The organism is Mesorhizobium sp. M0048, from assembly GCF_040323405.1.
Taxonomy (GTDB): Bacteria; Pseudomonadota; Alphaproteobacteria; order Rhizobiales; family Rhizobiaceae; genus Mesorhizobium.
In genome coordinates this window covers 1-44,145 of sequence record NZ_JAMYUV010000047.1, presented here as the reverse complement: position 1 = coordinate 44,145, position 44,145 = coordinate 1, and the positions used below count along the sequence as shown (strand labels likewise).

30 protein-coding genes and 12 pseudogenes are annotated in these 44,145 nt (G+C 58.2%); 27 read left to right on the top strand and 15 right to left on the bottom strand.

Features of this window, described 5'->3' with window-relative positions; translation table 11 throughout:
- Positions 1–62: 62 nt before the first annotated feature.
- Positions 63–395: a hypothetical protein gene (locus tag NKJ84_RS26820; RefSeq protein ID WP_352508932.1), complete on the bottom strand. Its 333-nt coding sequence runs from the start codon at positions 393–395 to the stop codon at positions 63–65.
- A gap of 946 nt (positions 396–1,341) precedes the next feature.
- On the opposite strand from NKJ84_RS26820, the gene ectB reads away from it, so the two are divergent.
- Together ectB and NKJ84_RS26810 are read left to right on the top strand one after the other, a co-directional pair.
- Positions 1,342–2,601: a diaminobutyrate--2-oxoglutarate transaminase gene (gene ectB / locus NKJ84_RS26815; RefSeq protein ID WP_352508931.1), complete on the top strand. Its 1,260-nt coding sequence runs from the start codon at positions 1,342–1,344 to the stop codon at positions 2,599–2,601.
- A complete protein-coding gene (locus NKJ84_RS26810) occupies positions 2,591–3,433 on the top strand; it encodes a 2OG-Fe(II)-dependent halogenase WelO5 family protein (RefSeq protein WP_352508930.1) in 843 nt (280 codons plus the stop codon). The genes ectB and NKJ84_RS26810 overlap by 11 nt, the downstream gene beginning before the upstream one ends.
- A 428-nt stretch (positions 3,434–3,861) precedes the next feature.
- Here NKJ84_RS26810 and NKJ84_RS26805 read toward each other — a convergent pair.
- Both NKJ84_RS26805 and NKJ84_RS26800 read right to left on the bottom strand, forming a co-directional pair.
- Positions 3,862–4,059 (bottom strand): annotated as a pseudogene (locus NKJ84_RS26805) (oligopeptide/dipeptide ABC transporter ATP-binding protein); the annotation flags it as partial.
- Between the two features lie 219 nt (positions 4,060–4,278).
- Positions 4,279–5,943: an ABC transporter substrate-binding protein gene (locus tag NKJ84_RS26800; protein ID WP_352508934.1), complete on the bottom strand. Its 1,665-nt coding sequence runs from the start codon at positions 5,941–5,943 to the stop codon at positions 4,279–4,281.
- A 919-nt stretch (positions 5,944–6,862) separates the two neighbouring features.
- On the opposite strand from NKJ84_RS26800, the gene NKJ84_RS26795 reads away from it, so the two are divergent.
- Positions 6,863–7,090 (top strand): hypothetical protein, encoded by a 228-nt coding sequence (locus tag NKJ84_RS26795; protein ID WP_352508929.1) that lies wholly within the window; start codon positions 6,863–6,865, stop codon positions 7,088–7,090.
- Positions 7,091–7,245: 155 nt separating this feature from the next.
- On the opposite strand, the pseudogene NKJ84_RS26790 reads toward NKJ84_RS26795, so the two are convergent.
- The 3 genes and pseudogenes from NKJ84_RS26790 to NKJ84_RS26780 all read right to left on the bottom strand — a co-directional run bounded on the left by NKJ84_RS26790 (position 7,246) and on the right by NKJ84_RS26780 (position 11,184).
- Positions 7,246–8,481 (bottom strand): annotated as a pseudogene (locus NKJ84_RS26790) (transposase).
- 682 nt (positions 8,482–9,163) lie between these two features.
- Complete coding sequence (locus tag NKJ84_RS26785; RefSeq protein WP_352508928.1) at positions 9,164–9,862, bottom strand: aspartate/glutamate racemase family protein; 699 nt, start codon at positions 9,860–9,862, stop codon at positions 9,164–9,166.
- Between the two features lie 143 nt (positions 9,863–10,005).
- The gene (locus tag NKJ84_RS26780; protein WP_352508927.1) at positions 10,006–11,184 is read right to left on the bottom strand and encodes a M24 family metallopeptidase; all 1,179 of its coding nucleotides are present in this window, start codon (positions 11,182–11,184) and stop codon (positions 10,006–10,008) included.
- A 930-nt stretch (positions 11,185–12,114) separates the two neighbouring features.
- On the opposite strand from NKJ84_RS26780, the gene NKJ84_RS26775 reads away from it, so the two are divergent.
- The 8 genes and pseudogenes from NKJ84_RS26775 (at position 12,115) to NKJ84_RS26740 (ending at position 20,764) form a co-directional block, all read left to right on the top strand.
- Positions 12,115–13,329, top strand: coding sequence for an NAD(P)-dependent oxidoreductase (locus NKJ84_RS26775; RefSeq protein WP_352508926.1), 1,215 nt, complete (start codon positions 12,115–12,117; stop codon positions 13,327–13,329).
- 175 nt (positions 13,330–13,504) lie between these two features.
- The gene (locus tag NKJ84_RS26770) at positions 13,505–14,557 is read left to right on the top strand and encodes an ABC transporter substrate-binding protein (RefSeq protein WP_352508925.1); all 1,053 of its coding nucleotides are present in this window, start codon (positions 13,505–13,507) and stop codon (positions 14,555–14,557) included.
- A gap of 173 nt (positions 14,558–14,730) precedes the next feature.
- Positions 14,731–15,525 (top strand): ABC transporter permease, encoded by a 795-nt coding sequence (locus NKJ84_RS26765; protein ID WP_352508924.1) that lies wholly within the window; start codon positions 14,731–14,733, stop codon positions 15,523–15,525.
- Positions 15,515–16,315, top strand: coding sequence for an ABC transporter permease (locus NKJ84_RS26760; RefSeq protein WP_352508923.1), 801 nt, complete (start codon positions 15,515–15,517; stop codon positions 16,313–16,315). The genes NKJ84_RS26765 and NKJ84_RS26760 overlap by 11 nt, the downstream gene beginning before the upstream one ends.
- Before the next feature lie 21 nt (positions 16,316–16,336).
- A complete protein-coding gene (locus NKJ84_RS26755; protein ID WP_352508922.1) occupies positions 16,337–17,428 on the top strand; it encodes an ABC transporter ATP-binding protein in 1,092 nt (363 codons plus the stop codon).
- Between the two features lie 143 nt (positions 17,429–17,571).
- On the top strand, positions 17,572–18,432 hold the full coding sequence (locus tag NKJ84_RS26750; RefSeq protein WP_352508921.1) for a site-specific integrase: 861 nt from the start codon (positions 17,572–17,574) through the stop codon (positions 18,430–18,432).
- A 12-nt stretch (positions 18,433–18,444) separates the two neighbouring features.
- Positions 18,445–19,626: an IS91 family transposase gene (locus NKJ84_RS26745; RefSeq protein WP_352453914.1), complete on the top strand. Its 1,182-nt coding sequence runs from the start codon at positions 18,445–18,447 to the stop codon at positions 19,624–19,626.
- A gap of 386 nt (positions 19,627–20,012) precedes the next feature.
- Positions 20,013–20,764 (top strand): annotated as a pseudogene (locus NKJ84_RS26740) (IS5 family transposase).
- 86 nt (positions 20,765–20,850) lie between these two features.
- Here NKJ84_RS26740 and NKJ84_RS26735 read toward each other — a convergent pair.
- Positions 20,851–21,348, bottom strand: coding sequence for an Lrp/AsnC family transcriptional regulator (locus tag NKJ84_RS26735; RefSeq protein WP_352508920.1), 498 nt, complete (start codon positions 21,346–21,348; stop codon positions 20,851–20,853).
- 216 nt (positions 21,349–21,564) lie between these two features.
- Here NKJ84_RS26735 and NKJ84_RS26730 point away from each other — a divergent pair.
- Positions 21,565–21,806, top strand: a pseudogene (locus NKJ84_RS26730) (FAD-dependent oxidoreductase); the annotation flags it as partial.
- On the opposite strand, the pseudogene NKJ84_RS26720 reads toward NKJ84_RS26730, so the two are convergent.
- Positions 21,691–22,283: pseudogene (locus NKJ84_RS26720) on the bottom strand (IS21 family transposase); the annotation flags it as partial. The pseudogenes NKJ84_RS26730 and NKJ84_RS26720 overlap by 116 nt on opposite strands.
- A gap of 143 nt (positions 22,284–22,426) precedes the next feature.
- On the opposite strand from NKJ84_RS26720, the pseudogene NKJ84_RS26715 reads away from it, so the two are divergent.
- From NKJ84_RS26715 to tnpB, 7 genes and pseudogenes are all read left to right on the top strand, one after another.
- Positions 22,427–22,729, top strand: a pseudogene (locus tag NKJ84_RS26715) (IS110 family transposase); the annotation flags it as partial.
- 431 nt (positions 22,730–23,160) lie between these two features.
- Positions 23,161–23,391, top strand: a pseudogene (locus NKJ84_RS26710) (helix-turn-helix domain-containing protein); the annotation flags it as partial.
- A gap of 719 nt (positions 23,392–24,110) precedes the next feature.
- A pseudogene (locus NKJ84_RS26705) lies at positions 24,111–24,280 on the top strand (IS1380 family transposase); the annotation flags it as partial.
- Between the two features lie 324 nt (positions 24,281–24,604).
- Positions 24,605–27,109, top strand: a complete 2,505-nt coding sequence (locus NKJ84_RS26700) for a GcvT family protein (RefSeq protein WP_352508919.1) — start codon at positions 24,605–24,607, stop codon at positions 27,107–27,109.
- Between the two features lie 37 nt (positions 27,110–27,146).
- Positions 27,147–28,019: a formyltetrahydrofolate deformylase gene (gene purU, locus NKJ84_RS26695; RefSeq protein ID WP_352508918.1), complete on the top strand. Its 873-nt coding sequence runs from the start codon at positions 27,147–27,149 to the stop codon at positions 28,017–28,019.
- 232 nt (positions 28,020–28,251) lie between these two features.
- Positions 28,252–28,536, top strand: coding sequence for a transposase (locus tag NKJ84_RS26690; protein ID WP_352508933.1), 285 nt, complete (start codon positions 28,252–28,254; stop codon positions 28,534–28,536).
- Positions 28,533–28,685, top strand: a complete 153-nt coding sequence (tnpB, locus tag NKJ84_RS26685; protein WP_352508917.1) for an IS66 family insertion sequence element accessory protein TnpB — start codon at positions 28,533–28,535, stop codon at positions 28,683–28,685. Before NKJ84_RS26690 ends, tnpB begins: the two co-directional genes overlap by 4 nt.
- A 58-nt stretch (positions 28,686–28,743) precedes the next feature.
- Here tnpB and NKJ84_RS26680 read toward each other — a convergent pair.
- The 5 genes and pseudogenes from NKJ84_RS26680 to NKJ84_RS26660 form a co-directional block, all read right to left on the bottom strand.
- Positions 28,744–28,853: pseudogene (locus NKJ84_RS26680) on the bottom strand (transposase); the annotation flags it as partial.
- Positions 28,854–28,937: 84 nt separating this feature from the next.
- A pseudogene (locus tag NKJ84_RS26675) lies at positions 28,938–29,129 on the bottom strand (IS5/IS1182 family transposase); the annotation flags it as partial.
- Positions 29,130–30,017: 888 nt separating this feature from the next.
- The gene (locus NKJ84_RS26670) at positions 30,018–30,464 is read right to left on the bottom strand and encodes an SET domain-containing protein-lysine N-methyltransferase (RefSeq protein WP_352508916.1); all 447 of its coding nucleotides are present in this window, start codon (positions 30,462–30,464) and stop codon (positions 30,018–30,020) included.
- 158 nt (positions 30,465–30,622) lie between these two features.
- Positions 30,623–31,725 (bottom strand): annotated as a pseudogene (locus NKJ84_RS26665) (IS630 family transposase).
- A gap of 64 nt (positions 31,726–31,789) precedes the next feature.
- Positions 31,790–33,061, bottom strand: a complete 1,272-nt coding sequence (locus NKJ84_RS26660; protein ID WP_352508915.1) for an ATP-grasp domain-containing protein — start codon at positions 33,059–33,061, stop codon at positions 31,790–31,792.
- Positions 33,062–33,316: 255 nt separating this feature from the next.
- Between NKJ84_RS26660 and NKJ84_RS26655 the strand changes: the two are divergent.
- From NKJ84_RS26655 to NKJ84_RS33310, 7 genes and pseudogenes are all read left to right on the top strand, one after another.
- Positions 33,317–34,291, top strand: a pseudogene (locus tag NKJ84_RS26655) (IS110 family RNA-guided transposase); the annotation flags it as partial.
- A gap of 393 nt (positions 34,292–34,684) precedes the next feature.
- Positions 34,685–35,686 (top strand): GHMP family kinase ATP-binding protein, encoded by a 1,002-nt coding sequence (locus tag NKJ84_RS26650; RefSeq protein ID WP_352508914.1) that lies wholly within the window; start codon positions 34,685–34,687, stop codon positions 35,684–35,686.
- A gap of 10 nt (positions 35,687–35,696) precedes the next feature.
- On the top strand, positions 35,697–36,755 hold the full coding sequence (locus NKJ84_RS26645) for a cysteine synthase family protein (protein ID WP_352508913.1): 1,059 nt from the start codon (positions 35,697–35,699) through the stop codon (positions 36,753–36,755).
- Entirely contained in the window at positions 36,701–39,454 is a 2,754-nt protein-coding gene (locus NKJ84_RS26640) for a lyase family protein (protein ID WP_352508912.1), read from the top strand. The genes NKJ84_RS26645 and NKJ84_RS26640 overlap by 55 nt, the downstream gene beginning before the upstream one ends.
- Before the next feature lie 441 nt (positions 39,455–39,895).
- Positions 39,896–40,039: a hypothetical protein gene (locus NKJ84_RS33320; RefSeq protein ID WP_502904045.1), complete on the top strand. Its 144-nt coding sequence runs from the start codon at positions 39,896–39,898 to the stop codon at positions 40,037–40,039.
- Positions 40,002–40,328 (top strand): transposase, encoded by a 327-nt coding sequence (locus tag NKJ84_RS33315; RefSeq protein WP_502904044.1) that lies wholly within the window; start codon positions 40,002–40,004, stop codon positions 40,326–40,328. The genes NKJ84_RS33320 and NKJ84_RS33315 overlap by 38 nt, the downstream gene beginning before the upstream one ends.
- Positions 40,325–40,477, top strand: a complete 153-nt coding sequence (locus NKJ84_RS33310) for a transposase (RefSeq protein ID WP_502904043.1) — start codon at positions 40,325–40,327, stop codon at positions 40,475–40,477. Before NKJ84_RS33315 ends, NKJ84_RS33310 begins: the two co-directional genes overlap by 4 nt.
- Positions 40,478–40,907: 430 nt before the next feature.
- Here NKJ84_RS33310 and NKJ84_RS26630 read toward each other — a convergent pair whose 3' ends face one another.
- Both NKJ84_RS26630 and NKJ84_RS26625 read right to left on the bottom strand, forming a co-directional pair.
- Positions 40,908–41,624: a hypothetical protein gene (locus NKJ84_RS26630; RefSeq protein ID WP_352508911.1), complete on the bottom strand. Its 717-nt coding sequence runs from the start codon at positions 41,622–41,624 to the stop codon at positions 40,908–40,910.
- Positions 41,625–42,492: 868 nt separating this feature from the next.
- Positions 42,493–42,867 (bottom strand): hypothetical protein, encoded by a 375-nt coding sequence (locus NKJ84_RS26625; RefSeq protein ID WP_352508910.1) that lies wholly within the window; start codon positions 42,865–42,867, stop codon positions 42,493–42,495.
- A gap of 177 nt (positions 42,868–43,044) precedes the next feature.
- On the opposite strand from NKJ84_RS26625, the gene NKJ84_RS26620 reads away from it, so the two are divergent.
- Positions 43,045–43,497, top strand: a complete 453-nt coding sequence (locus tag NKJ84_RS26620) for an Lrp/AsnC family transcriptional regulator (RefSeq protein WP_352508909.1) — start codon at positions 43,045–43,047, stop codon at positions 43,495–43,497.
- Positions 43,498–44,145: the final 648 nt, after the last annotated feature.

Below are 44,145 nucleotides of genomic sequence, written 5' to 3'. Positions count from 1 at the left end.
AATGCTCTTCCCATCGTCCACCTCCATCGAGGTGGATGTTGAATCAGCACAAAACGCAGCCGTCACATCACAATCGATTCATCGATCACAGGACGTGCTCTAGTTCGCGCGCGGCCTCTGAGCAGCAGGGGTGGAAGCGTCGATCCGAAGATCGTCGAACCACGGCAGCCAGTCGTCGGACCGCTGACATGCGTTGACGGACGGCAGTATCGGAATGTTCTTCTCCCAAACGGTGACGTTACGCTCTGCTGCATGGTTTGAACGGCGCCATATTGGGCAATCTTCTGCGCGACGAATACGAAGATCTTTTTGAAGGGCCAGTTTTTAGCGAAATCGCCGATCGCATGAATGGGACGGATGGTTTTCTGCTTTGCAGGATGTGCGAATATGCCCATGCAAAGGCGTCCCCATGCTGATTGGGGGCCGGCGAACCGCCTGAAAGCGGGGCCGGAGCGAATGTCGATCCTCTTGAGACTGCATAGGCGGGCCGCCTCCATCTGCCTCGCGTGAATCCGGTCGATGGAGTCTAGTCCCCTATTTTTACGCGGATTCGACAGATCCTGTGGTCGCATCTCCCAGCACCAAGCTGTCTGGTAAACTTTTATTGGCCTAGGAGGAGAACCGGCTTGGTCTGGTCCCACATACAGATTGTAATATCCTCCGCAGTCGGCTTTCGAGACCCTGATCCTCATTCAGGCAGAGTTGCTCGAGACGCTTCAGAAGCGGTCCGAAAGCGGTCCCGACATCGAACAACGCCGATCCTCGCCGCTCCGCCGCTCGCTCGCTACAGCGCTGTTGAGGCGCGCTCGCGAGCGGCTTCGCTACCGCCGAGCTACACTACGAGCCGGGGCACGATGTGGTTCGTGTCGCTGCCGAAGCGGCCGGCAACACGTTAGCATGCTGCTGCATGGCAGAAGCGCCTGTCACCCATGAGCCGGTGCTAGCGCTGAGCTTGATAGAATTGGCAGGGCGTTTCGCCGGGTACAAGCAGGTGCGTCAACTACCAAATACCGTAGTATCGACGCTTCCCCGAAAACTCTAGAACTGAGTTCGTTCCAACGCATAGACGAGAGATATCGCCATGCAGAGCAACGTGACTACGGTGGAGGTTCCGAAGGCGTCAGTGCAGTTGAGCTGCCGCGCGAGTCCGGTCTCCCTCTTGGCGCGGGCCTTTTTGAGGAGCGGGTCGGCATTACGAACACATTCCTGGGAGGTCACGACCGTCCAAAGTTCCGCCTGGACCGTTCCGATCTTCAGTGAAACTAAAAACAACCGCAACCGACCAAACGCATTTAATCACTTGCTCGTTGAACGCGGAACGACATGCAGAGGGACCCTGAAATGAACAGCGACGTTTTTGCAGCTCATGAGTCTAACGTTCGTCGCTATGGGCGATCGTTTCCCGCGGTCTTTACGAGAGCCCTTGGGGCGACAATCTGGGACGAGGCCGGCAACCCATATATCGATTTCCTCGTAGGGTCGGGCGCCCTCAACTACGGACACAACAACCCGAATATTATTGCACCGGCAATCGAATATCTCGTCGGCGAGAACATTCTTCTGTCGCTCGACATGTATACTGCTGCGAAGCGTGACTTTATTGAAGCGTTTGTTGATTCGATCCTGAAGCCCAGAGGCCTCTCTTACAAAATACAATTTCCTGGGCCGACCGGCACAAACGCAAACGAGGCGGCGCTGGCCCTGGCGCGAAAATATACCGGCCGTCCGAGCGTAATGGCCTTCTCGAACGCGTTCCATGGCATGTCGCTTGGCTCTCTGGCGGTATCGGGTTCGGCGTCAACTAGGGATCTGGGCGGCGTCGCTCGCCACGATGTGATCCGTGTCCCTTATGACGGATATCCGAACCAAGATTTCGATTCCGCGGGCTACATAGACTTGGTATTGGGCGACCCAGGGAGCGGCATAGAAAAGCCCGCCGCAATCATCCTGGAGACCATCCAGGCAGAAGGCGGCATGAACGCCGCATCTGCAGCTTGGCTTACAGAAATTCAGCGGATTTGCCGTAAGCACGGCGTGGTTTTGATCGTCGACGACATTCAGGCAGGTTCGGGAAGAACGGGCGATTTCTTCTCGTTCGAGTTCGCGAAAATCGAACCCGACATCGTGTGCCTGTCGAAGTCCCTAAGCGGTTCAGGTAGTCCGTTCTCGATTGTTCTCATTCGCCCCGAAATAGACATATGGAAACCCGGAGAACATAGCGGGACTTTCAGAGGCAACAATCTCGCCTTTGTGACTGCGCGGGCCATGTGCAAGATGTGGTGCGATAGGCAGTTTACTGCTGGCGTCGAGCAGACAGCCGCCAAACTGCAAAGGCACCTCGATGGCCTCGTTGCGAAATTTCCCAAGTGCATCGAACAAAAGCGCGGCCGCAGTCTGATGGCCGGCCTCAAGTGCCGTTCGCAGGCCGTTGTCGGCCGTGTGCACGATGTCGCATTCGAAAATGGCCTGCTGATCGAATCTTCAGGACCAAATCGCGACGTCATCAAAGTCCTCCCACCGATAACCATCACCGATGACGAACTCGATCATGGCATCGCCATCCTTGATCACGCACTAAAGGAGCAAGCCAATGGAGACTAATCAAGTATCCCAAGCCCCAGCCATCTCGCCTGTCGAGATCAGAGAACGAACCGGCTCGATCAGCACTACGGAGATCATCTCAGTCCTGAAAGGTGAAATCACCGCTCTGCACATCAGGCAAGCTTTCAGCACCGTAATAGCCGAGGAGATCACCGCGAACTTCAGTGGCAGTCCCGGTCTCAAGGAGCGTAGGGATGGCGTCCCCGGACAATATGTCGGCGCATCCCACTACAGGAAGGATGCAGCCACCTATTTCGCAGAGGCGGAAACTGCGCGACCGTACGTCGACGCCCTTTTTGAGAATCTGGTTGATCCGGTCAGAGCATTGTTCGACGCGTTGAAACGCGACCTTCGCAAACAGGGCATTGAATTGCGGCTGGCCCGTTCGGAGCACGGTCAGGCTAATGTTTGTCGCGCTCTCAGTTGGTCTGGCAGCGGCACGTTCTCCTTGGACCCCCACGACGACGTCGCTCAAGTGTTATGTGCTGGGTACGATTACGAGCTTTCTGCGGTGGCGCACAACACCGTCGCAGCACTCAACTTCTATCCCAGCATGCCCGAGGAAGGTGGCAATCTGCGGCTCTGGAGCCACAAGCCGACAGTCACCGACCGCAAGTCTCAAGGTGTGGAGACTACGGGCTATCCCTATTCGGCAGCCTATCTCGAGGGCGTTCCTTGTCGCGACTTCCAGCTCAGGGCGGGTGATATCGGCCTGATCGATGGCGGTTTCGTTCACGGGGTCACCGGTCAATCAGGCAACGGAAAGCGTCGCCTAGTGCTGAACAGCTTTTTCGGGTTTGCTCGCCCGGATCTTGTTCTCTGGTGGACCTGAAGTTGGACGTCGTAACGACTGACCGGCTTCCGGGCAGGAGAAGACAAGTTGCGCGGACGCGACCGCGTCGGGTGGGCCTTCATCTTCGCGGCTGCCGACTACAATCTGGTGCGATTGCCGGAGCTGCTGGCGGTGCCGACATGACCGCGCCCGCGGGTTGCCAACTGATTGGCCGCTGGCGAATCATCGAAGCCGATCTGTGGGATCGCGGCTATCTCAACCTCGGTGGACCCGCAACCATCACCATCGGAGCCGACAGCAACGGCGAGATCGCCTTTGGCGCCCTGCAAGCCGGCCTAGATCTGAGCTACGGCCCTTCGATAGTTCACTTCACATGGGGCGGATGTGACGAGATGGACGAAGTCACAGGCGATGGCCATGCCGAATTGCTCGACGAATCTCGATCGAGATCACGTTCGCCTAGCACGATCCGATGTCTTGCAAATAGCGCCGAGCTTTCGCGGGCACCGACTCTGGAAGACACACCCTTGAGGCGGATTGGCTGCCGAGGGAATTTCGCCCGACAGCCGAATGCGGATGTTCTGGGTGCCGTCGAGGTTGGGGACCGCGGAAAGAAGTGCCTCCCTATAGGAGTGGTTTGGTCTTTCGAATACGCGCTCTGATGGCCTCAGCGCTTATACCGCCTGCTGATCGGCGAAAGGGCCAAGGATAGCTCGACCGACGTTGCCTGGCAGAACCTGCCCGAGAAAGAACACGAGCAGGCTGAGCACGAAGAGGGTCACCAACGAATAGGCAAAGCGCCGGCCAGGAAGCGGTTCATCATGTCTCCCTGAATGCATCGCGTTGGGCAGCGGACCGGCTCGTACCGGTCCGCCGAACCGACCTCATACGATTCCCGCACCATGAAGGAACAGTTGCCCCATGGCCGTTGGCTGGACGCCGACGACGCCCTTCTTCGTCGCGGTCAGGTGATCGAAGAAGTAGCCGAAGAGCATGGGCGTTTCTTGATGCAGTAGCCGCTGGATCTTTCCTGCATTCTCCCGCTGCGTATCCAGGTCGAACGAGGCGATGTAACTTTTAACGAGCGTGTCATATTCCTCGTTTTGGAAGTTCGCCGCATTCCAGGTGCCGGTGCTCGTCAGTAGTGCCGTGAGAAGGACATTCGGCACCCCTCGGTGACCCCAGTCGGCTATGGCCATTTCTGCGTCGAGCCAAGGCGACTTTCCAGGGACCACATCGCCAAAAAAGGCGTTTCGGTCCATGATGTTCAGCTTGAGGTCGATGCCAATTTCTTTCACCCAGCTCTGGATGAGCTGCGCATAGGCCGGAATTTCCAGAGTCTGCGGAGCAGTAAGCGTCGCCTGAAGGCCCTTGTCAAACCCCGCCGCCTTCATCAGCTCTCTTGCCTTTTGGATGTCCTGTGTGCGCTGCGGGACCGACGGATCGGTCGAGGGATAGATCGACGCGAAGGGGCTGTCGTTGCCAGCGATCGCTCGGCCCTTCATCAGGCCTTTCACCAGTTTCACGCGATCGAGACTCAGCGCCACAGCTTGGCGGACACGCGCATCTTTGAACGGGCCCATGTGACAGTGCATATGGACTGCCTGATTAGCGGCTGACTTAACGCTGATAATGTCGAAACTCGGGTCGCTTAGCAGTCCCACGCCGGCAAGTGCGGGCAGCGTGTTGATGATATCAACCTGTCCAGCCTGAAGCGCGAGGATTTGGGGCTGGATGTCCTGGTAGAAGATGAACTCTGTCTTGGCCGGCAGCGCCTTAGGCCCCCAGTAATCTTCATTGCGCACAAAACTCGCGCCGACGTTCCGAGTGTACTTCTCGATCTTGAAAGGACCGGTGCCGTCCCAGGTTTTCTCAAAGTCCCCGGAATAATTCGCCGGCAGGATGATGGCATTGTAGTTGTCTGACGACACCATATAGGGGAAATTCCCGTTCGGACCGTCGAGATGGAACTCGACGCTGTAGTCGTCCACCTTCCTGGCGCCGCCCTTCTGCAGGATTCCTTTGAACACCGAGAGCGCGTTTGAGGAATTCTTCGGATCGGCCAGCCGGTCCATGGTGGCAACGACATCTTCCGCCTTCATCTCGCCGCCAGATTGGAATTTGACGCCTTTGCGCAACGTGAAGGTCCAGACAGTGCCGTCCTGATTGGGCTTCCAGCTTGTCGCGAGGCCAGGCTTTAGCACAAGGTCCGGCCCGTCCACGCAAAGGAACTCGCCGACCTGCTGAAACATCAATATTGCGCCGTAGCTGCCCGTCAGGACGGGGTCAATCGCGGCTTCCGGCGCGGCGCACGCAATCCGAATGGTGGCACCTGGCTCAACATTGGCCCGCGCTACAGAAGGTGCTGCGCCGAAGCCAGCTGCCAATGCAACCCGCCCAAGAAACGGGAGTGACAGGCCAAGCAAACTGCCGTGCCGCAGAAGGGCGCGACGACTCACACGGCCATCGACATAGCCATCGATCAGATGGTTTTCGACAGGGGTGAGAGTGGAGCGAAGTTCGTCGAGCAAGTTAGCGTTTCGTATCATAGCAGTTCCCCTTGTTTCCCAATACTGAATGTTCACCTGCATTCCGGCGCACTCGGAGCGGCACCCGGGGTTACCACCGGGCACTTTCGTCATGGTCTCGGCTTTGTACGGCCGGTGCCAACCCAATCAGGCCCACCGAGTAGTCAATGCCGTCAGGTATGGACGACCATGAGAGGCTCCGGGTCAAATACAGTTTTGCTATCCTTGCGATCTAGTACCGAGATGGAGTGCAGGCTGGCACGCGTTAGCCAGCATACCTGGGTAGCGCGTCCCTGCGCGCCACACTCCAATTCATAGCACTTCGGCACCGTGTCAGGTCTTCTCACCTAAAGCCCTGGCCTTTAATGAGATTTTACGAACTGTCGGGGATAGTGCGTCCGAACTCGCTGTGTCTGATCTAGAGAAAGCCGGCAATCTGGGCCGGTACGCTTGAGCGATCAACCGCGCGGCCGACGAGGTAAGTTGCAGGCTTGAAAAACGGCGTCGTCAGCCCCAAGGGCACCGCCGACCCCAAAAGGCGTTCATCGCGCGGGGTTGGGGCTGGCTCCGGGGCATCAGCGAAGGCTTTCCGGGTATGGTTCAAATTCTGCTCGACGAGATGCTGTCGTCGGCCAATCACTCGGCCTCTTCCCTGGCTTCACCCGCGGCGCAGTATGAATTGGACCAAAAGATTCTTCCGTGGCGAATTTATAGGGGCCATGGCGTGACCGCCTCGTACCGGCACCGATCTCGGCCCTGCTGTCGACCCATGCAGAGCCAATCGGCGACGGCAGCCAAATCAAAGGTACCAAGTTCTTGATCTCGTCCGGGGATCGGGATTTCGCGTCTCGTACTCTCCGTCCGACGCGCCCCGGGCGTAAAAGGCGCGACTTTGCTTTTTTCCGAAACTCCTGGTCAACAATGACATATCGCTTGGCGAATGGAACAACATGTCCGCAGTTCCCTCGAACGTAAGATGGGCATCGATGGTCAACCCACCTGCGTGATGAACGACAACGGCTCAATTGCTTGGCACGCCGGCGAGCCGGGACTCAGTCTGAATGCTATGTTGACTATGACTAATGCCGAGCGTCTCTTGGTCGGCATCCAGTGCCTTGGCATTGCCGAGGCCAAGCTCGCCGGTGTGGTCGCACGACGTCGCGGTTAGTTAGTGCGCGTCCATAAAGGCCGGTTTTTCTGAGGTTCAAGGTTCGTTTGGCCGCGCAACCGGTGCTGCTTGGCAGCGCGTGACGGCACGAGGCGTGCAGATCGCGAGCGAGAGCATTTGCAGCGAGCCCACTGAGCGCGCCCCGATGAGTGGTGTCAGACCGGTTTGAGGCGGGTGAAGGGTGCGCGATTGTACGCCACCACAGAGGACCAGACATAGCTTGAAGTGGCCGAGCCCGCGCCAGGTGCAGCGCCCTAAGCCGTAGGCATGTTTCAAGCAGGAGTTGCCGGCCTCGATGCCGGCGCGGAAGTTGCGAAGCTTGCGATAGACCCAATTGCTTTTGACCATGTCTCCGACCTACGCCGCTCTTCTTGTGGAAGGCCATGTCGCGCAAACCGCAGGCCTTGGCCCGGCGAGCAAGAACCGCTCGCTGTCGGCCGGGTTTCCGGCTTCAATGACGAGGTCAAGAATCAGCCCGCTTCGCCCGGTGGTCAAATTGAGCTTGTGGCCATAATCGACGTCGCGGCTGCCCTTGACGAATGATGTCGGCAGCGGCTCGAACAAGCTGACCAGCTTGTCGCCGGCCTGCACCGCCTCGCCGGCCAGGACCCGCCGCTCTGTCTGGGCGATGATCTGTTCAATCAGCGGCCGGTAGTGGCGGATCTGCGCCTGCCACAGTTCGCCGGCCGGCCGCCCCGCCAGGGGCAACTGCCCCGCCGCCTGCTCGACATAGGCCAGGGTTTTTTTGCGGGTGATCTTGAGCAGCTCGCGGTAGTGCTTGACCTGTTTGGGGCGGCCGCGGGCATACTTGATCGTCCGGGCCCGCCTCTTCGCCGCGCGGCAATGATCGTGCCATAGGATGGCGCTGCCAAGTGCATCCGCCTGCTGCAATAAGCGCACCATCACCCGCACGGCGTCCACAATAGGCTGCTGTCGCTCGGCTCGTGGACCAGCGCCGCGTGACGGTGCCGTCGAGCCGCATAACGCTGCCGGTTTCGACCCCGTGCTGGCGGGCGCTCGTCAGCAGCACTCGATTGAAGTTCCCAGGTTTCGGCCCGTATGGCGCTGATCGTCTTATGCAGCACCGACTTCTTCGGGCTCCACCCCCACGGCAGCCCGGCAAAGGCCCGGAACGAGGCAGAGTCTTCCAGATGGAAGGCCGTTTCCTGATAACTCAACTGGTGGGATTGCTTAAGCAGTGCGTAGCGCAGCACTGCTTCCGCCGGCAGGCCCGCGCGACCGGTTTCGTTGACCCCATGCCAGCGCAGGTCCCGCGTTTTAAGGTCCAACAGGTCCCGATGCTCGTCCAGCCACTGCGACATCGCGCTGAGCTCACGGCCGATCTCGTGTTCGGCGCTTCGTGTGTGCGGTGCACTGAATGGACATAGCAACCGAACGGTTGGAATCCCACGGTGCTTCCACCGGGAATGAGGCCGGTCGTCGAAGGAGAGTGCGGGAGGCTGCCGTACTTCCCTGCAAGGCACCGGCGGAATAGAGCAGGACCAGGCGCCGCACAGTCCGCCCACGCCATCAATTCGGCGATTGTGGCTGCGAGGTCGTTTTCGCGCATGTTGCAAGGGAACTCTTTGATCGAAACCCCATTCACCTTGTCAACGATACTGCCCGTTTCGCGCATGAACTCAAACTTCACGAAGCGATCTGACGGTCTTCAGCTTTTTGAGAAGAAGACCGGCATAGCCAAACCGGAAGTTTGTTCTGCAACGCCAAAAGCGCACGTGTACCGCAGTAATAGGCATCTCCTCGCATCCAATCTGCCCTTGATCCGTCCGCGCTTCTTGATCCCTTGTCCTACCTACCGCTTCCGTGGCGTGGTGGACATCCAGGTCGATGCATGTGCGCCAGCGCTTCATCAGAGTTGGTCGATCCCCCACTCTGTTTGAAGGCGCTTCCTGCGTGTGAGAAATGTTACCTAATGGCAGCGTGGTTGGCGTCTCGCCGGCAAGGTCGCGGGACTCGCGCGCATCGAGTCCCGGCCCGCCCCGTCCATTCCGGCTCTTCTCGTGGCACCCGGAGCGCCTGGGCGGGGTAGCTCCAGACATCATAGCCGAAAGTCTAGTTGAGGTGCGCGGAACGTTCCGGACTCATGCCAACAAACATGTTGGCGAGCGTCGTGACATCGGCAACACTAAGGCCAGTATCGCTTCGCACGGCATCCGCCGCGACCGGGAAGGCGGTGCATTCGAATACGAACGCCCCGATATCCGGGTTCGCGTCGAGGAGCTTTCTGGCCGCAACCCTCACGTCCCTAGTTAGGATTGAGACGTCGATGTTCGGAGTGGCGTTGGCAAACTCGTACCACAGCTCGCTTCCCTCGATCCCGCCCACAGCCACGCTGATATCTTTCGAAGACCAGCCTGCGCAGACAAAGTGGTTCTCCGTCAGCTTGGGTGCGTCGTAAGTGAGAAGGCCTATCTTCGACCCCCGCTTCAGCGTCCGTGCGACGAAAGGCACCAGCAGCAGGCTCGACATCGCAACTGGAATCGAGACCCCCTCAGCCACTGCCGCCTGATAGAGGCCGGTGAAGCCGCAGTTAGAAACGATTGCGGATACACCCTGACGTTCCAACTCTCGCGCGGCGGCTACGTAACCGGCTTCCAACGACTTGTCCCCATCGATGACGTTTCGGGTGAACGCCCCCGGAACCTGCCTGCGTTTGACCGGAAACGGGAACGTACCTGGTCCTGCCATGAAGCCCGGAAGCTCGACGGGCTTTGTCTCCAGTTCAAGAATACCCAGTACCCTGTCTGTCATAGTGGCGTGGCCCCTTTGCTATCGATCAACATACGGCGTCGAGGTGCCCAAGTGCCGCGCATCTCGCCGCCGCTCTGGGAGCAATGCCTGTCCGGCTGCCCCCCATTTCATCGCGGAATACGTCATTGTACGGCTTGCCCAGTTTATTTGACGACGAGCGTCCGTGGCGTGTGGGTCAAGGGCTCGTACCCCATCTCGGTGACGGCAAAGGGCTGTGTGATGGTGACGGACTGATCACCGAGCCAGAGGCCTGTCATCATGTGGAAGCACATCCCCGGCCGGAGAACCGTCTTCTCTTCCCTGCGTATGCTTGCGGTGCGCTCGGCGACTGTCGGCGGATATCCGATACCGAGCGGATAGCCGATCCGCTGGTCTTTCTCGATCGCGTTCCGCGCCAGCACCTTGTGAAACGCTCCAAAGACTTCGGAACACACCTGGCCGGGACGCACGCTGTCAAGTCCGGCATTCAACGCCTCAATGGCGATGTCCGCGAGCTTCACATACTCTGTAGACGGCTTTCCGAGGTACACCGTACGGCTCACGTTGATCTGATAGCGGCGGCGTGTACCATGGACCTCGAAGTTGATAACCGTGTTTTTGGACAGCTGCTTGTCAGTCCAGGTAGAGTGGGGGGCAAGGGCCCGATCGCCTATGCAAAGATGCACGACAGATGAGTTATAGGTTCCCCCGAACTCGGGGGTGCCGGAAATTTCTTGATGGTAAGCGGCCGCCGCTAGGTCGCACTCGCGGACGCCCGGCTCAGCGGTCTCGATGACGCGCTTAATGACGGCATCGCCAATGAGGCCCGCCTGTCGCATGAACACAAGTTCGGCAGGACTCTTCACCAGACGGATCCAATTGACAAGGAGGTCGGCGTCTTCGAACCGGGCCTGGGGGAGCGCCTTGACCAGGTCGGCGTGGGCACGTGCGGAATAATAGTAGCCACCCATCTCGACGCCGATGGCGGTCTTCTCTCCGCCGAGTTCCTGGACAATTTTTGCGACATACTCGTACGCAGAGCGCTCGGTGGAGTTCACGTAGCTATCGGGAAAGCCCCGAATGCTATCGTCAGAAAGATAGGTCGTGATCCTCGAAGAGGCTGCGTCCATGCCGCGAGTGATCATGATGGGCTCATCGCGGTCCAGAGCCACAATTGCCATCTGTGGCGTGTAGAATGAGTAGGCGTCATATCCGGTGAGATAGTTTTGATTTGGCGGCTCCGAAATGAGCAGGATATCGAGCCCGCGCTTGGACATCTCGGCCTTAACGGCGGCGAGTCTCGCGGCGTATTCCGCCCGTTCGAAGTGAAGAATTCTTTCCATCTTCGGTTCCCCTAACCGATTCTTCCCGCCTGCCCGGCGGCGGCGGCGTTGCGATTGTGTTGAGCGCCCGGCTGCACCAGGCGGCAGTCTCTACCGTCCTGGTCCTCGCGACGCGGCCGCCAAGCCGAGCATAGAGGTGCCTGCTCGCATAAAAACTGCGTATGAGGCCCCTATAGTGCCGCGCTTCACGATTTCGGGAGATGGCGTGCAGCAAATGTGCGAGCCGGGAGGCGATTTTCTTCAAACGTCGACAAACAACGTCACGAGGGGGTCTGGTCCCACCTGACGCGACCTGTGACCGTGGATCGCGCAGTCAAATTTCGCTCCCTCCGGGAGCAGATTCTCGGCGAAGAGGTAGTCTCCAGGTTTGAAGGTTCGCGAACTCCCATCCTGAAGGGTGATCTCCATCTGGCCTTGGAGGACCACCAACCAAAGGGGGCGATCCGAACAGTGGAAATCGAAGGTGAAGCCGACCGGACTGTAGCGGAACTGGGAAGCCTTGCACGGAGCGAGGGGCGTCTTTAGAATCTGCGGAGTTCCCTCGGAAAGTTCCAAGCTTTCCTCGCGGAAGCGGCTCCGTCCACTTTCGTCAGTGTAGAGAATAGATTTAGTAAGATGGTTCATTGTTTGCGCCCCTCGATGACCCAGCGACCGGATGCAGGCAAGCCGGAGCAGCTGACTGGGATCCGTGGCAGGTTTAATCACGACCCTGATTGTAGTCAGGTGCGGCGCTGGAAAGGTGTGGCATCCGAAGGCGCGGGATTCGAAATCCTGCGCCAAAATCTCGATAGGATTCGAAATTATCCACTGGAGCCGGAATCCCCCGTCGTGCCTGGATACGTCCGCGGTCCGATCGCCACCCGCAGGCAGCACTAGTCAATGGCAACGAGCGATCAGAGTTAGCGCGATCCCTGCGACGCGGAGACTCGCATGCCGCGGTTCCCAACGGAATCCTTCAACAACCATGCTGGCAGCGCAGTCTTTCTGCTGCGGCGGGGCGTCTTTCAGTCGAAACCGCACCCGGGGATGAGATACTTTCGACAATGCGGTTCGGCTGGACGCAAGTCGAGAGCCGGGCACCGCCCAAAGGCGGTCAACTATTATGACGCGGGTGAGATGAAGGTTCTATGTTTGTGGCATGCCACACAGCAGGAGGTCGAGAATATCAAGACGGCGTTGCCGGCGGGAACCGAAGTGGTCGTGCCGGCGCCGGCCGACTATCTGTCCCGCTATGAGACCACTTACGCCGATCTCGAGCCTCATGCCCGCGACGCAGACGCCTTCATCGGTTGGACGGTGCCCACCGGCATCCTCGAAATTGCTGAGAAGCTGAAAATCCTGTCATGGCTGCATGTGGGCGTTGATGACCTGAGGCAGATAGGTGCCTTTTCGCTGCTCGCCCAACGCGAGTCGAAACTCGCCAATATCGCTGGAGCGAATGCTATCGCAATCGCCGAGCAGGGCATGATGCTGATGCTCGCCCTCGCGAAGAATGCCATCATCAAGCATCAGATGGCGGTGGACGGTCGTTCTTCATTTCCCGTTTGGGGTGATGAAAGCCGGTCGGCGATGCTTCAAGGACGTACGGTTGGGGTGATCGGCGTCGGCGGCATCGGCGGCCGTGTCGCAAAGCACGCCAAGGCGTTCGATATGAACGTTCTAGGAGTACGTCGAAACAAGGAGCAAAAAGCGGAAGGCGTTGATACCATGTACGGGCCGGAGGAACTGCATGCCGTTCTGACACAGAGCGACTATGTGGTCCTTGCCGCCCCAAATACCAGAGAAACAACCGACCTCTTCGGTAGAGCCGAACTGGCAGCGATGAAGCCGAGTGCGTTCTTGGTCAACGTTGGTCGCGCGGCAACGATTCAGGAAAGGCCGCTATATGAAGCGCTTACCTCAGGGCGCTTGCGCGGTTTCGGCACGGATGTTTGGTGGCGGTATGAGTTCGGCAGAACGTTTCCAATCGGATGGGGCTCTCGGCTAGAGATTCAGAGGCTCCCGAACGTTATTTGCTCTACCCGCGAAGCCCATAACGCGGATGATGTGCTGGAGCGGTCTATCGAATGGGGCATCCAGAACCTTATCGAATTTGCCGCAGGGCAGCAGCTGACACGGGAGGTAAATCTGGAAGAGGGCTACTAGGTCCGCGCATACGCGAGCGCTGGTCGATAAATTGGAACTCATACCAGACCAGCAATTCGAGTTCCACTTGCTTCGGCCCGCTCTCTGCACGGTCCCCGCGATGGGACACATCTCCATTTGCCCGACGCGGCTCACCGTGTGGGGCGGTACCAACTAACCATAAGGAGAATGGGAAATGAAAAGACGCACATTTCTGAAACTCGCCACCGCGACCACGATGAGCACGCTGGCTGCGCCTTACGTCCATGCCCAAGACAAAAAATTCGCGGGTATCACCCTCCGTTTCGGCGGATGGGGTGGATTGTACGACGAAACGATTCAGAAGTACGTAGCTGCGCCGCTTGAGGAACGGACGGGACTGAAAGTCGAGATTACCGCCGGCACACAATCTGCCGACTTGGTCAAGCTCGTCGCGAATAAAGAGAACCCTCCTTTCGATGTGTACCAGGCCGACAGCGCATACATGGTGGAGGCACTGAAAGCTGACCTCATCCAAAAAGTAACGGAAGCCGAGGTCCCAAACATCAAACGCATCCTTCCCGGATTTCGCGAGTACGGTGAGTATGGGGTGCCATACAGCATTTTCACGTACATACCCATATACAACTCGCAGCTGGTCGAAAAGCCACTAACTACATACACCGACATAACCAGACCTGATCTTAAGGGCCGTCTCACTCTTCCGGCTGCGACTTTCGACACTTGGAACCTATACTTGTTGGGGCTAGCAGAGGAGAATGGTGGTTCAATCTCCAATATGGAGCCAGCGTACACTTTGTTGGAGCAAGCGAAATCAAACATCCTTGCTTTGGCACAGAGTACAGTTGCGATGGTCCAGATGTTCGAAAACGAAGAGGCTGCGGCCGGCGTTATCTCAGATGCCCGTGGGCACGAACTGCGCTCGAAGGGAAAACCGATCGTTAGCGTGTATCCGCCGCTGGGTATCTACGGGGCAACGTCCTACATGAATGTTGTCAAAAGTGCGCAGCATCCGGAGGCAGCATTCGCATTCATGAACCAAATGCTTTCCGACGAAGGCATGCTTGGGCTCCCTCGAACGCTGAGGCTCGGGGTAACGACTGACGTAAAACTTCCGGATGACATCGCGAAAGACCTGACATTCAACTCATCGGAGCGGGTCGCCCTGAAAAAGAAAGTCGACTGGGAGAAGTGGATGGCCGACCGCGGCGCGCGGATCGAGCGCATCAACAAAATCCTCCGCGGCTAGGGCCGTTGCCTTTAGATGCAGCAGGGATTCGCGCGACCGCAGAAGCCCTGCATGCCACGGACTAACAGAACATTGCAGGGAAAGCTATGTATCCACCTTCAAAGCAAAGCCGAAAACTCCCTGCGGCACTTTTGCTGGCCCCAATGGTCCTGCTACTAGCCGGATTCTTGATAGTGCCTGTGACCGGTGTACTTCGCTCCAGCTTCCTCAATGGCGACTACCTTCTTGAAGGTGGTGGGTTTACACTAAGACACTATTTTCGATTCTTCTCGGATTCCTATTATTCGTCCATTTTATGGGAGACATTTGTCGACGGCTTCGTGGTGAGCCTGATCTGCTTGGTGATCGGCTTTCCGACGGGATATTCCCTTGCCCGACTGCCACCCTTGGCGCGAAGATGGCGTACAATCATCGTCATCATGCCCTTGACGCTGAGCCTGGTTGTTATCGTGTTCGGTTGGCTCATCGTTCTCGGGCGCAACGGGCTTCTGAACTCGCTCTTGCTGAGTCTTGGTATCATCTCGACTCCGCAGACGATGCTATTCACGCGGCCGGCAGTGATCCTAGTACTTGTCCAGCAGTTTCTGCCGTTCATGATCCTTTCTGTCATGAGCGTTATCACGCAGATTGATCCAGTTCTGGAACAGGCCGCGTCCAACTTGCGGGCCAATCGGTTTGTTACATTCCGGCGGGTTATCCTTCCGCTCGCGATGCCGGGGATCCTTGTCGGATTAAATCTCGTATTCGTGCTATCGATTTCAGCGTTCATAACGCCTCGTTTAATCGGTGGTAACCGTGTCCCCATGCTGGGCAGCCTGATCTACGAGCGCATCATGTCGGAATTCAACTGGCCCTCTGGCGCAGCGATGGCCTTCATCCTCTTCGTCGCCGGCCTCGGCTTCACAGCGGCTTTCAACGCGCTAGCAGCATCGCGCTTTGTTATGGGTGGCCGTCGCCATGCACAATGATTTCACAGATTACGTCATGAAGGTGGCCGGAGCAGTGATACGTGCACTCGTGTATACAATGCTCGCACTGCCTGCGGTTCTGGTGATCATTTCGTCATTCACCAGCGGGGAAACGATGAATTTCCCCCCCCCCGGCTTCTCCCTGCGATGGTACCAGCGGGCGTTTGAAAGCGAACCTTTCATGACGGCACTTTGGACCAGCACCTACGTCGCGGTCATCGTCGCGTTCCTTGCGCTGGCGATCGGATTTGCCGCCGCATTTGCCATCAACCGGTTTGCCTTCCCTGGAAAGGGACTGCTGCAGGCGCTTGCATTCTCGCCGTTGATCGTTCCCGCAGTTGTCTTGGGCATCGGCCTCCTGTATCTCTTTTCTTGGATGCGTATTGCACAGACGATGCTGCCGCTTCTCGTCGGCCATCTCGTTCTCGCAATCCCATACGTTGTCAGAACTATTCTTGCGAGCCTCTCGTTACATAACCGGGTGCTTGAGGAAGCCGCGATGAATCTGCGGGCGACACCGCTGCAGGTGGTCCGCCGGATTACGCTGCCACTCATTCTCCCGGGATTGCTGTCGGCTGCGATCTTCGCGTTCGTGACTTCGTTCGGAAACGTCACGGTATCTGTATTCCTCACATACGGCGGCAACGTAACATTGCCCGTTCAGCTGTTCACCTATTTGGATAACAGCTACGACCCGCTTGTTGCGTCAGTGTCGAGCATAATGATTTTTGTCACGTTGGCAGTCATTTTAACAATCGAGCGTTTGATCGGCGCCGAACGACTCGCCTAAGAAAAACAAGGGGTAGCGCCTGTGTCAAGCAATCTTGAAAACCGCCCGAATGACGCGGGCGACTATGTCGTCGAACTGCAATCCGTGTCACGGCACTACGGAGACGCGATCGCTGTTGCGGACGTCTCACTAGGCATGACACGGGGGGAGCTGGTCTGTCTGCTCGGTCCATCCGGCTGCGGCAAGACGACGACACTTCGCATGGTGGCCGGCTTTGTCGAGCCGACCTCCGGCACTGTTCGCATCAACAACATGGACATGACGCACCAGCCACCGTACCGGCGCGATACGGGAATGGTGTTCCAGAGCTACGCGCTTTTCCCACACATGACTGTGGCGGAAAACATCGCTTTCGGTCTGGAGAACCTGAAGTGGAACCGCGCCGACCGGGACAAACGGGTAAGCGAGATGCTCAAACTGATCGAGCTTCCCCACCTCGCCGAGCGGTTCCCGGCGCAGCTCTCCGGCGGACAACAGCAGCGTATTGCGCTTGCCCGCGCTTTGGCGATGCGCCCAGCAGTCCTGCTGCTGGACGAGCCGTTCTCCAACCTTGACGCTCAGCTCAGGGTGCGCATGCGCGAGGAGTTGCGAGAAGTCATTCGTGGGGTCGACGTCACCACCTTGTTCGTGACCCACGACCAGGAGGAAGCACTGACAATGTCCGACCGGATCGTCGTCATGAATGCGGGAAGGATCGAACAGATCGGGTCACCTGGCGACATATACGAAAGTCCAGAAAGCACATTCGTCGCAAAGTTCATCGGTTGGTGCGCTGTCGTGGAAGGCACTGTCGATTCGACTGGTAACTTCATGTCGAAATCGGGCATAAACCTGTCGGGTTCCTGGCAACCTGGCTCGGCGAGTGCCATAGTTCGACCCGAGCAGGTCCGCATATCGTCGGAAGGGGCATTTGGAACCCCCGCGCAGGGAAGGGTCGTTGAATCTCATTATTATGGGGGTGCCACCCGAGTCATCCTTGAAGTCAACGGGGAGCATCTAATGATGCACGAACGCTTCCCGTTCGGTCGCCATCCCAAGCCCGGCGAAACCCTGAGCATCACTCTAAATACGAGCGAAATCCGCGTTGTGCCGACGCCCGGCACGCCCCGCTGATTTTTGCGACGTGCTAGGGCCTGTTGATATTCATGATTGAACGAAGCCGCTGACGCGTCATTTGGTGCGTGGGTTTGCGGATGACGGTTCTGTTTTGAAGGATTGCGGCTGTTGAAGCGCAATCTTGAGAACAGGAGTTTGAGATGGCCGAGTTGAGCCCTCTTCGCCGACGCATGATCGAGGACATGACGATCCGCAATCTGTCGCCGGCCACCCAGCGATCCTACGTGCACGCGGTGGCCAAGTTTTCGCGCTATTTCGACCGCTCGCCGGACCGGCTCGGCCTGGAGGACGTCCGCGCCTTCCAGGTCCATCTGGTTTCGGCGGGAGTCTCGTGGCCGGCGCTGAACCAGACGGTGTGCGCGCTGCGGTTTTTCTACGGCGTGACGCTGGGCCATGCCGAGATCCCGGAGCGGATCGTCTACGCCCGCTCGCCACGCACGCTGCCAGTGGTGCTGAGCGCCGACGAGGTCGTCCGGTTCCTGGAGGCGGTGCCGAGCCTGAAGACCCGAACGGCATTGACCACGGCCTACGCCGCGGGACTTCGCGCCTCGGAGACCGTCGGGCTGAAGGTCGGCAACATCGACAGTGAACGCGGCGTGATCCTCGTCCATCACGGCAAGGGCGGCAAGGACCGCACCGTGATGCTGTCGGCGCAGCTTGTGCGCATCCTGCGAGTCTACTGGCGGCTGGCGAAGCCGCAGGGTTGGCTGTTTCCCGGGCGCGGCGTCGACCGCCCCATCGATGTGCAGGTTCTCTATTCGGCGTGCCGCTCGGCGCGTGCGGCTGCCGGCATCGACAAGCGCGTGACGGTGCATACGCTCAGGCACAGCTTCGCCACGCATTTGCTGGAGAACGGTACGGACATCCGCATCATCCAGGTGCTGCTCGGCCACAACAACCTGTCGAGCACGGCGCGCTACACGAAGGTCTCGAACGGTCTCATTCGGCGGACGGAAAGCCCGCTCGATCGGCTGACCATTGAGGTTGTGCCGCCGGGCTGACCGGTTCCGCCAATGTCGGCGAGACTGGAGGTGGCGGACATCTTCCGCCGCCACGGCGAGGCGTATCGGCAGGCCCATGACGGCCATCTCGGGCGCGTCGAGCGGCGCGTGATGAGCGCGATCGAGCTATGCCGGACCGCCGAACTGGGCGGCCATGTCGAGGGCTGCCGGTCCTGCGGGGCGATCCGCGTCGCCTACAATTCCTGCCGCAATCGGCACTGCCCGAAGTGCCAGGGACAGGCCTGCCGGGAATGGCTTGCCGCGCGGCAGGGCGAACTCCTGCCGGTTCCCTATTTCCACGTCGTCTTCACGCTGCCGGCGCAAATCGCGGCGATCGCCTTCCAGAACAAAGCGGCGGTCTACACGATCTTGTTCAAGGTGGCCGCCGAGACGCTACGCACCATCGCCGCCGATTCCAAACATCTGGGAGCCGAGATCGGCCTTGTCGGCGTCCTGCACAGTTGGGGTCAGAACCTCCATTATCATCCCCATATCCATTGCATCGTGCCAGGTGGTGGGCTGTCGCCCGATGGAACGCGCTGGATCTCTTGCAAGCCCGGCTTCTTCCTGCCGGTGCGGGTGCTGTCGCGCCTGTTCCGCCGACTCTTTCTGGAGGAACTGCGGACAGCGTATGAAGCGGGCAAGTTGAGCTTCTTCGGCGATCTCGCCGAACTGGCGCTGCCCGTCGTGTTCAGACGCCGGCTGGGCGAGGCCCGCCGCCTCGAATGGGTCGTCTATGCCAAGCCGCCGTTCGGCGGGCCAGAGCAGGTGCTGGCTTATCTCGGTCGCTATACCCACCGTGTCGCCATCGCAAACTCCCGGCTCGTCAGCATGGCCGACGGCAAGATTGTGTTCCGCTGGAGAGATTATCAGCATGGCGGCAAGGCAAAGCTCATGACGCTGAATGTGCACGAGTTCATCAGGCGCTTCCTGCTGCACACCCTGCCGGACGGCTTCCACCGCATCCGCCATTATGGATTCCTCGCCAACGGCCATCGCGCCGCAAAGCTCGACCTGTGTCGCAGGCTGCTGGCCAACCCGCTGCAGGACAATATCGAACCGCGCGTCGAAAGCACGCCCGCGCCCCTCTCATTAGCGCATCGCTGCCCATGCTGTGGAGGATCGATGATCACGCTGGCCATCTGGCGCTGCGGACAAGCGCCGCCAGGTCCCTTGTGGGACAACACCTCATGATCGTACGCGGCAGGTCCACATCACCAGCTTTGGTATCCGTCGCCATCCGCGCCGGCATGCCGACCTTTGACTTTCCGCACAAGACCGCGAGCACTCGTGCCCGCGACAGAAGGCGTCCCCACCCAATCCGCGGTGATCGCCATCAAGAGTCGACCTTCCACCGTGCCATCATCCCTTGGGGTCGCATCGCGGTTGCCCTTCATTCACCCGACGAAGACAATCCCGACCGCCCCTCCAGGCTACAATCCCCATAGCGCCAGATTAGCCCGCGGTTTCAATCCGGCTTGCAATGAGGTCCGACGTCGAGCCTGCGTGCCCCGGCTGTGCCCGGACCTCACAGAACCCTTCAGATTCCCATTCTGGCTTGATCGTGATTCAAGCTTTGGATGGAACGATTCGTGCTGACGGACGCCCAGTGGGCGAAGATGGAACCGCATTGTCTGGGTAAGCCAGCGGATCCTGGGCGAAGTGGCCACGACAATCGCCTGTTCGTCGAAGCGGTTCTTTGGATCGTGCGGACTGGCAGTCCGTAGCGTGATCTGCCTGCCCTCTTCGGAAAGTGGAACAGCGTTTTCACGCGATACCGAGGTTGGGTCAAAGCCGATGTTTTCGTTCGGCTTTTCGAGGCTTGCTCGGGCCAGCCGGACATGGAATACGCCATGGTCGACGCCACCATCGTCAAGGTCCATCGACACGGCCAGGGCGCAAAAGGGGGACTCAAAGCCAGGCCATAGGTCGCTCCAAGGGCGGTATGACAACCAAAATCTTGGCGCTTGCCGACGCGCTTGGCAATCTCGTGCGCTTTGTCCTGCTGCCGGGCCAGCGCTTCGATACGGTCGGTGTCGAACCGCTCATCCAATGCCTCTCCTTCGGCGCTCTGATCGCCGACAAGGCCTTCGACAGCAACACCATCATCGCCGATTTGAACGAGCGTGGCGCCAAGATCGTCATTTCCCAGCATCCGCGCCGAACAAAGCCGATCCCGCTCGATGCCGAGATGTACAAATGGCGTCATCTGATCGAGAATTTCTTCTGCAAACTCAAAGAGTTCAAACGCATCGCCATGCGCGCCGACAAAACCGACCAGAGCTTCAATGCCATCATTCATCTCGCTGCTGCCGTCATCAACTCCAAATGAATCTCAACAAGCCCTAGTCTTCTAGCTAGTTTCCGTCCATAAACGCTCACCAAAATGGGCGTTTATGGACGGAAAATAGCTAGACCTCAGTTGTCCTCAGGGCCGTCCATCGGCACGGCAAATCCAGCCTTCACCCTGTCCACGACGACCAAGGTCTTGACGCGCTTGATATGGGGATTCTCATAAAAAAACCGGCGCGTATACTCTTCGTAATCCTCCATGCTGCGGGCAGTGATGTAGAGCAGGAAATCCGCCTCGCCTGTGATGTAAAAGCCCGTGGCGATCTCCGAGGAAGATTTAATGTCTCTCTTGAACTTGTCGATAATGTCGACACGCTCCCGCTCAAGGGTAACTAGAACCAGCATCTGGATTGGCCTGCCGATTGCCTTCGCGGACACGATTGAAACATCCGCCTCTATAATACCTTCTTTCCTCAGGCGCTTCAGTCGCCGCTGGCAGGCGGTTGCCGAGAGTCCGACCTGTTCCCCGATGGCCTCGGAGGTCAGTCGGTTGTTCTTCTGAACAAGTTCGAGAATACGAGCGTCGATACGGTCGTAATGCTTGGCAGGGAAGCGATAAGCCACTGCGGAAAACCTCACAAAAAAACCCGAAGATGCAGAAATTCATCTTGAAATGCGCAAATGGCGATGCATTTCTTAACAAATCTCTGCTCTCAGTTGCAAGCGCGATTTGGGCAGAGTCGGCGATAATGCTACGGCGAGTAATCTCATGAGGACCGCTGCACTCGCTCGCTCTGCGGTTGATCCTCTGCGGCAGCAAGCGGCCTCGGCTTCGGCAAGATGAAATCCTTCAACCTTCCAGTCGAATACGCAATCATCGTTGGCGGCATCATCGGCCTTTCGATGCATTCCACCTCACCCGGTTCGGGCATCGCGATGTTCTGCTTCTCGAACGCGACCAGCTCACGTGCGGCACCACCTGGCATGCGGCCGGTCTAGTGACCCAGCTCCGAGCCAACGAAAACATGGCTGAGCTGGCGCAGTACTCGGCCGAGTTGTTCCGCGAGCTGAAGCAACTGACCGAGCAGCATAATCCACGAAGAGTTTGTCGCCGGCGGCATGGTTCTGCCGCATTGTCACCGGCAGATTTGCCGCCCAGCCCCGGTAGAGATCGCAAAACCGGCTATAGCGATAGCCGTCCGGGTGACGCTCGATATATTCGTCCCAAAGGACCTCAAGCGTCACATGCTTGCGCTTCAGCTCGCGGTGCACATGGGCCCAGTCCGGCTCCAGGCTGCGGCGGTGACCCGTCTTCGTCCGTTCGCCTTGTAAAGCGCGGCCTCCAGAACCGCGTCGGTGATCTCATCGCCAAGCGGCCAAACTAGCCCGGCGGTCTCCGCGCGACGAAGCGTTTCGCGCACTGTCGAGGGTGCGGCCCCAACCCTGTACGAAATCGCCTTGTGGCCAAGGCCCTCTTTAAATCGATAGCGCAATGCCTCGCGGACACCCGCTTGGTCACTCTCTCCGCCGGCATCTCGTTCCTTCCCTCGGTCAACCAAAAAGAGGAACGATTCACCAGCAGAGCCCCCGGCCAAAACGCTGCCACCAGGCGGCATCATCTCGGAATCAGCGGACGGTCAATTCTCGGAACGAGGGGGCGAGATCATTTCGTCGGGGGGCGACTTCCCTCGGAATTTGCACCATGTCTTCGCCGATGGCGGCTATGCCGTTGGAATTGAGTAAATCGACCTGGCTGGTCACGTCGCTGTCGCCGGGCAGGGGCGAACGGATGTCGAAGTACACGGTGCGCGGCGGCGATGTCGCCGGACTGTTGGCGGACCTTACCCAGCTTCAGGACAAGGCACACGCGCGCCCCGGGCAGCGCTTTGCGCTCGTCGTCATCCAAGAGGCGGGCTTCGACGGCTCCTGGATCCGTCGCGTCCTGGAGCAGGAGGGGATCGAAAGCCATGTCGTCGACCCCGCCCCGATCGCCACCTCGTGCCGCCATAACCCCTCTTGACCTCAGACTCGTCATGTGACCGCGCCTACGGCGCGTTGCACCTGGCGCGGCCTCGATCATTTCAAAGCTTACGTCTGGTCCTCGGTCGTGCCTACAATCTCGTCATCTTCACCCGCCTGAAACCAAGCTGACGCCGGTCCGCCGTTTGGAATGCGTGGCACCGGTCCAACGCCGGTTTCGCGGCGTGCGCGCCACCGCGCCCGTGACGCCGTTTTCGCCACAAACCGGCGCGCTCTTCCCCGTCCACGCGCCTACAATCGCTTCTCGACGAAGCGTAAGTGCCTGTAAACGCAGAAAAATGTGTGCGCTTGTGGACGGAGACTGGTCTAGAGCACGTCCTGTGATCGATGAATCGATTGTTGATGTGACGGCTGCGTTTTGTGCTGATTCAACATCCACCTCGATGGAGGTGGACGATGGGAAGAGCATTGAGCGGTGATCTTCGGTCGCGGGTCTTGAAGGCTTCGGACGAGGGCATGTCGGCGCGGCAAGCGGCGGCGCGGTTCGGCGTGGGAGTGTCCAGCGCGATCCGCTGGATTGCGCTGGCGCCACGCCCGCAGGGCCGCCGCCGCGCCTCCAGCCTCGATGCGCATGAAGCCTTCATCGTTGGGCTGATCGAGGAGCGCAAGGACATCACGCTGAACGAGAATCAGGCTGACAATCAGCTTCGTCACTGATCGGCGCGTCTCGGCGGGCAGCGCCTGCCATTGCGGCGTCTGCACCGTCTCGGCGTCGTTCAGCTTCGAGAACAGATCGAACTGGTATGTCGTGGGCTGGCGCGGCATGGACATCTCCCCGATTCGCGTCGTGAGAGCCCAATGCTGCGCCCATCTCCTGCGATTGCGATGGGGCACCCGTGTCCCGGACAGTGTCGCCAGGGCGCCAAGCGCGGCAAGGTCGACGTGCGGAGCAGTAGTGATACGCCAGCTCGCGCTGGGGGCCCGATCGAACATCCACGCCGGAACCTCCAACCACCGGTGCAATGGCTGGCCAGAAAGGGTGCAGCGGAAGACCGACGCGTCACCCTTCTCGATCACTTCATGGATAAAGACTTGCCGCTCAGCCAGGGATGCCATGGATAAAGAAGCTCGCGTTGGTCGGTCCCGTGGGTGTTCCGTCGCTGAGTTGTACAACAGCCTTCATCCGCACAAGGCGCTCGCTATCGTTTGCCCCGCGAGTTCATCGCGGATCAAACCCAACCCTGATCGTTTCCGATCATTCGGGGCAACAACAAACGGCGAGCGTTTTTGTAAAGCCGACAACCGCCCACTTCGCAGCAGCACCCGGTTTGCGAAGGCTATAGTATCCGTAGAGTCCGGCAGTAGAGGAAACCTTCCCGTTGCTCCTCATACCGGAGCGGCGCAGCGGACGCATCACCTCGGATGGCGGCGTCATGCTTCTGGCGGCCGCCGAGCGGCGTTTGCGACTGGCCAACCGGCTTGCGGCTGCGATTCGCGTCATACGCACCGGTCGCCATGGCCGCTGCGCGCCCGGTTAACGATCGCATGCGGCTACGAGAATGCCAACGATCTCAACGGCTGCGCACCGGTCCAGCCTGATATCACTTAAGGCGTTCGCTTCAAAGCGCTGTTGTCGGCTGCGCAGTGCTTTCGATGCTCTGGGGACATGCTAGGTCCTGTCGCACAGGTGATGAATTTCTCGCCCATACCATCACGAAACGCATAATTTCAGCACCCTTAGAGCGGCTTTCAGAGACTTTCGACCTGGCCCTGCCCATAACCTCTCACGACTTGTGGTCGTTTGTGGCCCAAGCGCTGAACATTGACACCGTATGTGCGCTGAGGCCGCGGGAGACCTCTCTTAAATTCCACGGCAGAAGCGCTTTTCCTGAGGTTTGAAATGCGAAAACTTCCCTCCCATGTGGAGTACGTGATCATCGGCGGCGGCATCATCGGCCTTTCAATTGCCTATCACCTGACACAACTTGGACATCGGGACGTCCTCCTGCTCGAACGCGACCAGCTTACCAGCGGCACTACATGGCATGCCGCAGGTCTAGTTACCCAGCTTCGGGCAAACGAGAACATGGCGAAGCTCGCCCAGTATTCGGCGGAGCTGTTCCGGGACCTTGAGAAGCTAACCGGACAGGCAACGGGCTTCAGGCAAAGCGGCTCGATCACGGTCGCAGCCACAACCGCACGGCTGGAGGAGTTGAAGCGTGGGGCGTCGATGGGACGGTCCTTCGGACTGGAAGTCGAGATGATCGATGCAGCCGAAGCCAAGCGACGCGTCCCGTTGCTGGACGTGAGCGACGTTCTCGGAGCCGCGTGGATCGCCTCGGATGGCATGACAAATCCCATCGATACCGCGCGCGCATTCGCAGCCGGCGCACGGCAGGGTGGAGCGACGATCCTCGAGCGCGCTCCGGTCACCCGCATTATCGTACAGAATGGCCGGATAACCGGGGTCGAAACAGCAGACGGGGTCATCCGCGCCGAAAAGGCAGTGATCTGCACCGGAATGTGGAGTCGAGGGATTGGTGCGGACCTCAACTGGACCATTCCGCTCCACGCTGCCGAGCATTTTTACGTCGTTACCGAGTCGATTCCGGATTTGCCTCACAACTTGCCCACAATCCGTGACATGGACGGGCGCTTTTACGCGAAGGCAGACGCGGGCAAGTTGCTGGTGGGCTTCTTTGAACCCGACGGCAAGCCGTGGGGCATGGGGGGAATCGCGCATGATTTCAGCTTCGATTCGCTACCTGAAGACTTCGATCACATCGAACCCTACCTGTCCGCCGCCATTCAGCGCATGCCGGCTCTGGCAAACGTCGGGCTGCAACTGAATTTTAATGGTCCGGAGAGCTTCACGCCGGACAACCGCTTTTTGCTCGGACCTGCGCCGGAGATCACCGGTTTATATACGGCCACAGGCTTTAATTCTTGCGGCATTGAGTCATCCGGCGGCGCTGGGAAAGTCATGGCCGAGTGGATGTCGACGGGCGAACCCGCGAATGACTTCTGGGAAATGGATGTGCGCCGCGCCATGCCGTTCCAGCGAAATCGCAAGTACCTGTATGATCGGACCGTTGAAGCGGTCGGCAATCTCTGGGCGCTCCATTATCCGCATAAGTCTGCCAAGACGGCGCGAAACGTGCGAATGTCGCCACTTCACGATCGACTGGCTCAAGCTGGTGCACATTTTGGTGAGGTCGCCGGGTGGGAGCGAGTGCAGTGGTTTGGCGCGCCAGGCTCGCCCACAAGTTCCCAAGGCACGTTCGGTCGCGACGACTGGTTTAGGTTGAGTGGCGAGGAACACCGGGCGACCCGTTCGGGGGTAACGCTGTTCGATCAGACGTCCTTCGCGCACCTGTTGGTGCAGGGTAAGGAGTCCATCGCTTTCCTCCAACGCCTGTCGACCAATGATGTAGATGTCCCGCTCGGCCGAGTCGTCTACACCCCGTGGCTGAACGAGCGCGGGGGCATGGAATCGGACGTCACGATCGCTAGAACAGGCGAAGATGAATTTCTGGTGGTTACGGCTGCCGTGCAGCGGATCCGCGATCTCGCCTGGTTGAAAATGCATGCAAAGGGCGCAGGCCACGTCTCCATTGCGGATGTGTCGTCCGGTTACGCAACCCTCTCGGTGATGGGACCACGTTCAAGGGAACTGTTGAAGCGAGTCAGCCCTGCTGATTTCTCTGACGAAGCGTTCCCGTTCGCGACATCCCGCGAAATTGAGATCGGCTATGGTCTGGTTCTGGCTTTCCGCATGACCTTTGTGGGGGAACTTGGTTGGGAGCTTCATATTCCTGTCGAGCAGGCAGTTGGGATCTATGATGCGCTCGTAGCGGCTGGGCAGGATCTCGGCGTGCGTCACGCGGGCTACGTCGCGTTGAACTCATTGCGACTTGAAGCCGGCTACCGCGACTGGGGCTCGGACGTGGGGGACGAAGACACGCCCCTTCAGTCTGGCCTGGGGTTCACGATAGCTTGGGACAAGGGATCGGACTTCATTGGGCGAGCAGCCCTGGAGGCTCAGCGCGGACAAACGCCACGCCGGCGTCTAGTCCAACTAGCCGCGTCACAAGCCGCGCCGCTGATGTTCGGCACGGAGCCGGTGTGGCGAAACGGCGCGCTCGTGGGCTATCTGCGCTCTGCGGGCTTCGGGCATACGCTCGGTTGCGGCATCGGCATGGGATACCTCAACTCGAATACCGGCGTGAGTGCCGAATGGCTATCAAAAGGAGACTTCGAAATCGAGATCGCGGGCGAACGGCACGCCGCCGCAGCAACGCTCCGCCCTCTGTTTGATGCAAATCGGACACGCGTGAAGGGCGAGTGGCTCCAAGCGGAAGATCTGGTCCATCCCGAACTTCGAAACGCGATATCAAAAGCGTGACCTTAATGACAGCGTCATAGGTACTGAGGGTCAAGCGATGACTACCGATGCTGCACGTTCTATGGTGCTCACCTTGTCCTGCCCCGATCAACCCGGCATTGTATCGGCTGTTTCGGGGCTTCTCCATCAAGCAGGCTGCAACATCCTCGACGCTCAACAATTCGAAGATATCGAGACAGGCTGCTTCTTCATGCGGGTCGTCTTCCTCCGCCTTGAGCGCGCAAAATCCGAGGAGGAAATCGCCTCGGCAGTGGAAGAACTGGCTTCGAGAGTCGCAATGAATTGTGTTCTCAGGCCAAGTGCCACCCGGAAACGGGTGATGCTACTTGTTTCAAAGTTCGACCATTGCCTCACAGATTTGCTCTATCGCTGGCGCATCGGCGAATTGCCGATGGAGGTCACTGCGGTCGTTTCCAACCATACTCGCGACCACTTGGTTTCTACCTACCTGGGGGAACTGCCATTTTACCACTTGCCTGTCTCCAAAGAAACCAAGGTGGAGCAGGAGGCGCGGCTGTGGTCCCTGGTGCGGGAGACAAAAACCGACCTTGTTGTCCTCGCGCGGTACATGCAAATCCTCTCAACCGACTTCTCGAGCAAGCTGGCGGGGCGCTGCATCAACATTCATCACTCGTTCCTACCAGGCTTTAAGGGCGCCAAGCCCTATCACCAGGCCCACGAGCGAGGCGTCAAGGTCATCGGGGCGACCGCGCATTACGTTACCTCTGACCTCGACGAAGGCCCGATCATCGAGCAGGACATCGAACGCATTTCGCATCGCGACACACCTGATGACCTTGTGCGAAAGGGCCGCGATATCGAAAGACGCGTTCTTGCGCGGGCTGTCCACTACCACCTTGACGATCGCGTGATACTCAACGGGAAAAAGACGGTCGTTTTCACCGGTTGAGGTGCGTAAAACCTTACTGGATTGGGCTCGGATCACTTGGTAGGTGCGGTTGCAACAGTACGCTTCCGGCGAGGTCCGGCGAGGGCCGCCTTGCGCGAGCATGGCACGATAGCGAGGCTGCGCTCATAAGGTCGTCCTTACGAGTGTAGTTAGCAGCACAGCATGAGCCAGATGACGATATTGACCGGGCCGGAGCGCCGTCGTCGTTGGAGTTGAAGAGGATCAGTGCCGGATACTGGCCGCGGCATTCGCGCCCGGGGCCACAGTGGCGGCGGTGGCGCGTCAGTACGATGTCGCGACCAGCCTGATCTATAAGTGGCGCCGCACGGTGAGAGCCCGCGAGACGGGCTTTGCCGAAGTTGTCGTGGTTCCCGATGACCCTGTCGCCGCTTCGGTGCCGGGGGCGCCACCAGCGGTGATCGAGCTGGAGGTCGCCGGCAAGGCGCGGCTGCGGATACCGCTGACCACGCTGCCGACACTGGCGGCGGCGATGGTGAAGGCGCTGGGCGTTTCATGATCCCGGTTCCGAGCCAGGTGCGGATCTGGTTGGCGGTCGGCCGGACCGATATGCGTCGCGGGATGCAAGGCCTCGCTCTGCAGGTTCAGGAGACGTTGGGCCGGGATCCGCATGCCGGCGATCCCCGGCATAAGGCTGCCGGGGTCTGATAGCCCAGGGAGCTTGCGGTGTCATCGGAGACGTCTATCCCGCCATATTTCGTCTTTACAACGTCGCTTCGGAGATCGCGTGCTTGCGAGCAAGTGGCCCGCCTTCGCTCCCGCCTCGTGCTCGCGCAAAACCGCGATGATCTGCTCTTCCGTACACCTTGTCTGCATCAGTACGTCTTTCAAACGAGGCCGGACTCTAATCCGAACCGCAAGAAAATTACTCGTTGCAGGTCAACGAAGGATGCTGAAGCTTTAACCGTCGGCGGCGACTCTCTTGATCCAGCCGAACGCCTCTTCGATGCGCTTTCTGACGCGCTGGCTGACGGCATAGCCGCCGTGCCGGGTCGTGCGCCCGTCGATAGCCGAGCGGCGGCCGCTGAAATTCTACGCTATATGCGGGGTCACCTTCATTGAGCGCAACTCGTTAATGAAGTCCTCAGCGTTTCGTCCGACCGTGGAAGTCGTGTTACGCCCGCCGTCCTGAGCCCCGCCGCATTCGGGCGATTGTGAACGATGCGCTATCGCCTCCAAGGTGAGATGTTTTAGCGACCTCACTTTGCCACCGCGCAGGTCGCTATCCCCCTCCTCATAGGATCTGAACAGTTCGCCTGTCTGTTCGTCTCCGCCTGGCATGTATCCGTCTCCGAATCCCTTCGGAGACAATGAATCATCGTTGCAAACCGATGGGGGGCGCCTTTTGCAACGCTAGTAACAACAAGTGACGCCATCGGAGTTGGTGCAGCTAGCCCGTGTGGCCCACGACGAGGTCAATCCTAGCGTCAATGCAGTCATTGAGCTTTACGAAGATGCAGAACCGCAGCTGGCGCGAATGGGGGGCTTTTCCACGGCGTGCCTTTCTTTCGCGAGGATATTGGTTTCCCGAAGCTGGCCGCCTTCAGGAAAAGGAAGCCATCTGTTCAAAGGCCATCGCTCTGTAGAGCGGCTGGACCTTCCAGTGGTTCGTCCAGGAAGCCAACCAGCGCTCGCAGCGGTTCCAAACGAGGCGCTGAACGCCCTGCCACTTGCCGACGCGGCGGATCGTGTTGGCCCTCTCACCGATTGGCGCGACTGGACATGAGGCCGGTCACCCATGGTGGGAAAAATTCCCGTTCGAAAATTCCCGTTCTTTGATGAGAATTCGCGCCCTGACGTCCCTGTTCGTCAATTCATAATATGATACGGACGTCGGCAAGAAAAAACCATTCAACATGTTCAAGAATCAGTCGACGCCGGAGAAGTCACGGCGCTATCAGTCCATAATCATCTCTCCAGCCGCTCATTGTTCTCTCGGCGATCAGATACTTCTTTATCACTGCATAGCATCTTTGCACTTCATTCAACGAACTTGATAGTTTGAGGATATGCAGAGATATTCATGTAGCGGTGCGTTATTTCCTCGTCAACGCTTATGTTCTTTATTGCCACGATGCTGGCCCATGCGCCGGAGTCTTCATCGGTCCAAACTGTTCGTGCATTTGGATTAGAAGAGTGATTCACTATCGAGATAAAACCGAAAACAACATAGCCCGTCATATGCTCCATTTTGAGTTTACGGTCGGGACGGATGAAGTAGTACTCAAATAGTTCCGTACGATTAAACAGTTTTTCTGCCGCATCGTTAAATCCCCATGTTGGAGCGCGCTCTATTATGTCGCCAACTTTGAATGGAACATTGGCAAATACACCACGCCCCTTTCCCGGGACATTCTTGACATACACAGTGTTGCTGCGATCAAAGATCTTGTCGACCATCGCGCGTTCCTTCTTGGTGCTGATCATGGTGCGTCTCCTACATTAATTCACCACTGAAGGGGCTCGTTGACTTGCGGCCGTGCTTCACCGGTAATGCTGCCTTCAAAGTCGACGGCCCATCAGTCGCCTCGCTCTAACCGAGGACAACCTGTTGAGCCTCCACAACCTGGACTAGTCACGTGAATCTAAAGTTCGCCACATAAGGTCTGCTCTGTTTTTTGGCAGAAGCGTTTGACTGATGAGAGGATCTCGTCGGTGGATTTGGTCCACTTGTAGGGTTTGGGTTTTTCGTTGTGCCGCTCGATGAAGGTGCGGATATCGGCTTCGAGCTGGCTGGTCGAGGTGTGAACGCCGCGCCGTAGCTGCTTGCGGGTAAGCTCGGCGAACCAGCGTTCGACCTGATTGATCCAAGAGGCCGACGTCGGCGTGAAATGCACATGATAGTGCGGCCGCCGCGCCAGCCAGGTCCGGATCGCCGCCGTCTTATGCGTGGCATAGTTATCCATGATGACGTGGACATCGAGACCTTGCGGGACATGGGCGTGATCTGTTTGAGGAAGTCGAGAAACTCGGCCGCGCGGTGGCGCTTGTAGCATTTGCCAATCACGAAGCCCGAGGCGATATCGAGGGCTGCGAACAAGGAAGTGGTGCCGTGACGGACATAGCTTTGGGTCCGGCGCTCGGGAATGCCGGGCATCATCGGCAGGACGGGCTGTTCGCGGTCGAGCGCCTGGATCTGGCTCTTCTCATCGACGCTGAGAACCAGCGCCCTGTTGGGCGGTGACAGGTAAAGGCCGACGATATCGCGGACTTTGTCGACGAACAGCGGATCGCTGGAAAGCTTGAACGTCTGCGAGCGATGCGGCTGCAAACCGAACGCGGTCCAGATCCTGCGGATCGTCGTGTGCGAAAAGCCAGTGGCATTGCCCATGGAGCGGATCGACCAGTGGGTGGCATCCGCCGGGGTCGATTGCAGCGTGCGCTCGATCACGGCAGCGACCTGATCGTCATCGATCGTGCGCGGCCTGCCAGGGCGCGCTTCATCCAGCAGGCCGTCAACGCGCTCCTTCAAAAAGCGCCGCCGCCACTTGCCGACGGTATGCTCATGAACGCCGAGCTCGGCTGCCACGGACTTGCTGGGAAGGCCATCTGCGCACCGCAGAATGATCCGGCATCGTTCAGACATCGACCGCGCCACACGACGCCGGCGAACCTGACGCTCAAGATAGGCCCGCTCATCCGCACTCAACACCAGCGGCGAAATCGGCCGTCCCGTCGCATTGGCCATCGTCTCCCTCCTTCTTCAGTCGCGAGCACAACCCCATAATGAAATGAACTTCAGTTCCAGATGACTAGCGCCCCCTCCCCGGTGCGGGAAGGTGAGGGGCCGGTGATTGTTCCTGTTCGCCAAGGGCCGGAAATGGTGTGATGGACCAACTAATTAAGTCAATGGCACGCTGAAGTATCGTCTCGGTCTGAGCACGGCTGGGTGAAGCGGCCGTGACATAACCTATAGAGTCTCGGTAATCGCCCTTCCTGACGATCGGCGTCTTGGGTTCAACATACAATTTGACGTCGACGACACCTGAGATAGCAGCCGCCCGACTGTAGCCATCGATCCAATCGAGGATGCCATCGCGATCAGGAACTAGTTTCCGCGCGGCCGCAATGCGCGAATGCCGTCTGCGCAAATCCCATTCGTCGCCTGTGGCAAGCTTGATGTGCTCGGTGACAAGATCGATCCCGTAAGCCAGCTGAACCAGTTGAGGAACTCTCCCACCCGCGAGACGCGGATTGACTTCAATGACAACTGGGCCACGCTTCGTCCACCGAAACTCAATGTTCGTTGGCCCCCAGCCAAGGCCGAGAGTTCGTAAACAGCTCAGCGAAACATTAATGATACGCTTATGCTCGTTGTCAGTCAGCGGAGCTGGAAAGGTCAACTCACGAAAGACGAAATGCGGGGGGCACTCGAAGTCAGCGGCGGTAACTCCGATGACCTCCTTTCCCATTATGTCGGCGCAACAATAGGGGCCTTGTACGAATTCTTCGACCAGAATCCGTGGCAAAGACCGCCATATGTGCTTCCCGCCCAACAGATAGGCCGTATGTTCGGCCACCTCGTCGAGGTTGCCGCACAATCGGACGCCGATGCTGCCGCTGCCTACGGCTGGCTTAAGAATCACCGGCAGGCCGATTTCTGCGGCAGCGCTTTCAACCGCCGACGCATTCGCTGCCAGGCGATAAGCAGGTATCGGAACGCCGGCCTCCGCAAGGAGCTGACGTTGAGTGAATTTGTCGCAGCATCGTGCAATCGATTCTGGGTTCGGTCCCGGCAGCTCGAAGTACCGGCTGAGCTTGCCAGCTGTGCCATAGAACGACTCCACAGCGGACGTAATGCCCGCAATGTCATAAGTCGTACTTAGCCGGGAACATTCGCCGATCAGCGCATCGAGATTGTCCGTATCGACACGGACTACCTCAATTCCTTCCGCCGCAAGATAGTCGTACCGAGCTGGATCGGCCGCGAGGGCAATTGGATGAAGATCAAGACGCTGAGCCGCTTGGGCATATAGGAGCATATTACTTGCGCCTTCAACCAGTATGAGTGCTCTTCTTGTCATTGGCGGAAGCCTCCATTGCGTGCTGTGCGGTGGTCAGAGCGTTGAACAAGTCAGTTTTTTCTTTCGTCCCTAACTCAGACTTGCCGGTGAAGGTACCATTGACTGCGAATTGTGCTCGTAAAGATTCCGTAAATTTTGTTGAAGGGACTGTTGCAACGGGGAATCTTGGGGGATGATGGGCCATCGCAGAGCATGGCCGGCTAGCCTGATCTCGGCCTGTGGTGGCACGATATCGGCGCTCTTTCCAGGAGGCAAATCTGTGCCGACAATATCTGCGCATTTCGCAAAAACGGGACAGTCGTTCCGCTGCTGTCGTCGGGCAGTGGGGAGAAGATGTCGAAACATGCGGTACGCGGCGGCGATATCGCAGGACTGCTGGCACGCTTTGCCCAGCTTCAGGACAAGGCACAGGCGCGCGCCGGCCGGCACTTTGCGCTTGTGGTCATTCAGGAGGCGGGTCTCGACGGCTTCTGGATCCATCGAATCCTGGAGGCCGAGGGGTCGAAAGCCATGTCGTCGACGCCGCCTCGATTGCCACGTCGCGCCGGCGGCGTCGTGCCAAGACCGACAAGATCTATGGTGAGGCGTTGGTGCGTGCGCTGCTCGCCTACAAACGAGGCGAGCCGCGCGTGTGCGCGATGGTTAGGGTACCGAGCGTCAAGGAGGAGGACCATCGGCGCATCGGCCGTGAACGCAAGGTTCTGGTTGGTGAGGGGACCTGCCATGTCAACCGGATCAAGGGCCTGCTGTTTGCTCAGGGCATCACCGGCTACGAGCCGCTGGGACGTGACCGGCGACATCGGCTTGAGGAATTGAGGACCGGCGACGGCCGCGCAATGCCAGAACATCTGAAGGGGCAAATCCGTCGCGAGCTCGACCGACTCCAACTGTTGATAGCCCAGATCAAAGAGGTGCAGGCCGAGCGCGACGCTCTGCTGGCAATCGAAGTCGCCGAAACTCCAGCAGCGACATTACTCGATCTCAAGGGTATCGGCCCCGAGTGTGCCGCCATCCTCTACGCGGAAGGGCTGTTCCGGCACTTCGATAATCGCCGGCAGGTCGCCGCCTATGCCGGGCTCGCGCCGACGCCTTGGCAGAGCGGATCGGTCCAGCACGAGCAAGGCGTCTCGAAGGCCGGCAACCTCCGACTGCGAACGACGATGATCGGAGTTGGCCTGGCTGTGGCTGCGCAATCAACCCCGTACAGCGCTTCCCCACTGGTTCCAGGAGCCTGGGATCAAACATCTAAATCCGGGCGAGGTGGGGCCAAACAGGATCACTCACCGCTCAAAATGGCGTCCCTTGAACGTCACAGGCAACGAAATTCGCTGGGACCCTTCATGCCCTGCCGTCGGTAATCAAGCAGCGCAACAGATCCTACAAGTAATTTCACAGAATCTTTGCGACCGAAAATCGCTGCCAATGCTACGTTCCCCAAGTCTGAGCTCAGGCCCCTAGGCGCCCTAGGTACTTGAAAGTAAACCAACTGAAACGCGAGCCTGTTCCGATGATCCGGATCTTGTCTCGTAGCGGCAAATTACGCTTCAATGAACCTGACGGGAAAGTGATATGGCGATCCAAGATTTTACCCATCCTCTCTGGCCTCCACGAAGCAGGGCGAGCATGTCGACTAAGGAACTTCTCGAAGCGGCCGCCGATGAAGCTTGGATGCCATACACGTATTACCAGACGTTCGATGAAGCGGACGCGGCCCAGAACGTACTCGAGGATGGGCAGGAGCCAAGGATTCACGCCAGTGGCGCTCTTTGTTGCGGCACATTCGGCGAGTTGCTGCAAGGCCAGCTACCGGCGGGCTCCGTTCCCCGGGATCCTCACTTCCTGGTCACGATGCCGATCGCGCTCTTTGCGAGGGCTCACTTCACGCCGATAGCAGGCACACGATCCGTGACAGTTTATCCGTCCCATAAGGTCAAAGCAAAAGAGCTAGCTGAGAATCTCGTGAGGGCGCTCGGTGCCCCAGGAGGAATTCTCCTTTTGCAATCGGAACTCCCCGAGGGCAAAGGACTGGCGAGTTCGTCTGCGGATCTTGTCGCAGCTGCACGGTCAATCGCGCGCTGCTTCAACTGTAGAATCCGCACGTCGTTGATCGAGAAGCTAATGGCGCAGATCGAGCCATCCGACGGGGTAATGTACCCAGGGGCGGTCGCATATCAGCAGCGAGCATGTCGCCTTCTCTCCTTCCTTGGGCAAATGCCGCCGCTTGCAATCGTGGGTATCGATGAAGGAGGGACGGTCGAAACCGTCGACTATGATCAACGGCGAGGTGAAATCTCCGCCAGCCACAGTGCAAAATATCGCGACCTACTGGACCGGGCGCGGACAGCGATTCCGATGGGTGACACGGCCACAATAGGCAGAATAGCTACAGCCAGCTCGCTCCTGCATCAGGAGCGAGCGCCAAAAGAGCACCTGAACTCGATGCTGAAAGCATCCGAGGCTACTGACGCTCTCGGGGTCATAGTCGCGCACAGTGGCACAATGATTGGAATCCTGCTTGATCGAATGGCGGCTGACTTTCCACGGAAGCTTCGGTCCGTGCTCGATGATGTATCGGCGTTCAACGACTCGCCAAAAATATATATGACCATGAGTGGCTGTCAGTGAGGTAAGCAGGATGAACGCTCTCCGCAAACGCCTGCCATTCTCCGGCTACTCTGATGCCTATGTTCTTCCCAGCATCATAAGGTGCGAGACAAACCTCTATCTCGCGCAATTCGCCTTTATGAAGCTTCTTCCAGCGAAGTACATTATTGAGAAAGCACTGGCTAGAGCGACGTTAACCCACGGAATGAAAGTTATCGAGACTTCGAGCGGAACCTTCGCACTTGGATTAGCAGTAGTCTGCCGGGAATATGGATTCCAACTTGAAATCTTCACAGACCCAGTGATGGACAAAGGTCTGGAAAACAGATTGAGGTCCTTGGGGGCAGAAGTCCTCATAATAACTGACAAGGCGAAGCAGGGTGGCTATCAAAGAAGCCGGCTCGACGCATTAGACGCTAGGATGAGACAGTTGGGCCACTCTTGCTTTTGGCCCCGGCAGTACGACACAGCGGACAACCCCGCAGCCTATAAGCTTTTCGCCGACCAAATATCAGAGATGTTGGACCCCGGCGTAACTTTGGTCGGATCTGTAGGGTCAGGCGGCTCTACGTGCGGAACGATAGAGCGCCTCCGCCAAAAAGCTCCTGGCGCACGCCTGATCGGAGTGGACACCTTCAATAGCGTGATTTTCGGCCAAAAGGATGGCGAACGGAAATTGCGGGGGCTAGGGAACAGTCTTGTCCCCAAGAACGTGAAGCATGAGCTGTATGACGAGGTGCATCTCATCTCGGCTTCGCTCGCATTTGCTGCAACGCGAACCCTTCACGAGCGGCACGCCGTTTTCGCCGGTCCGACCTCAGGAGCGAGCTACATTGTTGGGCGTTGGCGCGCTCGAAAGTATCCAAGAGAGACCATAGTCGTCATATGTCCTGATGAAGGCCACCGCTACGTCGAAGCTGCATACGACCACGAGTGGCTCAAGCAGAACGCATGTCTAAATGAAGGTGTTCTGCTGGACGCGCCGACAACGGAAAATCATCCTTCGACGGCTCTCCCACCATGGAACCGATATCATTGGAATCGGAGAAGCCGGGAAGCTGTCCTCAATGTGCTGGAGAATGCTTCATGATGAACCGAGGTAGCTTCCTTTTTGTGGAAAGTAACACGACCGGCACTGGCGAAATATTGATGAAGCGGGCCCGAGCCTTGGGCTTTGAACCGTATCTCGTTACGCGCAATCCTGCGCGTTATCCGTTTCTTGAGGACTCCGTCGCTCACGTTATCGAAGCTGAAACGCGTAGTCCGGATGAACTCATCGGGGTCGCCGCCAAATTAAGAAGGCTGGAAGGAATATATTCATCGTCGGATTATTTCGTGGAAGCCGCGTCACGTGTCGCGACGGCAATCGGGCTACCAGCACCGAATCCGGAGGCTATAGCCACATGCCGGAACAAATGGAAGCAAGCGGCCGAGTTACAGCGACAATCAATCACGATCCCTGAAACTCGGTTGGCCACATCCATCAGAGATGTCGAGAACATTCTTACACAAGCCACTCTGCCAGTCGTCGTGAAGCCGGTTTCCGGAAGCGGTAGTAGCGGCGTGCGGTTGTGCGATAGTGCCTCAGCCGCCATCAAGGCGTTTGAGAGTGCAAAAGACGTATTGCTGGATCAAGTGGATTTGCCAAGTCCCGACATCCTTATCCAGCAATACATAGAGGGTAGAGAATACTCTGCAGAGATAATTGCCTACGATGGGGCGCTGTATTGCCTTGGAATTCTTGCCAAGCACAAGGGGTCGCCTCCCTGCTTCGTCGAGGTAGGGCACGACTTCCCGGCCCCGCTTCCGGAGCCATCCCTCCAGGAACTGGCCACTTTTGCCGCGGGTGCGGTGTCGGCGCTAGGCCTGGAGTTCGGACCGGCTCATGTAGAGTTCGTGATAGCGGAGTCGGGGCCTGTCATCATTGAGGTCAATCCCAGGCTGGCTGGAGGAATGATTCCAGTCATGCTCTCGCACGCCTTGGGTACGTCAGTCCTGGATATGGTAATCAAACTTTACTCGGGGGAAGCCTTCACGCTCCCCCAAGCGAGCACAAGGGCGGGAGCTATCCGTTTCAGCCTTGCTCATAAGGCCGGCAAGCTCAAACATCTGAGCTTTTCTCGAAGTCCAGACGCGACAGTGCCCGAGGCGGGTCTTCTGAAATCCGAGGGGGAGGAAGTTCAAATAAATGGAGATTTTAGAGATCGGGTAGCCTACGCCATAGGCGTCGCTGATGAACTCAATACCGCTGCCGCGGCAGCTCAACGGATGATCGATTCCACGGTGATCGATGTTGAGGCGGCTACTGGAGAGTCGGACGACAAGCAAGTCGCTGGGTCAAGTCAGGGCAAGTGGAACCTACATCCCGAAGCGATGAAGCTGCTCGCTCCGCCTATTCAAATCTCGCGTGACGGTCGCCTTCTGCGGTACCAGGCGATCATAGACGAAGCACATCTGGTGATGCTCGCGGACCAGGGCTTGGTCAGCCAGGGAGCCGCTGCCGATCTCCTCAAGCATATCTTGGACCTCCAGGCCGAGGGCTTTCAGTCTTTGGAGGGCCGCGATGCTCCGCGTGGCCTCTATCTGGCCTATGAGGCCGAACTTGCCGCAAGAGCTGGCTCCGGAGAGGCCGGCTGGCTGCACCTTGCGAGGTCCCGCAACGACTTGAACGCGACCATTTCCCTCCTGGTCCTTCGGGAAGCTGCGTGTTCCATCTCGCAACAGATCGGAACTGCACAAGATGCCCTGCTTCAGCGAGTGGATGAAGCATCGAGACTTGTGGCCCCGTTGTACAGTCAATACCAGATCGCACTCCCCGGATCGCCAGGGCACTACCTGCTTGGCGTGTTCTTCGCTCTGGGGCGCGAGCGCCAGCGCCTCCATTGCCTGCTAGAAGACATCAGGAACTGCCCTATGGGAGCTGGTGCCGGGGGAGGCACCAGCATGCCTATAGATCCCTTAAAGACAGCAAATCTTCTGGGATTCGAACTGCCGTCATTCAACTCACTTGATGGTGTTGCAAGCCGTGACCATCACCTACAAGCACTTTCGCTCTTCGCTGGGGTTTCAATTTTGCTGTGCCGTATGGCCCAGGACCTGCAGGTTTGGACGACGCGGGAGTCCGCGCTCATCGACGTTCCTCACAATCTTGCTGGCGGCTCTTCCATGCTCCCGCAAAAGAAGAACCCGTTTCTGCTTGAACACATCAAGGGGTCGGCAAGCACGGTGATTGGGGCCTACGTTTCTGCAGCAACGGCAACCTCCAAAGCGCCTTTCAGCAACTCAATCGAAGCAAGCAGCTACGGCTGCTCTCCGCTGGGCCTTGCAGAAGATGCCCTGAAGCGGGCCATAACCCTCACATCGCTTATAGTGAAATTCATGTCTTTCAACGTGAGGTCGATGCGTGAAAATCTGGAAGACGGCACACCGATGACGTCTGTCGCTGCAGAACGGATGGCGTTGCGAGGCGTTCCTTTTAGAAAGGCCCACTCACTAGTCAGCGAAATCACCGGGCGCCTGTCTCAGGATAGTAGCGTCGCAGAGCGCCGATGCGAGCTGGCTAGCCACCTCGCTGATGTGTTGCCGGCGAGTCTCGAAGAGTGCAGGGATGCTCTGCAGTTCGGAGGAGGACCCGGAAAAAGATCAACCGACGACCAGCTTTCCTTAGCAAGAACGCTGTTTCGGGACATGCAGTTGAAATGCGCTGACATATCGGAACGCTGGGCGCACGCTGAGGTGCACCGCAAACAGAGGGTGAACGAACTCATTGATAGGCAGCAAGCCCCTTGAAGGAGTATATATGGCAAGTTTTTTTCGAATGTCATCTTCATTAGGACCACTATGGTCTCACCAATTTTCGATGCGGGATAGTCGTCGTAGGCTCAGGCAACGTTTTGGACCCATCCGATCGACCGATGACGCAGAAAGGCTTCAAGTCGGGCGGTTCATCGGAGAGTGGGTACCACAGACGGCAGCCGGAAATCGCAATGCTGGCGACGGAGTTAGAGTCAATAGGACGATCGCCAAAGATCGGGTGGGCTTCAAGAGCGCGGACTCGGGGTACTGTCAGGAATTCTGTGCGCGAGGCCATGATGATGGAAAAGGAGAGAATCATCACATGGCTATCGAGAAGGAACTGCTGGACCAGTTGCTTTCTGGCGGCGATCGCAATGAGGTGTTGCCCGAGATGGGTTCCTCGACGATCTGAAGAAGGCGCTTTCGGAGCGAATTTTGAACGCCGAACTCGATGAGCACATTGAGGACGCGAGCACCGAGGGGAAGGTCAATCGCCGCAACGGCCATCCGCCGAAATTGGTGCTGACGGGCACATCCGAAGATGACGCTGACGATTCCGCGCGATCGATCCGAAGCTGACCGCCAAATATCACCGCCGCTTCCCAGCCTCGACGACAAGATCATCGCCATGTATGCGCGCGGCATGACGGTGCGCGAGATCCTCGGCCATCTGGAGGAGCTCCACGGCATTCACGTGTCGCCGGACCTGATCTCGGCTGTTACTGACGCCGTCCTGGAGGAGGTTGCCCGAATGGCAGAACCGGCCGCTCGACTCTGCTACCCGCTCGTCTTTTTTGACGCGATCCGGGTCAAGATGCCGGCGCTGCGCGCGATCTACCGGGCCAAGGAGGCCGAAGCCGGCCGTTGAGGACTTTCGAAACCGGCTACTGGGGGCAGCGATATCCGGCGATTACGCAAAGCTGGCGGCGCAACTCGCAGCACGTCATCCCATTCTTCGCCTTCCCCGAGAGCGTGCGGCGGATCATCCACGAACGCTATCGAGGCGCTGAACTCTAAGCTGCGCCCGCCGTCCAAACCCGGAGACACTTCCCGAGTGACGATGCGGCCATGACTCTATCTGGTGCTGAACCACGCGGCCGAGGAATGGAAACGACCGCCGCGCGGATGGTTCGAGGCCAAAACCCAGTTCGCCGTCGTCTTCGGCGAGCAGTTCGTGACCCAGCGACGAAATCGACCTCGCGCACAGAATCCTGGCAGTCCCCGGACATCGAAACCACTATGCGGTGGGCTCGTGGCGGAAGCCCACCGAACGCTTCCCTGCCTGACGTCTTCGTCACTTAATAGAGCGGGATATCCGAATCTCACATATAATGTCTATGAATATACCGTAACTATTAAAGAAGCAAATCCAGAATACAAGCTGCTTTGAGACGGTTGTTATTCCACTGCTCTGCGCACATATATTTTACAGGCGAGTAGGTCTCCGTCACTCTGTTCTTATCGAGCGACCGCGGGCGTTCGATGCGCTAGAAAGCATCTTCAGCACGTCTTCTCGGGTCAACCAAACGAGCCAATCGTCATCGTATATTCCTTGCGCGGGCAAGCGCAGGACTGCCCCATGTGGTTCTTTGTGCAGGTAGCCGTTGCGATCTGCTATGCCTTTTTCGATGTTCCAGCCAGCAACCAGCGCGTAAATGAAATCCGGCGACCATTTAGCCCAGGCCAGGCCAAATGCGATCCGACCAAGGAAGGACAGAAGACCGCGTCCCCGAAAATCCTTCCGCAGCCAGAGGTCGCCACGATATGCAGCAAGCCCGGTGATGTCTCGGGCGGACGGTGCGTAGCAGCTACACGACGAATCAGGCCCTGCTTTGATATCAGGGTCCGCGAAGCAGGCTCTGAGCGTGCCAAGGTGCTCATCAAGACTGGTATTGGAGAGATCGTACAGCCGCATTGCTTGGACGTGCGCTACCCTGTCTTTCTCGTCGCGTCCGATGATCCAAAAAGCCTTTCCTGGTAGAAGATCAGAACAGTCAGGACGGAAGTGCGGATAGGTCGGTGACTTTCCAGGCAGTCTGCGTGTGATCCCTATATACTCCGCAAAATCGTCTCCCATGCTGATGTTTAGACCGGACTCGCGCGCCAGTTCGTACGCTGCACAGATGAAATTCGAAACGTCCAATGTCGTCACGTTATGCTGCATGCCGATACATCCTATAGAGCAGTGCTTTTCGTAAAGTATTTGAACACGGACCGATACTGCGGCATTTGGTAGTTGACGTAACCTCCCACAGGCCACGTCCATCATCTGAGCCAATCAGCCCCGTCTCATCCTGCACACCGCCTAGTGGCTCATGCTCACGATGCGCGATGCGGTCCCTTCGACACGTCATCTGCGCTGGGGCCGAATTCGCCACGCTCACGTCCGCCCCCTCAAGCCACTTGCGCTGGATGCGTCACAGGTGCACAAAGCTGCCGCTACGGGCGTCGTCATTCGCTGACGTCCACCGAGGAGCAGGCCGAGACTCTATCACCATCATTGCGCGCGCATTGTTAATTTGAGTTTAGTATAAATTTAGCTTGCGTTCCGTGGGTGAAATTTTGGAAATAGATGTCTAATTACTGCAATATCTCGGCGATTAATTCGCGCATTACATTAATATTTGCGCGCGTGGATGGGCGACCGTGGTGCGAGCGACGGCATCACCGGCTCGACCGTGTGCTCGGTGAGGGGGGTACCAGACAGTCGAGCCAATTATGCGCAGAGCTCATCGAATGCGGCATGTCGAAGTGTGGGGCCGTGATCGAGCAAAAGGTTTCGGCTATAACCTTCACGATCAAGGGGCGTGTGAGCTCGGGCAGGATGAGGCGGTCGGGGCCGCCGATCGCTACTCCCTCAAGCGCTGCGCGCGATGGGCGACGGCTGGCTCTCATAGGGCTGGTGCGGCACGCCAGGAAGACGGGTATCGATTTGCGCCAGTTCTGTTTCGGGTCGGCAGGCTGACGCTGATCGAGCACGGGACTGTCAGGAATTCTGCATGCGAGGCCCTAATAGCGGAAAGGAGAGGGCATCACATGGCTATGTCGGCCGGACCTTCGCAACATCTGTTGCCAGACTCGCTGGCGATGCGGGTACGCCGCGTGTAGATTATGAGACCTTGCTTCAGCGCCTCGGTCCGAGCGACTTCGGTCACATTTGTTAAATCGTACGGAAATTGAGCTTTCGATTTCTTGTCTGCTCCCAATTCGACCGCATACAACACGCGCACATCGGAGCTATGACGATTTTGGGTGACGGGGTTGATCAAGCGGCGCTTTGCGGCTTCATTTCGATGACCTCGATCCCAGGATCGTCTCGACGCGACCATTCTCGAACTCGGAGGTTCGCGCAAAAATTCGCCGGTTGCTGAAATACGAATGACAGCCGTCCGGTTTTGAAACGTCATCAGCTCTGACCCTCCTCGGACCGACTGGTTCCGGAATGGGCGCGTTCGATCACCTGCCGGCCGAAAGTGTTCTGTTTGTTTCAATTATGGCGCTGAATTGTAATGAACGTTGCGAAAGTTTGTGCGAATATTAAGTCCTTGAGCAATTATTCAATCTTCAAAATAGCGGATCGCACGGTGGACGACCTAGACCGAAGGATCCTTACGGCGCTACAGAAGAACAACCGGCTCTCCTTCGCCGAACTCGCGGAGCTTGTCGGTTCGTCGGCCGCCTCATGCATGCGTCGAGTGAACAAGTTGCGTGTGGATGGCGTAATCGTTGCCGATATCTCGCTCGTGGATCCGAAGGCTCTTGGCAAATCACTTACCGTTGTCGTGACTGTAGAGCTTGACCGTGAACGTCTGGACCTTGTCGACGATTTCAAGCGCGCGATGCGGGCGGCCAAGGAGATTACCCAGTGCTATATGGTCACAGGCGACGCCGATTTCGTCCTAATCGTGGCGGTCGAGGATGTCCAGGCCTTCGACGTCTTCGTCAAGACGAAGCTCTTTACAAACCCCAATGTTCGAAAATTTAAGAGCATGATCGCACTTGATCGCGTCAAATTCGAGCCTCGAGTTACGGTGTAGCGTTGGGGGGCCTTTGGCCGTCAGTCCGGGCCGCCTTTGAAGCACCCATTTCACGGCCAGCTTCGTAATCGCCGTGTGTGGTGCGACGGTTACCGGCCTGGCATCGGCGCTCATTCGGGTGCAACTCGTAGCCTGACCGCTCAGTTGTTCCCGCGATACGCAACCTATTTCCCGAGATTTGAGTAGACAAACTTGCACAGGTCATCGGTGAGGATCGCTGTCGGAACCTCTTTATCCCTCGTTTGAATTGAGACTGAGTAACTCTTGGCTGGATTAATATTTATCCTCGCTCGGACTGACAGCGTTCGGACCGCAAAAGTCGCTCATTGACAAGCGCGGGCCCTAGACTAGTGCGCGTCCATAAAGGCCGCCGTTTATGGACGCGCACTAGACTAAGACTAGTTGGGAAGGCCGGGTGCCGCAGACCTCAGGCGCATTGCTCGACCAGCGGAGAAGGGGCTCCTACCAAGGCGGGCCTCCGGGAGAAGCTCGCCTCCGTAGGCGCCAGCGGCATCCAGTATGAATTATGGTTTCCGAGCAGATGACGGAACAGCTAATCGATGCGGTCTCGACGCATGGCTCCGCGGCGCCCAGATGCGCGCGTTTGTTGGAGGCATGACGATGATTTCCTTCACCTTACCAATGAGA

What these genes read in the sequence shown, in the direction of transcription:
- NKJ84_RS26820 (WP_352508932.1), bottom strand. Translation starts at nt 395, where the DNA reads ATGGGCATATTCGCACATCCTGCAAAGCAGAAAACCATCCGTCCCATT.
- ectB (WP_352508931.1), top strand. Translation starts at nt 1,342, where the DNA reads ATGAACAGCGACGTTTTTGCAGCTCATGAGTCTAACGTTCGTCGCTAT.
- NKJ84_RS26810 (WP_352508930.1), top strand. Translation starts at nt 2,591, where the DNA reads ATGGAGACTAATCAAGTATCCCAAGCCCCAGCCATCTCGCCTGTCGAG.
- NKJ84_RS26800 (WP_352508934.1), bottom strand. Translation starts at nt 5,943, where the DNA reads ATGATACGAAACGCTAACTTGCTCGACGAACTTCGCTCCACTCTCACC.
- NKJ84_RS26795 (WP_352508929.1), top strand. Translation starts at nt 6,863, where the DNA reads ATGGAACAACATGTCCGCAGTTCCCTCGAACGTAAGATGGGCATCGAT.
- NKJ84_RS26785 (WP_352508928.1), bottom strand. Translation starts at nt 9,862, where the DNA reads ATGACAGACAGGGTACTGGGTATTCTTGAACTGGAGACAAAGCCCGTC.
- NKJ84_RS26780 (WP_352508927.1), bottom strand. Translation starts at nt 11,184, where the DNA reads ATGGAAAGAATTCTTCACTTCGAACGGGCGGAATACGCCGCGAGACTC.
- NKJ84_RS26775 (WP_352508926.1), top strand. Translation starts at nt 12,115, where the DNA reads ATGCCGCGGTTCCCAACGGAATCCTTCAACAACCATGCTGGCAGCGCA.
- NKJ84_RS26770 (WP_352508925.1), top strand. Translation starts at nt 13,505, where the DNA reads ATGAAAAGACGCACATTTCTGAAACTCGCCACCGCGACCACGATGAGC.
- NKJ84_RS26760 (WP_352508923.1), top strand. Translation starts at nt 15,515, where the DNA reads ATGCACAATGATTTCACAGATTACGTCATGAAGGTGGCCGGAGCAGTG.
- NKJ84_RS26750 (WP_352508921.1), top strand. Translation starts at nt 17,572, where the DNA reads ATGGCCGAGTTGAGCCCTCTTCGCCGACGCATGATCGAGGACATGACG.
- NKJ84_RS26745 (WP_352453914.1), top strand. Translation starts at nt 18,445, where the DNA reads ATGTCGGCGAGACTGGAGGTGGCGGACATCTTCCGCCGCCACGGCGAG.
- NKJ84_RS26700 (WP_352508919.1), top strand. Translation starts at nt 24,605, where the DNA reads ATGCGAAAACTTCCCTCCCATGTGGAGTACGTGATCATCGGCGGCGGC.
- purU (WP_352508918.1), top strand. Translation starts at nt 27,147, where the DNA reads ATGACTACCGATGCTGCACGTTCTATGGTGCTCACCTTGTCCTGCCCC.
- tnpB (WP_352508917.1), top strand. Translation starts at nt 28,533, where the DNA reads ATGATCCCGGTTCCGAGCCAGGTGCGGATCTGGTTGGCGGTCGGCCGG.
- NKJ84_RS26670 (WP_352508916.1), bottom strand. Translation starts at nt 30,464, where the DNA reads ATGATCAGCACCAAGAAGGAACGCGCGATGGTCGACAAGATCTTTGAT.
- NKJ84_RS26660 (WP_352508915.1), bottom strand. Translation starts at nt 33,061, where the DNA reads ATGACAAGAAGAGCACTCATACTGGTTGAAGGCGCAAGTAATATGCTC.
- NKJ84_RS26650 (WP_352508914.1), top strand. Translation starts at nt 34,685, where the DNA reads ATGTCGACTAAGGAACTTCTCGAAGCGGCCGCCGATGAAGCTTGGATG.
- NKJ84_RS26645 (WP_352508913.1), top strand. Translation starts at nt 35,697, where the DNA reads ATGAACGCTCTCCGCAAACGCCTGCCATTCTCCGGCTACTCTGATGCC.
- NKJ84_RS33315 (WP_502904044.1), top strand. Translation starts at nt 40,002, where the DNA reads ATGACGCTGACGATTCCGCGCGATCGATCCGAAGCTGACCGCCAAATA.
- NKJ84_RS26630 (WP_352508911.1), bottom strand. Translation starts at nt 41,624, where the DNA reads ATGCAGCATAACGTGACGACATTGGACGTTTCGAATTTCATCTGTGCA.
- NKJ84_RS26625 (WP_352508910.1), bottom strand. Translation starts at nt 42,867, where the DNA reads ATGACGTTTCAAAACCGGACGGCTGTCATTCGTATTTCAGCAACCGGC.